Genomic DNA, 57671 nt, shown 5'->3' on the forward strand with positions numbered 1-57671 from the left:
TCTGGAATGTCCAGAATCCGCTGTGAGAGAATATGGGTGCGCTCCCCTGAAACCTGTTTGTACACACTTCCAGAATTTCAGCTCTGGGAGCGCTTTTTGTCCGCCTATTCAGGTGCAAGTTCTGAGTCTGAGCTATTCGCTCAGCTATGCAAGGTGCAACTTATGAGTTAGGGGCTGATGAAGATTCTGATAGTAACTTAAACTTCAAAGGAGAGGTTAACGTTTGAAAAGGTATCTGAAAAAGTGCGCTGCCCTGGATATTTTTCTCTGAGAATGGGTCTGCCATTTGGCAAACTCCCTTCTCCATTAGGCCTCCTATGTGCGGCCGAAAAAAGCCTCCACTATTTGTCTGGAAAAAAGAAGTTGGTCCTTTTGGACCTTTCTGGATTGAAGGCGAGTTGAGCCGTTTTTAGAAAACCTTTTTGCACTGGATAGGCATAAAGTTTCACACGTTCAGCCCTCTGGAGATGCGTCATAGTTGGCTGTATGAACACCAAAGCTGTTCCTCCCAAGAAACTGCCCGGCGCCGAGTTGCCGGGCAGTGAGCGTACTGCTCTGGGCGTCCTGGGCGGCGCCCTGTTGCTGACCGGTCTGGGCCGGTCGGGCGTCAGCCGCCTGGTGCTGTTGGGCCTGGGCGGCGGCCTGGGCTATATGGCTGCCCGGGGCCGCAATCCACTGGCCACCGCCCTCAAGGTGGACGAGAACGACCAGGGCGAGGTGCAGGTGCGTGAGGCAGCCACCATCGGCAAGCCAGTGGAGCAGGTCTACGCTCAGTGGCGCGACCTGCCCAACCTGCCGCGCATCATGAGCCACTTGAACCGGGTTGAAGTGCTGGATGGCCGCCGTTCTCGCTGGACCGTTCAGGCCCCCGCTCCTTTTGGCGAAGTGTCCTGGGAAGCCGAAATCACTGCCGACGAGCCGCAGCGGCGGCTGGCCTGGCGCTCGCTGCCCGGTTCTACCATCGAAAACAGCGGTGAAGTGCTGTTCCGCCCCGCTCCGGGCGACCGTGGCACTGAAGTGGCCGTGCGCCTGACTTATCGCCCGCCCGGAGGCAGCTTCGGTGCTATCGCGGCCCGCATCATGGGTGAGGAGCCGTCCCAGCAGCTGCGCGACGACCTGATGCGCTTTAAGCGTGAACAGGAACTGGGCTACAACCCCACCACCAACGGACAGACCAGTGGCCGGGCCGACGCTGGCCAGCGGAAACCGGCGCCAGCCGCGCAGCCTGAAGTCACTTCTCCGTCCTCTAAGAACACCGAAAAGAAGGGTGAACAATGAAAGCGATCGTCTGGCAGGGAATTAATCAGATCGGCGTGGAGCGGGTTCCGGATCCGGAACTGTTGCTGCCCACCGACGCCGTTATCAAAATCACCTCGACCGCCATCTGCGGCTCGGATCTGCACCTGGTAGACGGTGCGATTCCCAGCATGGAAAAAGGTGACGTGCTGGGCCACGAATTCATGGGCGAAGTCGTGGAAGTGGGCCGTGACGTCAAGCGGCTGAAGGTGGGGGACCGCGTGGTGGTACCCTTCAACATCGCCTGCGGTGTGTGTGACGCCTGTCAGCGCGGCATGTATTCCGCCTGCGACAACTCCAACCCCAATCACCGTATGGCGGAAGCGCTGTATGGTGCCACCAGCGGCGGCGCGCTGTTCGGCTACTCGCATATGTTCGGTGGCTACGCAGGTGGACAGGCGCAGTATGTGCGGGTGCCGTTCGCTGACGTAGGCCCTTACAAGATCGAGACCGACCTCAAAGATGAACAGGTGCTGTTCCTGACCGATATTTTCCCTACCGGTTATCAGGCAGCCGAGCAGTGCGGTATTCTGCCGGGCCGCGACGTGGTGGCGGTGTTTGGTGCCGGTCCTGTCGGCCAGTTTGCAGCCCGCTCGGCGCAGATGCTGGGTGCGGCCCACGTGATCGTGATTGACCGGGTGCCGGAGCGACTGGCGATGGCCGAAGCAGCCGGCTGCCAGACCATCAACTACGAGAAGGAAGACGTGCTGGTGGCGCTGCTGGAATCCACCGGCGGCCGTGGCCCCGACCACGTAATTGAAGCCGTGGGTATGGAAGCGCACGGCCACGGCCCCGGTGCTGCGCTAGACGTGACCGAGCGTGTGACTGGCATGACCTTCGACCGCATTACGGCGCTGCGCTGGGCCATTCTCAGCTGTGCCAAGGGCGGAACTGTGTCGGTGCCGGGTGTGTACGGCGGTCTGGTGGACAAGATGCCGATGGGCGCCGCATTCGGCAAGGGCCTGCAGTTCCGGATGGGGCAGACCCACACCCACCGCTACATTGGCCCGCTGCTGAGCCGCATTGAAGCCGGTGAAATTGACCCCAGTTTCGTGATTACTCACCGCGCCAGCCTGGATCAGGCGCCGGATCTGTACAAGACCTTCCGCCAGAAGCACGACGGCTGCATCAAGGTTGTCCTGAACCCCTGGGCCTGAGCTTTGGCTCTATAAGCACTTGCAGGAGCCTGTTCCTCTGGGAGCAGGTTTCTTTTTGGCTGCCGGCTCTGCCTTTCGGCTGCGGAGCCGTGGCACACTGGAGCTATGCTCCCACAAGCAGACCAAGCCGCCGGGCGTCCCGGAGTGCCTGACAGCGCCGATGGACCTCCTCAGAAGCGCTCATCAGCCAGTGACTGACGCCCATGACGAACACTTGTTCATCGCCATCCATCATGTTTCCGAGGTCTGGCTGGACTTGATCGTGCGCGAATTGTCGGCAGCCATGGACCTGCTCGCAGCTGGAATCACCGACGCACCGCTCAAGATGCTGAGCCGGGTGGTGCGCGCCGAGGAACAGATGACCAACGCCTGGGACGTGCTCAAGACCATGACCCCGGCCGATTATCTGGAATTTCGCAGCGCGTTCGGACAGGCGTCGGGCTTTCAGAGCGAGCGCTATCGCATGATGGAGTTCATGTTGGGCAACCGCAATGAGGTGATGCTGCGGCCACATGCCCACCGCCCGGAACTCCACGGGCCCCTGCAGGCAGCGCTGGAAGCTCCCAGCCTCTACGACCTGACCTTGCGGCTGCTGGCCCAGGCGGGTTTTGATCTGCCGGCCGAGGTACTAGAACGCGATTTCCGCCGGCCTTATCAGTCTCATCCGGCGGTGCGGGCCGCCTGGCTGGCCGTGTACCGTGACACCGCTCGCTACTGGGAACTGTATGAGCTGGCCGAGAAACTGCTGGACGTGGAAGACCAGTTCCGGCGCTGGCGCTTCAACCATCTGACCACGGTGGAACGGGTGATCGGGTTCAAGCGCGGCAGCGGCGGGACCAGCGGCGCTGGGTACCTTAAACAGGCACTGGATACGGTGCTGTTTCCGGAATTGTGGGAGGCCCGAACCGAGCTGTAACGCTGGTGCAGGGACCCCCATGGTTAGGAGTGGCTGAGTTCAGAAGCAGGGCACCGGCTGACTGGCCGGCAGGGCCCGCAGGTAATGCTTGCCCAGCCAGGATTTGTGTAGAGGTTCCCAGGCGCCGGGAAAGCCCTTGTCAGCCCGCCCGCTTTCCACGATACCGAAGAGGGCGGCGTGGTTCAGCAGCTCGTCCGGTGTCATATTGACGGGGAGACTAGAGGTGTTATAGGTCTGGTAAAGCCTCTGCTCGGCACAGGGGACATCTGTCAGCAGGCCGCCGGCCAGCAGGGACGTTTCCTGATGGTCGCTGTGATCACCGTCGTTGATCTGGGCATCGGGGTCGGCCAGATTAACGTGAAGTTTCGCCGTGTAGCTGCCTTCCTTGCGGAGCACCTGTTTGAGCGTGGCCGAGAGGTCGTCCCAGCCCTGATAAACTGTCGACTGGTCCACCGCTGCAAGTTGCTGGATTTCTCCGTCGTGTAGCTGAGAGAGGAACCCGCCGTCAGGCAGACGGAAGTAATAGCTGACGGTGTTGCCATAAGCGACTCGCCGGATCAGGTGGTCGCCAATCCGGGCCTGGCTGCGAGTCGCGGCCTTATGCGATACGGTGCCGACATCCGACAGGAACCGCAGGCTCCGTTCGGCTCCTTCCTCGCGCGCCAGAACATAGGACTCGCCGGGCGTCATGGAACGCCGCCCAGCGTCACCCGCCGTCAGGTAGATCATCACCATTTTGGTGTTTTCCTGCTGTGAATCCGCGTAGGCTTCTGGGCTCATGAACAGTTGCCAGTCGTCCTGATGGGCAACGACGTAGAAGGAAACGTCATCCCACCACCAGATGCTCTGTGCCTCGACCCTGTCTTCCGTGATGCCAAGGTCCTGATCCTTGACAGCCTTGGGATCAGGGATCGGCGGAGCTTCGTGGGCCGCTCCAGCTGTTGCTGGCGCTGTCGCATTCCCTGATGTAGCTTTGACAGGCAATGGAGAGGTGGATGAGGCTGCGGCCGTCGTTCCGCTGGGTGTAACGGTGCTGGTAGGCGGCGTATCTGCGCTGCACCCCATCAGTATCAGACTGAGGCCGAGCGCTATAAACTGAGATCTCTTGTTCTTCATCGGTTCTTCCTTTCAGGATCGCTGAATTACTGGTAGAAAAATCCCCATTTGAATGGGAAAGAGCCAGATCACTACGCAGCTAAAAATGATAGCGGCAAGATTCTTAGTTAGCCTGAGGAAGGTCGTTCTTTTCTCTTCATCCTGGCCCTGGGCAGGTTGGTTGCTGGACTTCAGGGCCGCCGCTGGTTCACCGCCTGATAGCCCAGCACCTGCCGCACCAGCTTGACCCGGTCGTCGGCCGGCAGGCCATAGACCACCAGGGCCATGCCGCGCCCGCCTTCCGCCAGGGCGGCAGCCGAGTCGCTGGGGTACACCGTCCGTACAATGACGCCGTCCTGTGAGGCACCGCCCTCCTCGCCGGCCAGCACCAGGGTAACGGCCTCCTGCTCGCGGGCCCAGCGCTGAATGGCCTGCACCTGCCGCACCGACGGCCAGGCGAGATACACCGCTGCCAGCAGCACGCCCAGCACCAGTTGTGCCCACCAGGGCATGCCCAGCAGGCTGGTTGCCACGCCGAAGGCCACGCCCAGCACGATCAGCAGAATCAGGCGCTGCGGACTCAGCCCGGCCGGATTCTGCCCTGGCTGCAGTTCCGGTGGCTGGGGGTCTCCTGGCTTGCCCGGCACGGCCGTGATCAGTTGCCGACCGCTAGCGCTCAGGCCGTGCAGTTTCAGGTGGTCAGGGTAGACCTCGCCGGCGGCGCCCTGCCAGAGTGGCCGCGACGCCACCGCGGCCTGGACCTGTTGCTGCACTCTGCTGGGCCTGTTCTTGTTGGTCATGGCCTTTCAGTCTAGGACCTTTCGCCGGGGCAAAGCCGCCCGGGCCCCCAAAGCGGGCAGCTTCCCGTAGGCTGAGCCCATGTCTATTCCCTCCATGCCGGTTCTGGATATCTCCCGTCTGCTGACTCCTGGCCACCCCAACTGGCCCGGCGATGCGCCGTTCACGGTAACCCCCGGCGCCCGCATCGCGGCCGGCGACTCGGTGAATACCGGGGTGATTTCCACCTCGACCCATACCGGCACCCACGTGGATGCCCCCTGGCACTACGACGACGCGGCCCCCCGCCTGCACGAGATTCCGCTGGACGTGTATGTGGGACCGGCGCTGGTGGTGCGGGTGCCGGCCAGTGGGCACATCACCTCGGCGCTGCTGGAGGACTTGCCCGCTGACCTGCCGCCCCGGCTGCTGCTGTGCACCGGTCAGCCCGCCCACTGGGACAGCTTTCCGCGTGAATTTACCGTGCCTACGCCGGAATTTGTGCAGGCGGCCGGCGTGCGCGGCGTGCGGCTACTGGGGCTGGACGTGCCCAGCATGGATCCGCTGGAGAGTCGGACGCTGGACAGTCACCACGCCGCTTTTGCCGCTGGCATACATATTCTCGAAAGCCTTAGCCTGAGCCATGTCGCGCCCGGCCAGTACACCCTGGTGTGTTTGCCGCTGCCACTGCACGGCGCAGACGGCGCTCCGGCGCGGGCTATACTGCTGCCATGAGCGAACTCCGGGGCAGAATCGGCGGCGTCACTTCCGGCTACGATCTGCGGGCCAGCTGGAACGGCGAGCGGCTGCAGGGCCGCATCGGTGGCGTGTACCAGGGCAAGGACCTGGACCTGACCTATGCCGGCGGCCAGCTGTCGGGCCGGGTCGGCGGGCGGGTGGGCGGCTTCGACGTGCGCGGTGCCCTCACCCCGGCCAGCGCCGCTTTGCGGCTGGGAGGACAGTTCATGGGCGACGACCTGAACCTGACCTTCAGCCAGGGCGAGGTGGGGGGCCGCTTTTCAGGGCGCTGGAGCGGCAAGGACGTGTCTTTGCAGACCGGTCCGGCCAGCGTGACGGGGCGGATCGGCGGCGCTTATGACGGCAAAGACGTAAGGCTGGAGGTAGGGCAGGGCCTGCCTCCTGAGCTGGCGGTGGCAGCGGCCTTGTGCGCCTACAAACAGCTGGAAGATGACCAGAGCGCCGCTGCAGCCAGCTCTTCCAGCTGAGTATCCGAGCTTCAGGCGGGGCGGTTGCGCGCCCGCTTGATGGTGCCAATGCGGGCCGGGTCGCGCAGCACGGCGGTGTAGAGGTCCCAGCGCCGCTTTGCCTCGGCCGGGTCACGGGTCAGTTCCTCGAAACGGAAGTAGGCAGCCTCGCCGCTCTCCAGAACAAAGGTGGGCGTGCCCTGCACCCCGATGCCAGCGGCGGTGTCCAGGTCGGCCCGCAGCGCCGCTTGCAGGCCAGAGATCTCTTGGCGGGCCTGCTGCCAGGCGGCCTGATCAAGCTCCTCGGCCAACTGAGCTGCCTGCTGAAAAGTGGCTTCTTCCAGCGGCTGACCCTGCTCGTGGTGCAGCCGGAAGAGGACCAGAGAGTAGTTCCATTCTGTGGCCGGGCCCTGGCGGCGGGCCGCCTGCGCCGACAGAAAAGCGTTCAGGCTGGCGTGCTGTGCCTTCAGGAAAGAATCTTCACCCTGCGCCCGGGGATCCTGGTCGGTCAGCCGCCAGTGCAGTTCCTGGGTATTGTCCCGGTGATTGCCTTCCAGCAGCGAGAAGTGCCGCGGCACGAACCCCTGCGGGCCGCCCAGAGCTGTCGCCAGTTCCAGGCCGCGCCAGGCGTAAGGGCATAAAAAATCGAAATAGATGCTGTGCATGGCTCAGTATAGGTGCCTGGCCGGCCTCTCCCGGTTAAGCTGGGGTATGCCAAAACTGTATCAACCTGAAGCGTTCGCGGTGCCGGACGGGATTTATCTGGACGGCAACAGCCTGGGCCTGATGCCACACGCTGCAAAGCAGGCAGTGGAGCGCCGCCTGAACGAGTGGGCCACCCAGGCGGTGGTGGGCTGGGACGAGTGGTTCGGCCTCAGCGAGAGCCTGTCGCCGCAGCTGGCCCGTCTGGCAGGCGCCCGACCCGAGGAAGTGATCGCTACCGGGTCCATCACGGCCAACCTGCACGCGCTGCTGGCCACCTTTTACCGCCCGCAGGGCCAGCGCCGGCACCTGCTGGCCACCGCGCTGGACTTTCCCACCGACCTCTATGCCCTGCGCTCCTGGGCCGACCGCGAGGGCGCCGAGCTGCGGCTGATTCCTTCGCGCGACGGCCATACCCTGCACCCGGACGACATCGCCGCTGCCATCACCGACGAGATTGCTATCGTGCTGCTGCCTACGGTGCTGTACCGCTCCGGGCAGTTGCTGGATGTGGCCCGCTGGACCGCCGCTGCTCATCAGCAGGGCTGCCTGATCGGCTGGGACGCTGCACACTCGATGGGCGCCGTGCCACACCAGTTCCATGACGACGGCGCCGACTTTGCAGTGTGGTGCAGCTACAAGTACCTGAACGCCGGCCCCGGGGCACCGGGTGGGCTGTATGTACACGAGCGGCACGCCGGGGTGCTGCCGGGCCTACGCGGTTGGTGGGGCAACGACAAAACCAGCCAGTTTCAGATGGACAACGAGTACCGCCGGGCGGGCGACGCCGGTGCCTATCAGCTGGGCACGCCGCCGGTCCTGTCGCTGGCCGCGCTGGAAGGCGCGCTGGAAGTCTACCGGGGTGTGGACCCGGAGGAACTGCGGGCCCGCTCGCTGGAACTGACTGACCTGCTGCTGGCCCTGGCCGAAGAACAGCTGCCCGAAATGCAGGTCATCACGCCTCGCCCCGCTGCTGAGCGTGGGGGCCATGTGTCGCTGCAATGGCAGCACAACCGGCAGGTGTCGCTGGCGCTGCGGGCCCGCCGTATCATTCCCGACTACCGCGAGCCGGGCATCTTGCGGCTGGCCCCGATTCCCTTTTACAACAACGAAGACGATGTGCGCGGAGTGGTGCAGGCCATGCGCGAGATCATTGACAGCCGCGAGTACGAGGCGGCCGGCGAGGGCAGCGCCGTATCCTGACGGGCGCGGGCTTTCTGCTCCTGAGCCCCAGCTCAGTGCTGCTTCATCCGGACTTCTTCCGGGGTCAGGGGATGGTCAGCGCTGGACCGGTCGCCGTCGCTCTGTTCTTCGGCCGCCTCGTCCTGGGGCGGCTCCATTACCCGGTAATAGCGCCGCAGCCACTGGCTGAGGCCGCCCAGGTCCGGGAAAAGGGTTCGCTCGGTGATGTTGGCCTGGTCCAGCTTGTCGCGGATTTCGCCTTTCAGCTCGGCCGGCAGGATGATCTTCTGCACAGCGCCGTCGTGTGCGTGCAGCCAGTCGCCAATCTGCGCGTTGGGATTGGACAGCATCGAAAACAGCGCCGATTGCTGCACGATGCGCTGGTCCAGCGAGGGCGGCTCGAGAAACAGCAAGAACGGCTGCCCGGCCACCAGTTCATACTGCTCCAGCCAGTGGGTGTCGCTGTCGAAGCCCAGGCGGCTGGGCGGCAGTGCCCCGGAAGCTTCGCCCAGGGCGGCCAGCATATCCACCGTGAAAACGGCGCTGCCCTCATGCTCCAGCATGTCGCGCAGTGGCACTGGCAGCCCGGCGTTGGTTTCCGAGAAATTCAGCATCCAGACCACGCCGTCTTCGCCGTACAGATCCTCAGAAGCGGTCGCGAAGTGCAGCGCCACCAGCGGCGAATAGGACCAGTCCAGCAGCCGGGTAGGCAGGCCGTGGTGCTGCCCCACCGCCAGCCAGTACCATAGCAAGTCGCGGTCAGGCACGCTGCCGTAGGCGTACTTGCGAAAAGCCCGCACCAGGTGGCGTTCCAGTTCACTGGGGTCGCCGCCCAGCCGCTGCAATGTGGTGGTCAGCGGCAGCTCGCGCCCCTGCCCCCGGAAGACATAAGGCGAGCGAAAGCGGTGCAGCGACTCATTCCAGGTGTCTTGATGCAGCACATCCATCAGTTCCAGCCAGCTGGAGACTCGGTATTCGTGCATAGGGGTTCCTTTCTGAAGGAGAATGTGAGGAGCTGAGAAAAGGGCCGCCAGCAGACCCCATTTCAGCCCCAGGCCATGAAAAGACGCGGCCGAACAGATCTTCCAGTTCGCCGCGCCCTTGGTTGCCGGTGTGGGGAGGGAAGCCTGCGCCGGGGCTGGCTCAGCCCTCGCCGGTCAGTTTGCGGAAGGTGGTCAGGGCCTGGGCCACCACCTGATCCATGTTGTAGTAGCGGTAGGTGGCCAGCCGGCCCACAAAAGTTACATCTGGGCGGGCGTTCGCCAGCGCCTCGTAGCGCTTGTAGAGTTCGGCGTTCTCGGGGCGCGGCACCGGGTAATAAGGGTCGCCCTCGGCCTGCGGAAATTCATAGACCACGCTGGTCTGGTGGTGGCGCTGCCCGGTGATGTGCTTGAACTCGCTGACGCGGGTGTAGGCGTAATCGTTGGGGTGGTTCACGGTGCCTACCGGCAGCAGATAGTCCACGTCGTGGGTTTCATGCTTGAAGGCCAGGCTGCGGTAGGGGAGCGGGCCATAGCAGTGGTCGAAAAAGGCGTCGACCGGCCCGGTGTAGATCATGTGGTGCCAGGGAATCACGTCCACGATCTCGCGGTAGTCGGTGTTCAGCATCACCTTGATGTTGGGGTGATCCAGCATGTTCTGGAACATCCGGGTGTACCCGTGCAGCGGCATGGCCTGATACACGTCCGCGAAGTAGCGGTCGTCGCGGTTGGTGCGGGTGGGCACGCGGGCGGTGACGCTGGCGTCCAGTTCGCTGGGGTCCAGGCCCCACTGCTTGCGGGTATAGCCACGGAAGAATTTCTGGTACAGGTCGCGCCCCACCTTGCTGACCACCACGTCCTCGGAGGTGCGGACGTGCTCGACCGGTTCGGCCACCGAAGCGAAGAAATCTTCCAGCTCAAAGGAGGTCAGGCTCAGTCCGTACAGCTGATTGACGGTGTCGAGGTTGATCGGCATCGGCACCAGCTGCCCGTCCACGCTGGCCTTGACTCGGTGCTGATAGGGCCGCCACTGGGTGAACTGTGAGAGGTAGTCGAACACGTCCCTGGAATTGGTGTGGAAGATGTGCGGGCCGTAGGGGTGGATCAGCACGCCGGCGTCATCGTAGGCGTCATAAGCGTTGCCGCCGATATGGGCGCGGCGGTCCACGATCAGCACCCGTTTGCCGCTGCTGGCCAGTCGCTCGGCCAGCACGCTACCGGCAAATCCAGCGCCCACGATCAGGTAATCGAAGGCGCCCTGCTGCGGGACAGCGGTGGCCGGGGCCTGGGTCAGCGCGCCGGCCTGCTGGTCGGCCTGTGGGGCGGTGTTGTCCTGGTGTGGTTCGGTCGGTTCAGTCATCGGCGGCTCCTTTTTCTGGGCTGTAGTGATTTTGTTCGGCGGCCTGTTCTATTTGTGCGGCCATTTCTTCCCAGGTGCGGTCCCAAGACAGTTCGGCCAGGAAGGCATCGGCGCGGGCCTGACGTTCGGCGGCCGCTGCGGTGCTGGCTTCGGTCAGGGCTTCGGCGCAGGCGGCCTCGAAGGCATCTGCGTCGTCGGCAATTCGGGCCATTTCGCCGGCGCCATAAGGCTGCACCACGTCGCGGATGCCGGTCGAGACCACCGGCACGCCAGCAGCCAGATATTCGGGTGTTTTGGTGGGGCTGATAAATTCAGTGGCTTCGTTGCGGGCAAAAGGCAGCAGCGCCACGTCCCAGCCGCTCAGGTAAGCGGGCAGCTCGCGGTAGTCTTTTTTGCCCAGGTAATGCAGGTTGGCGGCCTGCGGCAGGTCTTCGGGGGCAATCTTGACCACTGGGCCGATCAAGACGAACTGCCACTCGGGGCGGCGGCGGGCCAGTTCGCCCACCAGCTCGATATCGAAACGCTCGTCAATGACGCCGTAAAAGCCCAGTCGGGGATGAGAGATACCTGCTTGATCGGCCGGCTCGGTCTGTGCCTGCCGGGCCTGGGCGAAATGCGCGACTTCCACGCTGGAAGGAAAGGGATGAACATTGCTGTGTTGCTCGCGCTTGGCTTCATAGAGCCGGTGCCCACCGGTAAAGACCACGTCGGCCTGGCGGAACAGCTGCTGCTCGCGCTGCCGCAGTTCGGGCGGCGCACCTTTGAAGTTGGCGAGTTCATCCATGCAGTCGTAAATGGTGACGCGTGGGGTCAGCGCTGCGGTGACCGGCAATTCCATCGGGGTATACACCCACAGGTCGTATTCGCGTAAATCTTCTTCGCGGACCAGGGCGCCCAGCAGCGCGGCCGTGCGGCTCTGGGATTCGGCCGGGCTGTGGCCCGCTTCAATGTAGGGGGTGCAGACGGTGACGCCGCTGGCGTCCTGGGTCCGGCGCAGTTCGTCGGGGTGATCCCCGAAGACCGGTTCTTCGATGTAGTACACCGGCCGCGTCCGGGCGGCGCGGGTCATCAGGTGCTGGGGGCGCTGAAAGACGAAATCCCAGCGCAGATGTGACAGGACCAGTAATGCCGGCATGCTTGAGGACTGGGTCATTTGAGGGACTCCTTCTTTGTTGGATATCTTGTTTTCGGGCTGTAAAAAGCATCGGCCGGATGCGAGCCGAAGTTTCCCTAAATTAGCGTGTCCGCCACAGTCCAAAAGTCAGATTCTCCGGTTGTTGACGTTTGGTTAAAATTTCTTACAGCCCTGCCACACGCTGCCCCGCCTGATTTTCCCGGTGATTGGCCTGCCCGGCGGGTACACTGAAAAGTCCGTGTCCAGTTTCTCGCCTGCCCCGCTTTCTGCCCGCCCGGTTGTGGTGGCCCTGCCAGCGCGGGATGAGGCGCACAATATTGGCGCGGCGCTGCGGGCGTTGGGTACTCAGCGGGATGGCATGGGACGGCCCCTGCCGGTCAGGGTGGCGCTGCTGGTCAACAACACGGCCGACCGGACTGCCGAGCTGGCCGTACAGGTCGCCGCGCAGTTGCCGCAGCTGAAGCTCTCGCTGCGCGAAGAAAGCTGGCCCGACCGGCCAGGCAGCGTGGTGCAGGCCCGACGCCGCGCGCTGGACTGGGCCGCCGAGCTGGCCGGGCCAGATGGAATCATCGCCAGTACCGACGCCGATACTCGCCCAGCTCCCGACTGGCTGTGGCAGCTGACGGCGCCGCTGCGGACCGGAGGCGCAGCAGCGGTGCAGGCCAGCGCGGGCCGCATCCTGCTGGATCCGGCCGAGCGCGCGGCGCTGCCGCCAGCGGTACGGCGCACCCACTTGCTGGACAGCGGCTATCGCTGGTGGGTGGAGGCACTGATGGCCCGGCTGAATCCTGTCCCCTTCGACCCCTGGCCGCGGCACTGGCAGCATTTCGGGGCCAGCCTGGCGCTGACCGTGCAGGCGTACCGGGTAGTAGGCGGCGTGCCGGACGTGAGTGAGCTGGAAGACATAGCGCTGGTGCGGGCTCTGCGCCGGCAGGACCTTGCGCTGCGCCACACTCCGCAGGCCCGAGTCTGGACCTCAGCGCGGCGGTCTGGGCGGGTGGCGGTGGGGCTGTCCACCCAGCTCCAGGAGTGGACCGCCGGCCCAGAACACTGGCAGGTCCCCGGCGGCGCAGAAGTGGTGGCGTTGGCCCGGGCTGAAGCGGCCCTGCGGCTGGCCTGGCAAGGCGGCCATGCCCCAACGGACGCCCTGGTCCGTCTATGGCGCGCTGACCCTGCTGCTCTGGCGGCGGCCCTGCACAGTCCTTTTTTGGGGCGGGCGCTGGAACAGGCGCACGCGGCGCGCCGGGCTGGGGACTGGGTGCAGCATTCCCCGGCGGTGCCGGTAGAGCAGGCGCTGCGGGAAGTTCGGGAAGAACTGGCCCGGTTGCATATCTGATAGAGGAGAGAGCGTTCTCTCTGCCCAGTTTTCAATCCTCTGTGCGGACAAACACGTCCAGCCGGTAGCCCTGCTGTTCGTCGCCGTGGCGTTCGGCGTGCAGGTGCTCCAGGCCCCGCCCCACACGGGCCAGCGCGGCTGTGTGAACAGCGTCGCCCGTCTGAGGATAATCCGGCACAAAAGGGGTCCAGTGGACCAGCATCAGGGTGCCCTGCGGCTCCAGCCGGGCCAGCACCGCGTCCAGCGCGCGGTCCAGGTCGGCAGGCGAGAGGTAGTACAGCACCTCGCTCAGCACAATCAAGTCGAATGGTGGGCCGTCCGGCAGGCGGTCCGGCAATTGCCCCTGCTGAAAATGAATGTTGGGGCGGTCTGCGTTGCGCGCCCGGGCCCGTGCCAGCGCTTGCTCGTTGATATCCAGCGCCAGCAGTTCATCGGCGCGCCCGGCCAGCTGCCCGGTCAGCACGCCGATGGAGCAGCCGACTTCCAGTGCCCGGTGGTAGCTTTCACGTGGCAGCGCGGCCAGGGTGCGGGCGTACTTGGCGGCCTCGTAGGGGCTGGTGGCGAAGTCCCAGGGGTCCTCGTTGGCGGTATAGACATCCTCGAAGTACTCGGGAGGCAGAGTCACAGGTCGCTTTCTCCTTCGGTGCCCAGGTCAAAAGTCGGCGTGCCGGAACTGCCAGGCGGGGTGGGCGGCGCCGCCGGAGCACTTCCCGCCGGCGACAGCTTCAACTCGGCCTGACCGCCCTCGACCCGGCAGGCGTACTGCCACTGTTTGGTCTGCCCGCCCTGCTCGGCGCTCAGGGTGCCGGAGCTGAGACCCAGGCGCTGGGTCTTGCCGCCGCTACGTTCGGTATGAACCTCGGACTGTAGCTGCCGGAACTCCTTCAGCGCCGCGGGCGGGTTCAGCTGCGCCAGCTGCTCTCGGGCTGCCGCCTGGCACTCCTTGGACACGGCCCCAGGCGAGAAACAGGCGGTCAGCAACAGCGGAAGCAGCAACAGGCACCGGCGGTGTGACATCTGCCTACTGTAGCTCACTCTTGCCTGTGGCCCAGCCGCGCGGCAAGCCGGGCCAGCATGACTTTTCGGCCTGGGCCAAGCTGCTAGCCTCGCTCTCATGAACCTGCAAGATGCCCGTATTCTGGTGACCGGCAGCACGTCCGGTATTGGTCTCGCCATTGCCCGGCGCCTGCACGAAGGCGGCGCCCGGGTGGTGCTGGCCGGCCGCGATGACGCCAAGATTGCTGCCCTGCGCGCGGAAGGCTGGCACGTCGTTCAGGCCGACGTGAGCCGCGACGAGGACGCCGTGCGCCTGGTGCGGGAAGCTGCCGAGCACCTCGGTGGCTTGGACGTACTGGTCAACAATGCCGGCGGTGGCCGCTACGCTCCGCTGCTGGAACAGGACACGGCCGAATTTCGGCAGATGCTGGACACCAACCTGGTAGGCGCCACGGTGGTGGCCCGCGAAGCTGCCCGCCTGATGGTGCAAAATGGCGGCGGCCAGGGCCACGGCACCATCATCAACATCGGCAGCGTGTCGGGTCTGCGTGGCTCGGCCGGTGCCGGAGCTTACAGCGCTACCAAATTCGGCTTGCGCGGCCTGACCCAGTCCTGGCGCGACGAACTGCGGCCCAAGAACATCCGGGTCAGCTACGTGGCGCCCAGCGAGGTGATCACCGGCTTTGGCGGCAGTGACCCGGCCAGCCGCAAGAACGCCGACCGCAAGATTCAACCCGAGGACATGGCCCACGCCGTGGCCGCCCTGATTGAGATGGACGACCGGGCCTTCGTCACCGAGCTGGAAGTGTTCGCCACCAACCCCTGGTAATCCAGTCTTCCTGGTGCGGTGGCCTCTGCTTCAGGAAGACGCCGGCTGCAGCTGGTCCTGCACAGAGCGCCGCCGCAGGGCCAGGCTGGTCAGCCACATGCCCAGCACGCCCAGCCCCAGTGTCAGTGCCGCCATGCCGGGGCCGCCGATGATGGCCCCCAGCGGCACGCCCAGCGACGCGGCCCATTTGGCCACCGTGAACAGCTGCCCGTTTATCGCCAGATAAGCGCCGCGTCCCTCGGCGGGAATCAGGTCGGCCAGCCGGCTCTGGCGGGTGGGCACATACAGCAATTCGCCCAGAGTCAGCACTACACTGGCCAGCAGCAGCGCCGGCAGCGACACACTGAAGGCCAGCACCGCGAAGCCTGCCCCAAACAGCAGGAACCCGGCGTACATCACCGGCACCTGCGGCTGGCGGGTCACCCAGGCGCTGACCGGCGCTGTCAGCAGCACGATCAGGCCGGTGTTGACGGCGGTCAGCAGGCTCATGGCCCGCACGCCGTCAATCAGCTGCCCGCCCAGCAGCAGCGGCGCGAAGTTCTGTGCCAGATGCACCGCTGCCCAGTTGGACCGCCCGAATTCGATGGTCAGCACCGCGACGCCGCCCGCCGTGAACAGCAGGAAAGCCGGGTCGCGGGCCACGGCGGCGTAGTTGCGCAGCAGTGAACCCAGCCCCAGCTGCGCGCCTACCTCGTGGGTGCTCTGGCCGGCGCGGGTCTCGCTGAGCCGGGTCCAGGAGAGCCACAGCGTCAGCAGCGACATTCCCAGCAGCAGTTCCAGCAGCAGGGGAAAGTGGTCCCGGTACAGCCAGCCGCCCAGCAGGGTGCCGATCAGCAGGCTGGCGTTGATGGCCCAGTAATTGACCGAGTACATGAAACTGCGGCTTTCGGGGGTGGAAACGTCCACCAGCATCGCCTCGCTGGCCGGGCCCACCAGCCCGCCAGCCAGGTTCACCAGCGCCACGGCGGCAAAGGTCAGATAGGGGAAGGGCTGCTGCCAGTTGGCCGCCAGCAACGCCGCAAAAGCCAGTGCCTTGAGCACCTCGCCCAGCAGCAGGGTGCGCCGCCGGCCCCACAGGTCGGCCAGCAGGCCCCCGTAGAGCCCGGCGGCAAACTGCACCGCGACCAGCAGGCCCAGCAGCAGCCCGGCCCGCCCGGCACCCAGGTGTTCGGTGAAATAAATGGCCAGCAGCGGAAACACGGCCCCGCCGACCAGCCGCGACAGAAAAGAGGTCACGATCCGGACCCGGATGTTGGGATGCAGGGTCTTCCACATGCTCCGCAGTATGGGGGCCGGTAAAAGTGGTAAAAAGTCCCACAGGAGTCTGCCTTTGTCCCCTTTTTCTGATCTTGCCCCGCCCGACTGGCCGCTCTGGCAGCTGCGGGCCCAGCTGTGCGCCGAACAGGGCGACCGGCTGACGTTTGCGGTCAGGGTGCCGCAGCTGGCCGGGATATGGGGGTGCAGCCCCAAGACTGCCCGGCGGCAGTTGCAGCGCCTGCACGCCGCCGGCGCCCTGACTTACCGCGCCGGGCGGGGCCGGGGGCACACCTCGCAGCTGAGTTTCCCTGGGCTGGCAGGGCCACAGGTGCGTGAACTGGCCGCCGCGCTGGTGGCCGCTGGGCAGCTGGCCGACTGGTCGCGCCTGAGTGCCTTGCCGTTTCCGCCACACTGGACCCGCCCGGCCGAGGTGCGCGAACATTTCGGGTTGCAGAGCCTGCCTTACGGCCGCGACCGCCTGCGTACCGTGCTGACCCGGCCGCTGACCAGCCTGGACCCGGTGCATGCCTGGGTCACTTTCGAGGCCTGGCTGCTGTATCAGGTGTTTGACCCGTTGGTGCGCTTCGACCCTCGGACCGGTGCCCTTCAGCCGGCGCTGGCCCATCACTGGAAAGTCAGCGAGGACGGCTTGACCTGGCGTTTCCGGCTGCGCAAGGCGGCACTGTTTCACCACGGCCGCCCTGCCGACTCGGGCGACGCCCGGTATTCACTGGAACGGCTGCTGCGGGAAGCACCCTGGTACCTGCCGGGCGTGGCGGCCGTAACGGCACCCGACGCCCTGACCCTTGACCTGCAGCTTCAGCGGCCCGACGCCTTTTTGCTGCGCCGGCTGGCTCACGTGCAGGCGCTGATTCTGCCGGCCGACTTGCCGTTCAGCGAGGAGCGACTGGTCGGTACCGGCGCTTTTCAGTTTGAGCGTTTTGACGGGGGCCTGCGGCTGCGGGCTTTCGACCACTATTTCGGCGAGCGCCCACAGCTGGACGAGGCCGAGTTCTATTTCGTGCCGCCTTCTCCCGTCTACGCGGCTTATCAGTTGCAGGGCGAGCGGGCAGAAGCGCTGCGCTCACACTGGCAGGTGGAAAACGGGGTGCAGTTTCTGATCTGGAATGCCCACCGCCCCGCGGCTCACAGCCGGCCACTGAGGCAAGCCCTGGCCGAGCTGCACGACCCCCGCGCTCACTGGGCCGCCAGCGGGCAGGAGGCACAGCCGCTGGCCACCAGTTTTTATCCCCACCGCTCGGCTGCGCAGCCCCCGCGCTTGCGGTCACTGGAGCGGGCGCGGGCCTGGATGGACGGCGTGCCGGACCCCGGTCCGCTGACCCTCTACGCTCTGGATTTCCCTGCGGCGCAGGCCGAAGCCCACTGGTTGGCCCGCCGCGCCGCCCTACTGGGGCTGACAGTACAGGTGCGGACCTTTGCCCTGGAGGATGACGGGCACCTGCAGGCCGCCGCCGACCTGGTGCTGATGGGCGAGGTTTCGGACCTGGATACCGAGCTGTCGTTCTGGAAGGCTCTGCATGACCCGAGGCTGCTGTTTCGCCGCCTGCTGCCGGCCCGCTTGCTGGCCTGGAGTAGCCGGGTGCTGCAGAGCCTCAGCGAGGACGCCATGCAGAATGCCCGCCTGATCGGACAGGTGGAAGCGGCCCTGCAAGGCAGCGGCTGGGTCAACCTGACCCATCACCGTGTCAAGCAGGGCGAACTGCATCCCTGGCTGCAGGGTGTGCAGCACGATGCCTTCGGCCGGCTGGACCTCAAGAGGATGTGGGTGGACCGCTGGCCGCTGGAGTAGAGGAGGGGTGCGCCATACCGCGACTGGCCGGGCAGCCCCCGCATTCAGAGTGGAATGGCGCAGCTCAGTTCGGCTTGGGCAGGGTAAAGCCGAAGGTGGCTCCCTCACCCAGCTGACTTTCGGCAAAGACGGTGCCGCCGTGCCGGGTCACGATGCGCCGAACATTGGCCAGACCCACGCCGGTGCCCTCGAATTCGTCCGCGCGGTGCAGGCGCTGAAAGACCCCGAACAGCCGCTCGGAATAGCGCGGGTCGAAGCCCACACCGTTGTCGCGTACGAAGACGGTCCATTCGTAGACTCCTTCTTCTGCCCAGACCTCGATCCGGGCCTGCTCGCGGGTGCGGGTGTATTTCAGGGCGTTGCTCAATAGGTTGACGACTGCCTGGTGCAGAGTGTCACGGTCGCCAGTCACCACCGGCAGGTCGTGGAGCGCCCATCTTCGACCTCGGCTTCCAGTTCGCCCTGCACGTCGCTGACCAGCGTGCCCAGATCCACCGTGCCCGGCTGCAGGGTGGCGCGGGCAGTCCTTGAGAGGTCCAGCATGGCGTCAATCAATGTGTTCATCCGCACAGTGGCTTCCTCAATCACGGTGAGGTAGCGCTCAGACTTGCTGTCCACCTGCTCGCCCAAATTGCCGCGCAGCAGACGGTTAAAACCCATGATGTGCCGCACCGGCGTGCGCAGGTCGTGTGACACCGAGTAGGTGAACGCTTCCAGTTCGGCGTTCTGTTCCTGAAGCTGCTGGGTCTGTTCGGCCCGCTCCAGCGCCAGCCGCAGCTGATAGCCCACCGTATCCAGAATGGCCCGGTCCTCGTGGCTCCAGACCCGAGTCTGCGAGAAGACAAAAGCCAGCACCCCCCGCACCTGACCATTAACCTTGACCGGCAGTGTGGCGCTGGCCCCCAGGCGGCAACTCTCCCGGGTCTCGCTGTCCCCGCCGCGTTCTGCTGTGCACTCCTGGTAATAGGGTTCACCACTCTGGAAAGGGGTTTCAGGCTGGGCGTTCCGAAGGCCAGGCCAGCTTCCAGTTGCTTTTGCAGTTCGGGCTGGTCAGCCTGCCCCACCTGCGCCCGCACCTGCCACTGGCCGCCTTGCAGCTCGAAATAGACCGAAAAGCCCTGGGCAACAGGCCCAGCGCGACTTCCTGGGTGCGCTGGATCAGGCTGTAGGGGTCGGTGTCCAGCACCGGTTCGCGTGATAGCTCGGCAAAAGCCGACAGCACCTCGCTGCGCCGCTCGGCTTCTTCTCGCTGAGCCTGCAGGCGGGCGGCCTGCTCGGCCCGTTCCAGCGTCAGGTTGAGACTGCGCCCGATAGCGCGCACCACCGTGCGGTCCTGTGCGCTCCAGCCCTGGCGGCTGCGGCGTGCAAAGCACACGAACGCCTTGACCTCGCCGTCCAGAATCAGCGGATAGCAGAAAATCATCCGGTAGCTCCGGGTGCCCGGAATAAAGTGCTGGTCGGGCGGCAGGTCGTCCCAGAAGACCGGGGCTTGCTGACGCAGCATCTCCCTGACCAGTGGCATATCGGTAAGCAGGCCGTCCGCAATATGAACGGCCAGCTCGGGCGGCAGGGTGGCCGTCCAGCCGCGCCCGACCCAGCGCCCATGTTCATACACGCAGTAGACGCCGTCCCCGTTATGAAAGTAGTGCCCCAGCAGTTGCAGGGCTTGGCCGACCAGCACGTCAACGTCGGTTTCGGTGCCGGCCGCTTCCATGAAGGCCACGAAGGCAGCGTGGGCCTGGGATTCCTGCTGAATCTGCCGGGTGCGCTGGTCCAGCTGACCCTGCAAGTCAGCCATCAGCTGGGCGCGGCCCAAGGCGATGGCACACTGCGCTGACAGGGTTTTGAGGAAATGCTTTTCCTCACTGGTAAAGTCGTGCGGTTCCTGGAAATCCAGAATCAGGGTGCCCAGCGGCCGGTGGTCCAGAAACATCGGCAGCACCGCGTTGGCAACCGGGGCCACTGCGCCGGTGCGTTCTTCCAGCTCTGGGTAGGCTTTCAGCAGGTCGCCCTGATGCTCGAAGAACAGGGCCTCATGCTGCTTCAGGGCGTCCCCGGCCGGGACATTGCCGGTCAGGGGGCCGTCTTGCCAGATGGTCTGTGCTTCTGCCGAGTAACCACGGGTGGCGGCCACTTCCAGCTGCTCGCCGCTGCTGTCAATCAGCAGGATTGCGCCGGCAATAGCGTCGAGACTTTGCAGCGCCGGCTGCAACACGATCTGAAAAATGGCTTCCTGAGTCCGCGTGGCAGCCAGACGTTCGGTCATGTCCTGCAGGTGCTCCGCCAGCGGGACTGGCCGGGTTGCATTCTCTGGGGCCGAACCGCTCATAACCTGTAGCATACTCTTTTCCAGCGTTTTTTCATGTGCGCACAGGCGACTCTGGCGCCGTCCTGCTCCTCTGAAGCACTCCTCCTGTGCTGAAAAGTAAAGAAGGATACTCTCCTGCTTGTATTCGGCCCTGGCCTTTCGCTAAAGTAGCGGTGCAGCAACAATTCCAAGCAGTTCAGTCCCGGACGCCGCTGACGGCGGGGCCGGTGCCGGCTCCTTTTCGCCTCCCCACATATTTTTGCTGGATTGGGAGGGCCGCGCGGTTCTTGCAGAATGGCCTCACGCCCGGATTGAGGGAGGGTTTCATTGACTACGCAGGTCAAGACGGCAGACGTGATTGTCATCGGCGGCGGCATTATCGGGTCGGCCTGTGCTTTTCGCCTCAGCGAAGCCGGCTACCGGGTCGCCGTGCTGGACCGCGGCGCGGCGCCGGGGCGGGGGTCTTCGGGCCGCAGCGGGGCCGGGGTGCGGGTGCAGTTCTCGGAGGAAGTGAACGTGCGGCTGTCCTGGGAGAGCATTCAGGAGTACCAACGCTTTCCCGAACAGTTTGGCCGTGAGAGTGGGTACGTGCAGAACGGCTACCTGTTTCTGGTGCCCCGGGAGGGGTGGGATGCACACCTGCAGGGGGTGGAAGTGCAGCGCGGCGCCGGTGCTCCGGTGGACGTGATCACACCACAGGAGGCTGCCGGGCACGTGCCGTTCCTGACCGAAGGCATCTACCGCTGCACCTACGGCCCGCAGGACGGCTACATTGACCCACTGCTGACCCTGAATGCCTATACCGCCATGGCGCTGGAACGCGGCGCCGAACTCTGCCGCCCAGCAGAAGTCACCTATATCGAGCGGCGGGATGGGGCCTGGGCGGTGTCGTCCAGCCAGGGTGAATTCAGCGCGCCGGTGGTGGTCAACGCGGCCGGCGCCTGGAGCGGAACGGTGGCGGCGCTGGCCGGGCTGAGCGTGCCAGTGCGTCCCCGCCGCCGCAGCGTTTACCGCACCCGCTCTGGCAACGGTACGCCGGGCTATCCGCTGACCATCGACACCACCAGCAACTTGTGGCTGCGCGGGCATGGCGACACGGTCATCTTTACCGTGTCTAACCCACAGCAGCCCGACGGCCTGGAAGAAGGCATCGACTGGCCCTGGCTGACGACGGTGCGCGCCGCCGCAGCCAGGCGGTTTCCCTGGCTGAACGAGCTGGACATTGACCGCTCCTATTCCTTCTGGGGCTACTACGAGATGACCCCCGATGGCAGCCCGGTGCTGGGGCCAGCGGCTGAAGCGCCCGGCTGGATCAATGCCTGTGGCTTTTCCGGGCATGGGGTGCAGCAGGCGGCCGCCGTGGGCCGGATCGTAACCTCGTTCGTGCGCGGCGAGGACCCTTTTATCGATGTAAGCAGCCTACAGCTGGAGCGCTTTGCCCACGACCGGGCCACCGCCGAGCGGCACATCGTCTGACCGGAGAGCGCCGGCGTGCGCCTGATCTTTCCCGTGTCTCACCTTTTTCCACCACAGGAGAACCCATGACCCAGACCTCTTCCCAGCCCACCTGCCAGACCTACGGCCACCTGATCGGCGGTCAGGACGTTCAGCCTCAGGGCGCCGTTCTCTTTCAGAGCCGTTCCAGTGGTGACCTCAGCGATGTGCTGGGCACCTTTCCGGAAGCCAGCCGCGCCGACGTGCGCCGCGCCTGCGAGGCAGCCCGCGCCGCTTTTCCGCGCTGGAAAGCCACACCGGCCCCAGTCCGTGGCGAGATCATCGGCCATATCGGCCGGGCGATTGCCCGCGAGAAAGAAGCCCTCAGCCGCTTGCTCAGCCGCGAGATGAGCAAGACGCTCAAAGAAGCGCGCGGTGACGTGCAGGAAGCGGTGGACACCTGTGCCTTTTTCCAGTCGGAAGGCCGACGCCTTTACGGGCAGACGGTGCCCAGCGAGATGCCCAGCAAGGAACTTAAGACCTACCGCCGGCCACTGGGCGTGGTCGGGATCGTCACGGCCGGCAATTTCCCGGTGGCGGTGCCCAGCTGGAAGATCATTCCGGCGCTGCTGACCGGCAATGTGGTGGTCTGGAAACCCAGCGAGGACGCGCCGCTGACCTCCTACGCATTTGCCCGGCTGCTGGAAGAAGCCGGCGTACCGGACGGCGTGCTGAACGTGGTCTTTGGCGGCGGGAAGGACGCGGCGGGGCAGTTCTTGGTAGAGATGCTGGACGAGCGGCTGCTGCAGAAGATTGCCTTTACCGGCTCTACCGCCGTGGGCCGCTGGATCGGGGAGGTGGCCGGCCGCAACCTGACCCATCCCACCCTGGAACTCGGCGGCAAGAACCCGCTGGTGGTGATGCGCGACGCCGATATCGATAACGCCGTGCAGGGCGCCCTCTGGGCCGCCTACGGCACCGGCGGGCAGCGCTGCACCAGCGCCGGCAACCTCATCGTGGACGCGCCGGTCTACAGCGAGTTCCGGGATAAGCTGCTGGCGGCCATTCAAAGCATCCGCATCGGCAACCCCGTGAAACACGAGGACGTGCTGTACGGCCCTTTTATCAACGAGCGTTTTTTCCGGTCCTGGGAAGCCCACTACGCCTGGGGAGAAGAGGACGGTGCCACGCTGCTGTACGGTCAGGGCCGCATCACGCCGGGGAACCGGCCGGCCGGCTTTCAGGGCGACCCGGAAGCGGCCTTTTACGGCTGGCCGACCCTCTGGGAAGGGGTGAGGCCTGGCATGCGGCTGTTTCAAAACGAGGTGTTCGGCCCCACCGTCAATCTGGTCAAGGTGGACGGCTTCGACGAGGCGATTGCCGCTGCCAACGCGGTGGACTACGGCCTTTCCAGCGCCATTTATACCAACGACCGCAGCTGGGCCCACCGTTTTCAGGAGGAAATCGAGGCGGGCATGACCTCCATCAACAATTCCACCACCGGCGCCGAGGCCCATATGCCGTTCGGCGGCACCAAGGGCAGCGGCAACGGCACCCGCGAGAGCGGCATCTGGGTGCTGGAAAGCTACACCTACTGGCAGGGCGTCAACGACGATATTTCCGGCCGGCTGCAACTGGCGCAGATGGACACCGCTTACGCTCAGCCGCGTGAGGCGTTCAGTGTAGGCCGCCTGCTGAGTGGGCGGTCAGAGGTGGACGGCATCTGACGAGCTGGATGGCAACAGCGGCGGCCTTGCCCGGTGTGTGGAGAGGCCGCCATTTGCTGTCTTGCCTGCCAAACAACTCCTTGCATACTTATAGCTGGGATGTCTGACAAATGCATCTAGGGAGCCACTTAATTTTCATCCATAAAGCTGAACGGGCACAGCTTTTTGAAAAAGCGTCAGATTCCGGGTGACAACGCCTAGCACGAAATTATGCAGCATTTAGGCGTCATTCCTGGTTAACTATGCAAACCCTTTTCTTTTGATCTAGACTGTCGGGCATGACCGTGCTCAGCCGTCAGCTTCTGGACCGTTCGCAGTGTCTCGTCATCAAGATAGGGTCCGCCCTGCTGGTTGATGAGCGCGGCCTGCGACGAGACTGGCTGAGCGGTCTGGCCGACGATGTGGCGCTGCTGCGCTCGCAGGGCAAGCAGGTGGTGCTGGTGTCGAGCGGGTCCATCGCGCTGGGCCGCCGGCAGATGGGCCTGCCGCGCGGGCCCCTGCCGCTGGACGAGGCACAGGCGGCTGCCGCCGTCGGGCAGATTTCGCTGGCGCAGGCCTACGCCGATGAGCTGGCGCAGCGCGGCCTGCATGCCGGGCAGGTGCTGGTCACGCTGGAAGACAGCCGTGTGCGGACCCGCTACCTCAACTCGCGGGCCACCTTGAGCGCCCTGCTGGACCACGGCATCGTGCCCATCGTGAACGAGAACGATACCGTGGCGACCGATGAAATCCGCTTTGGCGACAACGACCGGCTGGCCGCCCAGATTGCCCTGACCTGCGGCACCGATTGCCTGATTCTGCTGTCGGACGTGGACGGCCTCTACACTGCCGACCCCCGACACGACCCGGCGGCGCAGCACTTTGCGCAGATTGACGATATTACCCCCGAAATCGAGGCGCTGGCCGGCGATCCCGGCCCTGACGCCAAAGGCGGCATGAAAACCAAGCTGATGGCAGCCCGCACCGCCATGCAAGCAGGCGCAGCGATGGCCATCACCCGTGGTGACACCCACCGCCCCATTTCGGCGCTGCGTGAAGGGGCGCGGGCCACCTGGTTTATTGGTGCTGAGACGCCCAAGTCGGCCCGCAAGAACTGGATTGCCGGCATGAAGCCGCAGGGCCGCGTGACCATTGACGACGGCGCCGAGGCCGCGCTGGGCCGGGGCCGCTCGCTGCTGGCCGCCGGAGTCACGGCGGTAGAGGGCAATTTCGGGCGCGGTGACTGCGTGGAAGTGGTGCACCGCGGCCGGGTGCTGGGCCACGGCCTGTGCAGCTACGGCTCGGCGCAGGCTCGCCGCATCGCTGGGCTTCACAGCGACGAGATCGCCCTGCTGCTGGGCGAGCCGCCCCGCTCGGCCTTTATCAACCGCGACAATCTGGTGCTCTGACCTCCGGGGCAATTCTTCTTGCCCGCCGTATGTTGCTCTTTTCCCCGCTTTCTCTTTTTTCAGAACAGGACCCTCTGCTATGACCCAGACTGCTTCCCAGACCTCATCCCAGGTATCCGAACCGCACTACACCGAACTGAAACACACCATGAACATGCTGTTTGCCCAGGCCCGTGCGGCGGCCCGCGCCCTGGCCCTGGCCACCAGCGAGCAAAAGCAGCGGGCCCTGGAAGTTGCCGCAGACGCTCTGGAGGGGAGCAGCGCCGGGGTGCTGGCGGCCAACGCCCGCGACCTGGCCTTCGCGGAGGAAAAGGGCCTGAGCGCCGCCATGCTGGACCGCCTGCGGCTGGATGAAAGCCGCTTGCAGGGCATCGTGCAGGGCCTGCGTGATGTGGCCGCCCAGCCCGACCCAGTGGGCGAGGTGATGGCCGAGTGGGAGCGGCCCAGCGGCCTGACCATTCGCCGGGTCCGCACCCCGATTGGCGTGGTGGGCGTGATTTACGAGTCGCGGCCCAACGTGACGGCCGACGCCGGGGCACTGTGTCTTAAAAGCGGGAATGCCGCCATTCTGCGGGGAGGTTCGGAAAGCCTGCATTCCTCGCAGGCCATTCATGCGGCGCTGGTGCAGGGGCTGCGCGCGGCCGGCCTGCCGGAACGGGCCATTCAGCTGATTCCCACCCGTGACCGCGCGGCGGTGGGGGAGATGCTGGCGGCACAGGGGCTGATCGACGTGATTATTCCGCGCGGCGGGCGCAGCCTGGTCAGCCGGGTGCAGAACGAGGCGCGGGTGCCGGTGTTCTCGCATCTGGACGGTATCAACCATGTCTATATCCATGCGGCGGCCGATCCGGCCAAGGCGGAAGCGGTGCTGGTCAACTCCAAGACCCGCCGCACCGGTATCTGCGGCGCCGCCGAGTGCCTGCTGATGGACCGCGAGAGCTTTGCGGCGCAGGGCGCGGCGCTGGTGACTGCCCTGCAGGCGCGCGGCACCCAGATTCGCGGCGACCGGCAGTTTCAGGAGCTATCCGGCGTGGAACCGGCCCACGAGGACGATTACGGCCACGAGTTTCTGGACAACATCATCGCGGCGCGGGTGGTGTCGGGCCCCAGCGAGGCGATCACCCACATCGCCCAGTACGGCAGCGGCCACACCGAGTGCATCGTGACCGAGGACGCAGCGGTGGCCGACCGCTTTGCCCGCGAGGTAGATGCCGCCATCATCATGCACAACGCCTCCACCCAGTTCGCCGATGGCGGCGAGTTCGGCATGGGCGCCGAGATCGGGATTGCCACCGGCAAACTGCACGCTCGCGGCCCGGTAGGCGCCCGCGAACTGACTTCTTTCAAATATCTGGTGCACGGCGAAGGCACCGTACGCCCCTGAGGGCAGCGGCCAGCGTAGGCCTGGGCCATGAATATCCAGTGTATTGGCGCTGGATAGCGGCGGCGCTGTTCGCGGTGCTCTGGCTACATCTGGCTCGGCGGGGTTGGACGCGTCGCCGCGTGGCAACAGCTTGAGCTGCTGTTTTTCGTGCCGTGGGTCAATGAAACCTGTGGTTCAATAGCCGTGCCCGGATTCTGACCGACCCAGAGCTGCTCCAGCGCTTTGCTCTGGCCGGCCGGTCGGCTCCCAAATGCGTGCCAGAGGTCATTGGGAAGATGGGTATGAGTTTCAAGCGAGTCCGCGTCTACTGGCTCTGCGCACATACAATCGCGGAGATGGACGTACTCAGAACTTGCACCTGAATAGGCGGACAAAAAGCGCTCCCAGAGCTGAAATTCTGGAAGTGTGTACAAACAGGTTTCAGGGGAGCGCGCCCATATTCTCTCACAGCGGATTCTGGACATTCCAGAGACGCTGTACCAACGGCGAAGCCTGGAGGCTTCGCTGCACCTTTTCCACAGTCCAGGTCAGAAGACCAAGTTCAGCCAGGCTGAGGGAGTCAGTCCCAGTGCACTGAGTCGCTTCTTCAACGTCTATGACTGGGATTCAGACCGCTGCCGGGAAGAGATGCAGGACTTCCAGTGGCGCATCCTGCTGGATACAGCTCGTCACAAACGTAGACCTCGAATGCGGCTCAGCGTGGATCTGACCACGGTGGAAAAGGTGGGAACTCAGCTGCCCTATGTCAGTGTCTACAACGGTAGGCACGGCATCCATCTGGTGGTCCTGTTCGCCGAATATGGGGAACTGAAGTTCCCCATTTCTTACCGGGTCTACCAGGGCAAGCACACCAGCACCCCGGTCACTCTGGCGCTCGACCTACTGGAAGAGGTGCCGGACTTCATCAAGAAACGTTTCCGGGTACGTGTCCTAGCGGACAGTGGATTCGAATCCGCTGTCTTTCTGGACGGTGTGCAGCGCCTGGGTTTCGAGTTCGTGGTGGGTGTGCGGAGCAACCGACGCACAGACCATCCTGGACAGGTGACGGTTGCGGACTGTCCGCATGGGGGGTACGTCAACCTCGCCAACTGGCCTCTGGAAACGCTGACCCTGGGGAGGATGGACCGTGGGGACCGTGAATTCTTCGCGGTGTCGTCTGAACTGCTGGAGGGGGACGAGATCGTTGCTGAGGGTGCGCATCGCTGGGGGGTGGAATCCTTCTTTAAGGAAGGTGTAAGCACCAGTTTGGGTTGGCGCAGTTCGCGCTGCGAACTGCCAGGGGTCTGGACCGCTGGATTCTGATGGTCTTCCTGGCCTTCACCCTAACCATGCTGTACCGCTCTGAGGACATGACCCTGAAAGAGGCAGCCCGCTTGGCCCTACATACCCTCTTCCCCGAAGTCAGGCTGAACCACCTGCTGAGCCAAATTCAAAAAGAGCAAGAATTCCTCCACCAGCACGGCTATTCGCTCAGCTATGCAAGGTGCAAGTTATGAGCCGTAGCTATACTTTCAAGTTGAAAGTCGGCCTTATTTCTGCCGCCAAAGGAGCCTCGTGAAAATACTCAGTTTCTGGAATGAAGCCGGCGGAGCCACCAAAACAACCATGGTGGCCGAGCTGGGTTATCTCCTTTCAACCCGCCAGAATCAAGCCGGGCAACCCAACCGCGTATTGCTGATTGACCTGGATCCTCAGCGTAGCCTGACCCGGAGAATGGGCCTGCTGGACGATCCTGCCAGCAAAGCCCACCGCCTGGGCTCAACCCTCAACATTATCCTGCAGGAGGCAGACAACGACTTCCCTGTGCCTTTTACGCCAGAGCGGATGCCTGGATTACGGGCCATTCCGGCCCATCAGCAACTGCGGTCACTCGACAACATCCTGATGACGGACGATGCGCTGTTGATCGGCCTGAGGGACGCCCTGCAACGGCTGGCAGACGATTACGATTACGTCCTGATTGATACCCCTCCCAGCAACGGCGGCCTGACCCGCGCCGCGCTGGTGGCTTCGGACGCTGCCGTGGTTCCGATGCCGACCCATATCAAGTCGGTAGAAAATATCGAGAACGTGACACAGGTGCTGGCCCAATGCCGCCGCCTCAATCCGGACCTGCGAATTGCCTCATTCATCCCCACCGTCTATAACAAACAAAGAACTCAAGACAGGGAAATCTATGAACTGATCACCCAGCAGCTGAGTGATTTGGCCCCTGTCGCGCCTCCTGTCACGGAAAGGCCTGCGATCTTTAGGGACGTCTTACCAGCACGCGGCGCAGTCGCTCTTGACCAGCCGGCCAATCCGGCCAGCCGTGAGCTCAACGCCGTCTTGGACCACCTCCTGGAGGTCATTTGATGCCCAAAAAGGTAAGTGCAACCTCACGAATCAATCTGGATAAAGCAGTAGAAAACTACCGCCGCGAGGGTATTGATCAGGTTGAACTCGACCAAATTGTGGTCATCCCAGGGCACAACCCACGCGGCTACGCCACCGGCGAAAAAGCTTTTGAAGGCCCCGCTTTTGACGCTCTTGTCCAGAGTATTGGTTCCTTCGGTGACGTCTTTCAGCCCATTGTGCTGCGGCGAAAAGCAACCAGTAATCTCTATGAATTGGTTGCGGGGGAGAGACGTTGGCGAGCTGCCAAGGCGGCTGGGCTAACCCATATCAGCGCTCTAGTTCGCGAACTGGATGATGATCAGATTGTCCGTGTAGCACGAGAAGAAAACGAGCTCAGGGAGGCAGTAAGCTCCATTGATCTCCTGTTCGCCTCGCTGGATCAATTGGCAACTCGGCTCAATGTACCTCTTCGGGAGCTGCGCACTGTCTTGATTCGTGCCCGCGACCAGGGCGAGATATTCGACAGTCAGACGCCAGAAGGTCAGGTTAGCCAATGGATTGAAGTTTTGGGACTCCCCAGTCTGTCGACTCTGGTCAGATCGTCTAGGTTGCTAGATCTCACGCCAGATGAGCGACAAGCAATGAGGGGAGGGCTCAGCCAACAAGCGGCTCTGGCCCTTTTAGACCTTGGTGATCATCCGCAGCGCGGAGAGCTTCTCCGGAAAGCTCAGGCAGAAGGGTGGAATGCCCAGCAGTTACGACGGGCTATTACACAGGCTAAGGGCAAAAAGAATTCGGACTTACAACAGAAAGCTCAAGAAATCCGCCGCTACTTGGGTCCCCGGCACCTCTCCCGCCTGGCCCCCAATCAGCAGCAAGAAGTTCAGGTTCTACTTAGCCAACTGGAACATGTGCTGAAAACAAGCACTTAAACCTGATTTCATACTTGCCGCTGTAAGGCCCATGAAGAGGCTTCCAGTTTCCTTATGGCATTGTAACCCTTAAAAACATTTTTAAGGCCTTCTATGGCCCTTACAGCGGCAGGAAAAGGCAATTCTTATTCAGGTCCCATACAGGTCACGAACTTCCTGAGCAAAATCACCCAAACGTAGCTCTGAGGCTGCCCGGGTTACCGCTCGGTAGACCTCATACGGCCTGACCTCACCCGCCTGCATCGCGATGAATAAGCGCTTCAAAGCGGGTTCTGGCACCTCACGGCCAACAAACATCCGAACTTGTGTGATTGCCCGCGCAGACTGTTCCATATTATCCAAATCAAGGAAATCTTTCTCGATCTGGCGATTGATTTGCTCTTCTTCGGCCTTTATTTCCTTGATACTCGTTGGACTTTTTGTGGGTGTTTTGGTATTCTTACTAACAGATGGGGAATCAGTAAAATCAGCATATTTACCTGTGGAATCTCTAATTAAATCTACAAGTAAGGCGCTCTTTTTACGTACCTGATAACCACTTTTGAGCATGGCTTCGAACTTATGGATTTTTTGTATTATATTTTTCTCTCCATATTCGCCAATTAACTTTCTTGCCACTGAAGGAGCGATACCGTACTGACGGAGCATATCGGTAGTTGGGGAATCAGGGATAACTTCAATAACAGGCTCTGGCGCTGGCGTAGTCGTAGGAAAATCGCCAAAATTATAGACAATCACTGTATCACCCCGTGATCCCTCATACTCTACGGAAAGCAAATATCCCCGCTCCAGAAGTTCTTTGTGGGCACTTTCTAGATTGCGCTTGATCCTTGCAGGTACAGTTTCGCGCAACTTGCATTCCTGTGCCCACTGCTGCAAATTAATTCTAAATTCTGCTGCTGCTTCATTTTCGAGACCGGGTTGATAGCGATGGGCGTCTAATACCCGGTAAAGGCTGCGTGTAAGAGACCGTTTCAAACTCAGGACAAAACTCATATCCAGAGGTTTGAGATATTTTTCGCGAATGCTTTCTACTACTGGGCGGGCTAGTTGGATTTTGAGCGTGGTACCACTTCCAAATCCTAAGCCATCTTGTGTTTCCGCCGTAATACGTTCAATAATATTAAATTTGACTGTGGTCCATCGTTGTCTTTTATGATCGCGCCAAGACTCACTGGCGGTATAAGTTGCCGCTTTAAGACGGTCCAAGCTTTCCTGTAAAGATTGATAATATTGTCCAGAATCAGGAAAACCGGCCTTTTGTAATAACTGATAAGCAGTTGTATGTACAATTCCCGATTCGGGAGCACCCTGTTCAAGGTACATCACATTTAAAATCGTCGCAAAATCCCCATCAAGGCCATGCGGTACGCCACCATACTCACCAGGAGAGATACAAGTTAGTCGAGCAGGACGCTCATCAACTGTGAATTCAATGTCCCAACGTGTGTAGTCTTCTGGAATACGTTCCTGTACACAAATAAGGCCTAGCCGTGCCGAATTGGCCTCATCAAAGCGATCCAATTGTGCTGGCGGAGTAGGCGGAACAGATTTAAGTTTGCCTGAGCGTGCCAAGTGCTTTCCCCTTTGGGTCAGTATATCTCAGTTACCGAGAGCAGATTTTGATTGATGATGTATTTGATCTCTTAAAGATATATATGATGATCATCATCAGACGCGCTGAGGCAAAGCGCGTCCCAGAGGGGAAAATTCTGTATAACATGCCGAGTAAATCGGGTAGAATTACATAAAACATGCCGAGTAAATCGGGACAACATGCCGAGTAAATCGGGTAGAATTACATAAACATGCCGAGTAAATCGGGACTCATCCTGTGGATAACTGTCTAGAACATGCCGAGTAAATCGGGACAACATGCCGAGTAAATCGGGCCTTCGGAGGAAGCTATTACCGATTTACTCGGCATGTCTCTCTAGAACATGCCGAGTAAATCGGGACAACATGCCGAGTAAATCGGGCCTTCGGAGGAAGCTATTACCGATTTACTCGGCATGTCTAGTTTTCCAGGTAGCGCAAAAATTTTGTCGTCTGGCATTACAATAATTTTTGGTAGGCAGCAAATGGCTTGTGCTGTGTGGCGAGAGCCGATCTCTGAACATGCCGAGTAAATCGGGGCCTACAGATGAGGTTCTCATACAGCCGGCTCGCTGGGATTTATTGATAACGGCGTAAGTATGCGCTGCTAAACTCTAGGGACCGTGGAATGGCAACCGAACCAATATTCTCGTGCCCAACTTGAGGAGCGGCGTCTGGCTGCTACCGAGTGGCTGCAGCAAGGCAGCCACACACACCGCGAAATTGCTGCTCACTTCGGCGTCTCCGTGCTCACGGTGACTTCTTGGAGTGCTCGGCTCAGAAAGAAGGGAAGCTTGCAAGCGACGGTCAGCTCTGGTCGTCCTGCTCGGCTGACTGAGTCTCAGCACGACCAGCTTCGCACCCTCCTGCGGGAGGGTGCTCTGCAGCATGGGTTTCCTGACGAAACTTGGACGACAAAACGCGTGGCAGAGCTGATCGGGCGGCACTTCGAGGTGTGGTACCACCATGATCACGTCCGTAAAATCCTACGAAAGTTGGGGTTCAGCCCACAGATGCCAGATGGGCGGGCTGCTGAGCGGAACGAACTTCGGATTGCATCCTGGCGGGAACAGGTGCTCCCGGAGTTGGAAAAAAAAGGTCGCTGGGGGAGCCACAATCATCTATCTGGATGAGGTCGGATTCTCGTTGAAAGGCGTGCGAAGGCGAACGTGGTCACCCAGGGGCGTCACGCCCCTGGTCACGCTCAGAGCGAACTGGGAGAAGCTTTCGACGATTGGGGCGATCACTTCAGATGGACGATTCTTCCAGCACACAACATCCGGAGCGATCCGCAGTGGAGAAGTCATCCGATTCTTTGGGCACATCCTGCGCCAAGTTCAGGGGAACATCGTCGTGGTGCTGGACAATGCGAGAATTCATCACGCGAAAGTGACCCAGGCGTTCGTGGGTTCCCACGAACGCCTCTCTCTGATCTTTCTGCCTCCGTATGCTCCAGAGTTGAACCCGATCGAGTTGGTGTGGGCCTACGTCAAGCGCAATGTGTTGGGGAACTTTTGTGCCCACTCCATCAGAGCGCTGAAAAAGAGGCTTGTCACCGCCTGGCAGCGGGTCCGCTATATTCACCTGCCCCGTCAGCTTATGGACGCCAACTTACGCCGCTATCAATAGTAATTGAAAGACGGGGAATCTGATTTACCTCTCAGTAGGTGACAACTTCACTTCCAGCCCCTCCTGGTGGGCAAAAAGGCTGGGTCAACAGGTCTAGGACAGCCATGAACTGTTGTGGTTTCCATCGTAAGGCATCCACGAGATGCTGAGCACCGTACCGCACCAGACTGACCGCTCTACGACCATGCTTGAGAATGGGGATGGACTGGGTCTGGCTGAGCCAGACCCCCAAGCGCAAACAAAACATCCAGGCCAGTGTCACCAAGCCGAAGAGCCGCTGAAGACGGCTCCTTTCCGTCATCCCAGTCCGCTCCAGGTCGAAGCCTCGCTTCTTGAAGCTGCTGAAGGTGCACTCGATTGACCAGCGCTGCTTGTACAGCTTCCAGGTCTTCCGAGCGCTGAAATCTGTGGCAATGATGACGAGGTCACCTGTGGATGACCTCGTCGCGACCACCCGCATGAGTTCGCCAAACACGAACACCTTTTCGTCGATTTCATGGAAATGACCGTGCTGGACGTGCTTAAACCATTCCTTCCCATTCATGTCGTCCAGCATGTCGCTGTGCCGAATGCGGATCGCCCGCTTGATGCCTTGACGACGGAGAAAACGGAACCACTCCGCACCGATGAACTCACGGTCAGCCACCAGGCCTTGCCAGCGTTTCGCTGGCAAGACGCGGAGGAGCTTCAATACCAACCACATACGGGCGTAGGTGTGGCTGTTCCCGGACTCATCAAGAGGAACCCAAATCAGGGGCAGGGTGAAGCCATGAACCACGGCTCCAAGCACCAGAAAATTGATGGGCGTTTCCCCATGCTCCCAATTGGTGCGGTCCAGACTCAGCAACACCTTCCCCGGTGGAAGATGGACGACGAGCAGAGCGATGAAAAAGTCCATGTCCAGCTGCTCATCCCGGAAGGTGCGGTCTGCCCGCCTTTTCTTAGCCTGGGGCATGCTGATACCCGGCATGTGGGCACTCAGGTCGTGATGATTGATGCTCCTCGCGGCAATCATCGCCAGAAGGACGTCAATCAAGCGCTGAAGGGTGTCAATGCGGAGATGACTGGCGTGCGCTTTGAAGTGCTGGGTGAGTGCGGTAGCCTGCTGAGCAGCGGATTCTGTTGTTTTCACACTCTCAGGAAACCGTGAACAGTCGGCCCCATCAAGCTTGATGGGGCCGACTGTTGGTTTTTGCCTTCTGGAACGAGGTCAAACTGAAGTTGTCACCTACTGAGGATTTACCTAGACCGCACTTTTGCATACGCGGGCTTATAGTTTCAAAATTTAAATAAGAGCTTTGAAACGGCGTTAAAATCTTCCAGACAGTTGAGAATCTAAAGTTTGAGATGGGCCCGCTATCATATGGCTCAGAACTTGCACCTGAATAGGCGGACAAAAAGCGCTCCCAGAGCTGAAATTCTGGAAGTGTGTACAAACAGGTTTCAGGGGAGCGCACCCATATTCTCTCACAGCGGATTCTGGACATTCCAGAGACGCTGTACCAACGGCGAAGCCTCCAGGCTTCGCTGCACCTCTTCCACAGTCCAGGTCAGAAGACCAAGTTCAGCCAGGCTGAGGGAGTCAGCCCCAGTGCACTGAGTCGCTTCTTCAACGTCTATGACTGGGATTCAGACCGCTGCCGGGAAGAGATGCAGGACTTCCAGTGGCGCATCCTGCTGGATACAGCTCGTCACAAACGCAGACCTCGTCTGCGGCTCAGCGTGGATCTGACCACGGTGGAAAAGGTGGGAATTCAGCTGCCCTACGTCAGCGTCTACAACGGCAGGCACGGCATCCATCTGGTGGTCCTGTTCGCCGAATATGGGGAACTGAAGTTCCCCATTTCTTACCGGGTCTACCAGGGCAAGTACACCAGCACTCCCGTCACGTTAGCCCTTGACCTGCTGGAAGAGGTGCCAGACTTCGTCGGGAAACGCTTTCAGGTCTGCGTACTGGCAGACAGTGGATTCGAATCCGCTGTCTTTCTGGACGGTGTGCAGCGTCTCGGTTTCGAGTTCGTGGTGGGTGTGAGGAGTAACCGGCGCACGGATCATCCTGGACAGGTGACGGTTGCGGACTGTCCGCATGGGGGGTACGTCAACCTCGCCAACTGGCCTCTGGAAACGCTGTCTCTGGGGAGGATGGACCGTGGGGACCGCGAATTCTTCGCGGTGTCGTCTGAGCTGTTAGAGGGGGATGACATCCTGGCCGAAGGAAAACGGCGCTGGGCGCTGGAATCCTTTTTTAAGGAGGGAAAGCATCAGTTTGGGTTGGCGCAGTTCGCGCTGCGAACTGCCAGGGGTCTGGACCGCTGGATTTTGATGGTCTTCCTGGCCTTCACCCTGACCATGCTGTACCGCTCTGAGGACATGACCCTGAAGGAAGCTGCACGCTTGGCTCTCTACGCCTTGTTCCCCGAAGTCAGGCTGAACCACCTGCTGAGCCAAATTCAAAAAGAGCAAGAATTCCTCCACCAGCACGGCTATTCGCTCAGCTATGCAAGGTGCAACTTATGAGTATGGTCTTTCGCCCAGGACCGCTATGCTGCAGGGTATGACCTTGAGCGATCACATTCGCCGTTCGATGGGCGACGAGATGAAGCAGAGTTTGGCCGTCTTGACCCGCCCTAGCGTGCGAACTTTCGAGCTATTCGAGCGACGAGGTGGCGTGAACGAAGCGCTGCTGTACGTACTGCTGGCCAGTCTGGTATCGGCAGCTGTGGCGGGCTTGATGGCTTTTCTGCCCTGGCACGCCGATATCTCTCCCTGGGCACAGTTCATTAACCGGCTGGTAGGTATTCCTGTGCAGTTCGCCATCTTTACCGGAGTAGTGTACTGGGTGGGCCGGCAGCTGTTTCGCGGCACCGGGAGCTACGCTGAGGTGGCTTACACCTTCGCACTGTTTTTCGTGCCGCTGAGTCTAATCAGCAGTGTCCTGGGCTGGATTCCGGTCGTAGGTCTGGTCACCGGCCTGCTGATCTCAATAGCCATGATTTATTACGGTTATCTGGCTGTACAGTCCTCCATGAATATCCGTCAGGGGACCAGTCCGGCCATCACTCTACTGATAGCAGCGGTGATCACCACGCTACTCAACCTGCTGGTGTTTGGCAACTGGTGGCAGGGCTTCTAAAATTCCTGGTGCAGTTCCCCCTCGTAGGCGGGTGACGGAGCGTTTAAACTGCCGAGTATGTCCCAACCTGTGCTCTCTCACCTGGAAGAAGTTGGCCACTGGCTTACCCAGCGTCCTGTGCTGGGTGTCAGTGCCGAGCAGCTGTCTTCTGTGGCCGTCCTTGCGGTAGATATCATCAATGGCTTTACGCGGGAGGGGGCCTTAGCCAGCCCGCGTGTTGAGAACATTATCGCGCCCAGCGTGAGCCTGATCCAGGGAGCCTTGGACGCAGGGCTTCCAGCGGCGCATGTGGGCCTGATGGCAGATGCCCACCCTGAAAATGCCGAGGAATTTCGGGCCTATCCACCCCACTGTGCACAGGGCACCCACGAGGCCGAGTGGGCGCCGGAATTGCTGGCTCTGCCGGCGGCCGGCAAGTTCTCTTACTTCTATAAGAACTCTATTGCCAGCCATCACACGCCGGAGCTGGAGCGCTGGCTGGAGCAGACCGCGCCCCGTACCCTGATCGTAATTGGGGACGTGACAGACCTGTGCCTTTACAGCCTGGGCCTTCATCTGCTGACGCGTTCACAGCACAGTGGCCTGGGGCAGCGAATCGTGTTGCCGGCCAACTGCGCCCAGACCTGGGATGCCCCCGACCACCCTGCCGAGCTGTATCACCCCCTGTTTTTGTACCAGCTGGCCCGGACCGGTGCCGAGGTGGTCTCTGGCGTGAATTGGCTGGGGGCTCAGGCCTGAGAGGGCTGAGCAGTATGAAGTAGGGTTTGACTCTGGGAGCCGTCTGGCCTGGGACTGTGTCACAGACAGCTTGACTTCCTGAAGCAGCGGTCTTTAGGGTAGGTGCTTTGAGGCACCTGCCAGACATTCAGTCATTTTTTACTTACAAGAACTGCCTGGGACCTGACAAGGGCCAGAAGGGGCACCTACCGCTATGAGTAAAATCTCCGTACCTGCGCGGCCGCTGCCTGCAGGCCGCACTTGGGGTAGTGCCCTGATCATCGCCGGTACCACTATCGGAGCTGGTATGCTGGCCATGCCGCTCACTTCGGCCGGAATGGGCTTTGGTCTGACCACTTTGGCCCTGCTCAGCATGTGGGCGCTGTCAGCCTGTACCGCCCTGCAATTTGCCGAGGTGTACCGCTCTCATCCGGCCCGTGAGGGTCTGGCCAGCCTGACCGAACATTACTTCGGCCCCGCTGGCAAGTGGGTTGTGACGGTGATTCTACTGCTGTTCATGTATGCGATTTCGGCGGCGTATATCAGCGGGGGCGGCAGCCTGCTGGGCGGTGTGCTGCCGCTGAGTACCACCAGCAGCAGCGTGCTGTACGCTCTGCTGGTAGCAGTGGCTGTCCTGCTGGGGACCCGCGCGGTTGATGGTTTGACGCGGGTGCTGTTTGCGCTAAAGCTGGCAGTCCTTGCGCTGATTCTGGCGCTGGTACTGCCCCGCACCACGCCGCAGTTCCTGCTGACAGCGCCTCAGAACCCGGCTCTGTACTTTTCCGCGTTGCCCATTTTCTTTACGGCTTTCGGCTTTCACGCGGTAATTCCCAGCGTGACGGAATATCTGGAGGGCAACCAAGGCGAACTGCGCCGCGCGATTCTCTGGGGCACCGGGCTGCCGCTGGCTGTCTATCTGCTGTGGCAGCTGGCGATTCATGGCCTGATTCCACAGGGCGAGCTGCTTCAGATCGGCAGTTTGGACGAGCTGAGTGCGGCCATCGCTCAGGCGACCGGCAGCGCGGCGCTGGGCCTGGGCGTGCGGGCTTTTTCGGCGCTGGCCCTGACCACCTCGGTGCTGGGCGTGGGGCTGGCGCTGCTGCACTCGCTGCGTGATGTGCTGAGCCAGCGTCTACCGCAGCGAGGTAGCTGGCTGTGGCTGGGCCTGCTCACTTTCGTGCCGCCCACCCTGCTCGCCACGCTTTATCCTCGCGGCTTCGTGGCTCTGCTGGGGTATGCCGGTCTGCTGGCGGTGCTCTACACCGTGCTGCTCCCAGGGCTGCTGGTCCTGCGTGCCCGGAAGCAGGGCCTTACCAAACAGGCCGGTGCAGGGCCCGGGGCGAGCAATACAGCGGTGGTCTGGCTGACTCTGGCGGCCGGCGCAGCCATCGTGCTGATTCCGCTGCTGACCCAGGCGGGATGGTTGCCGGCTGTGCAGGGCTGAAGCGTCGCCCAGGACGCACCACAAGTCGAAAGAAAAAAGAAGGCCGCTGGGAGAGTGCCCGGCGGCCTTACCTTATGTAAGCTTCCCGGTCAGGGAAGAGTCGGTCAGTAGGTGACTGGCAGCTTTTCGTAAATCCGTTTGCTGTTGCCGTTGCTGAAAGTGACATTGGCCGTCACGTTGATGGAGGTGTAGCGCCGCTCAGAGCGCGCCCGTACATTCAGCGGCAGGTTGAAGACCAGGCGGTTGCCGTCGGCGCGGTACATCACCGGGCCACTGTCTCCAGCCTGCCAAGCGTCGCGGGTGGGCAAGGTCAGCTTGCCGCTGCGGCCGGCCTCAACGTATTCCAGCTCATAGCTGAACGTGGCAGCTACCGGCACAGCGCCGTTGGGCACCGTGTCAACCACCAGCTGGCAGCGGTGGGTTTGCCCGGCCCGCAGCTGTGAACGCACGGCGCCGCTGGCCGTGTCGGTGCAGGTCGTGAAATACCACTGGGTGAACTTGGGCGCTTCGCTGCTGCGCGTGCTCCCGTTGCCCGCCGGTGTGCGCCGGGGCGTCGAAGATACGGCGCGGCCCGACTGCTGGCAGCGATTAACTGCATTCCAGGCAGTCTTAAACCCGTCGGCGGGGAAAGTGTAGGTCAGGGTCTGGCGGCCCACGCCCGGGTCACGGTCCAGCCGGATTACCACCCGGTCGCCGCGAAACAGCCCAGCGGCCATCTCGCGGGTGATGCCTCCGGGAAAGCCGATGGTATAAGCGTCGGTGTCGCCATTGAGACTGGTGGAATACAGGGCGTCTCCGTAAATGGTCTGCGGCGCACCCGAGCCGATCCGCACCGTAGCGGTAGGCAGAATTTCCCGGTCCGGATCGATCAGGGGATTCTTGCTTTTCAGCATCGCCCATAGACTGGGAATATCCCGGTCTGCACACTTGAGGGCCAGAGCGGTAGAGCCATAAGTATCATTGATCTCGTCAATGATCACCATGCTGTTATTCACGTCGGTAATGGGATCACGCGACACCGAGTAGTAAGTCCAAGTGCCGGGCACCCGGTCTATGGCCTGAGCGGAAGGAGAGAGGGTCAAGGCCAGCGCCAGCATCCAAGCAAACTTTTTCATAGAGTCTCCTACAACAAAAAAGAATTGAGGCTCTCAGCCTACGCTCATCTATTAGAGTCAGCAAGCTATTTTGCGCACCCCAGACTTCACAGCTGCCAAATGCTCCGGGACCAAATGGTCTAGACTGCCCGCCGATGTCATTTCCGCAAGACCAGCCCGATTCTGCCGCTCAGCCCACGCCCGCTCCTGCCCGCGACCTGCGCAGTGAGCTGTGGGCGCTGGTGCGGCTGGCCGGGCCGGTGGTGCTGTCGCAGTTTGCGACCAATGCACTGGCCCTGGTCAGCACCGCCGTGATCGGACGGCTGGGGCAGAGTCAGCTGGCGGCGGCCGCCTACGGCAGCGCCATCTATTACCTATTTTTCGTGGCGCTCAGTGGGGTGATGCTGGCGGTGGCTCCCCGCGCCGCAGCTGCCCACGGTGCCGGAGAGCCTCAGGGTGTGACCCGCGCCTTACATGCCGGCTTCCGGCTGGCTGTGCTGCTGACGGCTGTCATGTTGCCGTTCACTTATCTGCTGTCCACCCAGCTGTGGCGCTTTGCCCCGCCGGAGTTGGATACCGGGTTGGTGGCCACCTACCTGCGCACTTACGCCCTGGGGATGCCGGCCGTGCTGCTGTTCACGGCCCTGCGCGGCACCATGGAAGCCACTGGCCGCCCTGCAATAGTGACCCTGGTGGCTGCGCTGGGCGTTGCCCTGGTATCGGTTGTCTCGCCGGCGCTGTCGTTCGGCTGGGGGCCCCTGCCGCGGCTAGGCTTGGCCGGTGCAGCGGCCGCTTCGGCGCTGGCTGCCTGGCTCATGTTCCTGACCCTGCTGCCGCAGGTCCTGCGCTGCATCGAACCGCTGACTCCCGGCACACCAATGGGCCCGGAAGTTCGCAGTCTCTTTTCGCTGGGCTGGCCTATCGGCTTGACGCTGGGTGCGGAGGCGGCCATGTTCAGCGTGACCTCGCTACTGATGGGCAACTTCGGCAATCAGGCCCTGGCCGCGCACAACGTGGCTTTTCAGGTGATCACGGCGCTGTACATGATTCCGCTGGGGCTCTCGACCGCCACCAGCATCCGGGTAGCTCTGGCAGTCGGCGCCGGGTCACCGGCCCTGGCCCGCCGCGCCGGCCTGCTGGGGATCGGGCTGGCGGCCAGCGTCATGGTGGTCTTCGCCATTCTGGAAACGGTGACGCCAGAGTCCTTTATCGGGGTATTTGTGAATACTGGTGACCCGGTCAACGCGGGGCTGGTCGCTACCGCTGTTGGCCTGCTGGCCATTGCCTCGCTGTTTCAGGTGGTGGACGGCATTCAGGTGAGTGCCAACGCGTCGCTGCGCGGCCTGCAGGATACCCGGGTGCCGCTGCTGCTGTCGCTAACCAGTTTCTGGGTGCTGGGGATGCCGACCGGGTATGTGCTGGCCTTCGTGCTGGATTACGGCCCGCGGGGCCTGTGGTACGGCCTGTTGGTGGGTCTGGTGGCCGCAGCCTCGCTGCAGATGACCCGCTTCCTGCGCCTGACCGCGCGGCTCAAGCGGGCTGGCCCCACCGAAGCGCAAACGCCGCTGTCCGACTGAGGGCCGGGCAGTGGCGTTTCTACGGGTATCCGCCTGCGGCTGAGTTCAGGACGCAGCCACAGGCGTGACTGGAGGCAACGGCGCCTGGAAAGTCCTTAACCGCAGCGCGTTACTCATCACAAAAACGCTGCTCAGGCCCATGGCGGCTGCGGCCAGCACTGGCGAGAGGCCGAGGCCCCAGCGGCTGAAGACACCGGCCGCGACCGGAATCAGCAGCGCGTTGTAGGCAAACGCCCAGAACAGATTCAGCCGGATGTTGCGCAGGGTGGCGGCACTCAGAGCGGCGGCGTTGGGAACACCGCGCAGGTCGCCGGACATCAGCAGCACGTCGGCGGTCTGGGCAGCCACGTCGGTGCCGGTGCCCAGCGCCACGCCCACGTCAGCCTGGGCCAGGGCAGGCGCGTCGTTGATGCCGTCGCCTACCATCGCCACCTGCAGGCCCTGGTGTTGCAGTTCGGCGATCACGGCGGCCTTGTCTCCGGGCAGCACTTCGGCGCGCACCTCGCTGCCCGGGTCCAGCCCCACCTGCGCGGCGACGGCGCGGGCGGTGGCCCGGCTGTCGCCGGTTACCATCATGACCCGGTAGCCTCGGCGGTGCAGCTCGGCCACGGCTTCGCGGCTACCAGGCTTGAGGGGATCACTGACGCCCAGCAGCGCTGCTATGGCGCCATCTATCGCCACAAAGACCGGCGTAGCGGCCTGAGCGCCCAGGTCGGCCAGCGCTTCAGCCCAGCTGCCGGTGTCCAGACCCAGCCGCTGCATATAGCGCTCGGCGCCGAGGTGAAGGGTGTGACCTTCCACCTGTGCCTGCAGGCCGTAGCCGGCGACCGTATCCACCTCACTCGCTGGGGCCGGGGTCAAATCCCGTTCCTGGGCCGCCGTCAGGACCGCGTGGGCGACCGGATGCCCGCTGCCAGCTTCGGCGCCGGCGGCCAGCCGCAGCACCTCATTTTCGCTCAGTTGAGTGGTGGGGGAGAGGTGCAGCGCGGTCAGGGTGGGCCGGCCGGCGGTCAGGGTGCCGGTTTTGTCCAGCGCCACCACATCGGCCCGGTGCAGGTCTTCCAGCGCTCGGCCGCCACGGAACAGCACACCCAGTTCGGCCGCCTTGCCGCTGCCCACCATCACGCTGACCGGGGTGGCCAGGCCCATCGCACAAGGGCAGGCGATAATCAGCACGGCCACAGTGTGGATCAGGGCCTGCGAAACAGCGTCCGCGCCGCCCCACAGCAACCAGGACAGAGCCGTCAGTGCGGCGATCACGAGCACCACCGGCACAAAGACGGCCACTACTCGGTCGGCCAGTCCCTGAATCGGCGGCTTCTCGCTCTGGGCCCGTTCCACCAGCGCAATGATCTGGGCCAGCGCCGAGTCGGAGCCCACCCGGGTGGCTTCCACCACCAGCAGGCCGGACCCATTGAGGGTGCCGCCGGTGACCTCATCGCCCGGGCCTTTGGCGACCGGCACGCTCTCGCCGGTCAGCATGCTCTCATCCAGATACGACTGCCCGCTCACGATCCGGCCGTCCACCGGCACTTTCCCGCCGGTCTGCACCTGTACCTGTTGGCCTTGGCGCACCTGCTCGGCCGGCACGCTGCGGACTCCACCGCCCTCAATCAGCCGGGCCACCGGGGGCCGCAATTCCAGCAGGGCCCGCATCGCCTGACTGGAGCGGCCTTTGGCCCGACTTTCCAGGTATTTGCCCAGCAGCACCAGCGTGATGACCACGCCGCTGGCTTCAAAGTACACGTGCCGCGCTGCGGGCGGCAGCACTCCCGGCGCCAGCGTGGCGACCGCCGAGTAGGCAAAAGCGGCGGTGGTGCCGATCATCACCAGCGTGTTCATGTCGGGGCTGCCGTGGCGCAGCGCAGCCCAGCCACTGCGGTAAAAGCGCCGCCCCACCCAGAATTGCACCGGCAGCGCCAGCAGCAGCATTAGGCCATTCAGCGCGTCCTCGCCCAGCGTGCCCAGCAGCCAGTGGTGCAGCGGCGGGTACAGCATCGGCACCATGCTGATCAGAAAAAGTGGAATGGAAAAAGCCGTGCTGATCAGCAGATCGCGTTTCAGCTCCGCCTCGGCCCGGTCGTGGGGGCTGAGGGCCGCCGCCGTATCTGCCGCGCTTTTCGGTGCGGCCGGCCGCTCGGGCTGGTAGCCGGCTGCCTCGACGGCCGTGTAGAGGTCTTCCGGTGCCGCGCTGCTGAGCAGGTAGCGCACGCTGGCCGCCTCGGTGGCAAGGTTCACGCCAGCGTCCACCACGCCCGGCACTTTTTTCAGCGCCCGTTCGACCCGGCCTGCGCAGGCGGCGCAGGTCATGCCGCCCACGCCAAAGCTCAGTTCCTGCTGGGTAACTCCGTAGCCAGCGTCCTTGACCGCCTGGGTCAGCTGGGCCGGCTGCACAGCGCCGGGGTCATACTCCACACTGGCCGTCTCGGTGGCAAGGTTCACGCCGGCGTCCACCACACCCGGCACTTTTTTCAGCGCCCGCTCGACCCGGCCTACGCAAGCGGCGCAGGTCATGCCTTCAACCGGGATTTGCAGTTCCTTTGCTGTCATGTTCCCAGCCTACCCCCCTGGGGGGGAAGCAGGATTAAAAACGTCTTCACCGTCTTCTTTCCCCGACCCTCTCTGCAGAGCTAGAATAAGCCCATGACTGAAATGCACTCGGATCAGCTGACCACCCTGAAAATTGACGGCATGAGCTGTGGCCACTGCGTCACTGCTGTGGATAAGGCCCTGCGCGGGGTGGATGGCGTGCAGGACGTGAAGGTCAGCCTGGAAGAGGGGCGCGCCAGTGTCCGGGGGCAGGCCGACCGGGCGGCGATGGTCGCCGCAGTGGCCGAAGAAGGCTACACCGCCACCCCACAGGACTGAAGCGGGCCGGCAATGAAAACCCCGTCCCCGGCCGCTGGTCAGGACCATTCTACCGGGCATCTCTGTATGCCCGAAGCCGAGCGGCTGGCGGCCCGCCGTCGCCTCAGCGTTGCGCAGGGGCACCTGCAGAGCATCGTCAGGATGCTGGACGACCCGGAAGTGTACTGCGTGGATGTGCTGCGGCAGATCAAAGCTGTTCAGGGTGCCCTGGACGGGGCTGGCAGTGTCGTCTTGCGCGGGCATCTGCAGGCCCATGTGGCGACTGCCGGTGAGCGCGGCGACACGGCCGAGATCGTGGATGAGCTGATGCAGGCGCTCAAGTACCGTTAGCCGCTGCTCCACCGTTGTACTTCTACGCCTGGCTTTTCTCTTCTGTGAAAAAAAGCCGGGTTTTTCTGTTTCTGGCGCAGGTCTTTGGCTGGCTTTAACCCGCTTTCATGCGCTCACTGACCAGCCGGTTAGGCTAAGAAAAGCCGAATCCTCCTGCCCGGACCTTCTCGGCTCAGACCTTCCGGTTCGGCGGCGCTGACTTCTAGCTAGAAAGGCCGCCACGGGACGGAGTCCGGGAGACGAACATTTTCCTTTCACTTCCTCATAAGGAGTTTGCATGTCCAAAGATAAAGAAGCCGCGCAGTTGGGTCATCACCACGAAACGGGCAAAACCCAGGATCTGGCCCGCAACACGACGCCCCGCAGCGAAAAAGATGGCATGACCGACAACTTCGGCCACCTGATCAGCGATGACCTCAACTCGCTCAAAGCCGGTGTGCGCGGCCCCACCCTGCTAGAAGATCACCTGCTGCGTGAAAAGATTCATCACTTTGACCACGAACGCATCCCCGAGCGTATCGTGCACGCCCGTGGCAGCGCCGCCCACGGCTACTTTGAGCTCAAGGAATCGCTGGAACAGTACACCACCGCCAAGGTGCTGACTGAAGTGGGCAAGCAGACTCCGGTCTTTACCCGTTTCTCGACGGTGGCTGGCTTCCGTGGCTCGCCTGACACCCCCCGCGACGTGCGCGGCTTCTCGGTGCGCTTTTACACCGACGAAGGCAACTGGGACATCGTGGGCAACAATATCCCGGTGTTCTTTATTCAGGACGGCATCAAGTTCCCTGACTTGGTGCACGCGCTCAAGCCCGAGCCGCACCACGAAATGCCTCAGGCAGCCAGCGCCCACGATACCTTCTGGGATTTCATCAGCCTGACCCCCGAGTCGATGCACATGGTGATGTGGCAGATGTCTGACCGCACCCTGCCGCGTTACTTCGACACCATGGAAGGCTTCGGTGTTCACACCTTCCGCCTGATCAACGCTGAAGGCAAGAGCACTTTCGTCAAGTATCACTGGAAGCCAGTGAACGGCGTGCATTCGTTGGTCTGGGATGAATCACAGAAGATCATGGGCAAGGATCCCGACTTCCAGCGCCGCTCCATGTGGGAAACCATCGACCAGGGTGGCACCTACGAGTGGGACCTGGCTGTGCAACTGTTCTCCCAGGAAGAAGCCGACAAGTGGGACTTCGACATTCTGGACGCCACCAAGATCATTCCTGAAGAGCTGGTCCCCCTCAAGGTGATTGGTCGGATGGTCCTGAACCGCAACCCCGACAACTTCTTTGCCGAGACCGAACAGGTCGGCTACAAGCCCACCAACCTGGTGCCGGGCATGGACTTCACCAACGATCCTCTGATGCAGGGCCGGCTGTTCTCCTACTTGGATACCCAGCTGATCCGCCTGGGCGGCCCCAACTGGCAGCAGCTGCCCATCAACCGGCCGCTGGTGCAGGTGGCTAATAACCAGCGTGACGGTTTTATGCGCCAGACCATTGAGCCAGGCCGGGTATCTTACCACCCCGCGTCGCTGGACGGTGGCTCCCCCCAGGAAGTGCCGGTTTCGCAGGGCGGCTTTGCCAGCTACCCCGAGCAGATCAGCGGTGAGAAACTGCGTAAGCGTGCCGAGAGCTTCAGTGACCACTACGGCCAGGCCAAACTGTTTTGGAACTCGCTGGAGCCGATCGAGCGCAAGCACCTCTGCAAGGCTTTCCAGTTCGAGCTGAGCAAGGTAGAAACCCGCCACGTCCGCGTGGCCATGATTGACCAGCTGGAAAAGATTCATCCGCTGCTGGCCTCGCAGGTGGCCGTGGCCCTGGGCGAAGCACCCCGCGCCGATAAGGTCGTCAAGCCGGGCGGTACGGCCGACTGTGCCGAGGAAATGCAGTTGCTGGCTCAGGCTGAAGCGGTCACCAGTGCTTCTGGCGGCCTGACCAAGGCTCAGGGTCTGAGCATGGAAGCTCAGCCGCCCAAGGGCATTCGTAACCGTATGGTGGCCATTCTGGCAGCCGACGGTGTGGACGGTGCACAGGTTGACGCCATCAAGCAGGCGCTGGAAGCTGAAGGTGCCAAGGGTGAAGTGCTGGGTCAGCACCTGGGTCTGCTGGATGGCGGCGCCGAAGCCAAGAAGACCATCAGCAACTCGCATATGGTGCTGTTCGATGCGGTGATCGTGCCGGGCGGTGCCAAGAGCGCAGCGGCCCTGTTGGAAGACGGCGACGCCCACGCTTACTTGCTGGAAGCTTACAAGCACGGCAAGCCCATCGCCGCCTATGGTGAAGGCCAGCAGGTTCTGCAGGGATCGGACCTGGCCGCCCTGTTGGGTGACCAGTTAGGCAACGCCAAGAGCTTGGGCATCCTCAGCGCTGATGCACCGGCTATGGCAGAATTCGTTCAGACACTGGCGCAGCACCGCATCTGGGGCCGGCCTCAGCTGAAGCGCATCAGTAACTGATTTCTCCCGGGAGGAACGCTGGCTCGTCCCTTCCAGCTCAAAAAAGCAGATCGGGTAGCGGTTAAAACCTGCTCGGTCTGCTTTTTGCTTGCTGCTTGTTTAGCTTGAGTGTGACGGGCCTTCTGGGCGCAGCAAATCCAACCATTTTTGCCGGATTACTTCGGGAGCGAACTGCATAGCATCCCGGCGTGCAGCTGCGCCTTTGGTCCGCCGCAGTTCGGGATCAGTGATCAGCTGCCGGACGGCCTCGGCAAACGCTGGGCCGTCGCCGTCCGGAATTAGAAAACCATTTTCTGAATTGACCAGCGCGCGCGGCCCGTTGGAGGAATCGTAGGCGACCACGGGCAACCCGCAGGCCTGAGCTTCCAGAACGACCATTGGCAGCGCCTCGAAACGTGAAGGCAAGAGATAAACCGAGGAAGACAGATACTCTCTCTCAACGTCAGCTGTAGGCGAGTGGAGCCCGATATTGCTCAGACCGCTCTGTGTAATCTGCTGCTTCAAGTCTTCTTCCTGCTCGCCCTTGCCGAATAGATCCAGCCGCCAGTCGGGGAAATCGCGCATCAGCGGAATGATGGCAGGCAGCAGCCGGTCGAAGCCTTTCGGGTCAGAATAACGCCCTACTGCAAGCAGCCTTTTTTCGGCCAGTGTGGCTGGTTGGGCAGGCAACAGCGGTAACTGGTTGGGAATAACTTGGACCTTCAATCCCAGCCGCTCATGAAAGACCCGCTGCTCTGCCTCGGTCAGGACCACCACCTCATCTAGGAGAGGATAGGTCAAGCGCCGGAGTCCCTGGGCCACTCGGCCAGCGTCGTCATAGTTCATATGTTCGCAACCGATAAAACGCCCTGACGCTCCCGACCTTTTGAGGAGAGCCAGCAGCAGATTCATGTTGACGCTCATGCCCAGCGTGATGGTGTCTGGGCTGAAATGAACCTGCTGCCGCAGTGCACGTAAAGCCTGGGTGTTCTGACGCAGATAGTGCCGCAGTCCTGGCACAAAGGGCACACCGAGGTGAGTGACCTGTACCCGCTTGTCCAGGGGATAGAAAGGCTGGCCGGCGCTGCTGAACAGGCTGACAATATTAACCTGAAATGTATCCACCAGCATATTGGCGAGGTTGATGGCGACCCGCTCCACGCCGCCAGGCGGAGTGATGTTGTAAATAACGATATTCAGTGGCTGCATGTGGGGCTCCTAGGGCCGTTGCTCAGGAATGAATTCGATATGTTTGAGGTAGAGGTTGCGGTCTCCCAGCTCCTTGAAGTAGGGGTTCAGAAACTGGATTTCCAGCGGAGAAGCGCTGACCGGCAGGGTCAGCGTCACTGGTTCGCTCTCGGCAGTAACGCGTTTTAGTTCCCGTCCGTTCTGCCGAAAGACGACCATTGGGGCCTGGCCGGCAGCTGCAGAGCCGGCCAGCTTCAGGCTCAGTTGTCCAGCTGCGCAGGGCTGGAGAGTGGCGCGGGTTCCTAGCACGAAGCTCAGGAAGTTGGTGTCGCGGTTCCAGCTCCCGCCACCTTCGCCTGGTACCGTGACCTCGAAAGACGAGCAGGCATCGCTTTGCAGCTTAAAATCCTGCAGGCTGACAGCACGATACTCAGAGCTGTAAAAATCGTTGAAATACCCCACTGTCAGATGGCCTGCCCGGCTAACAGGAATGCGCAGTTCCTGCGGCTGTCTGATCTCCTCCTCAAAGATCGGCACTGAATTGAGGGCGATTTCCAGGCGGGGACCCTGGTTGTTGGCCAGCGCACTTTCAGCCTGAATTGTCAAGACACCGGGGCTACATACATCCAGTTCCAGCCAGCCGTTGATCATCAGATTGGCCGCATGATCTTTGATGTCTTGAGCCGGTTCCGGGTACGCCTGGCGGAAGGTGTAGGTGGGCGAGCATTGTAACGTCTGGCTGTCCGGCAGCAGCGGGTGCCCCTGAAGATCAGTCTGCTGGGCCTGCCAGCCGACCAGAGCCGCCGTCGCTGCAAGCAGCAGCAGACTGAAAAGCAGACGGAGATTCAAGGTTTCAGCCTCACTTTCCAGCTGTGAGTGGCCAGCGGAGTGACCTGAACCGACGATTGCCCTGGGTAAACCTGAAGTTCTAGGCGCTGCTCAGGAATCTGGCGCAGGTCACCGCTCAGCTTAAAGCTGGCGACGGGCTGTTCGGCTGTCGTTGCCAGCGTAGCTGTGCTGATGATGGTGCAGCTCTCTGTACAGCTGCGCAGCAGAACCCGGTACTCGCCGGGAGCCAGCTGCCATCGACTGTAAGTATCGTAATCCCGGGGTGTTTCGGCTTCTGCAGCGGCTCGGAAAAAAAGCAGCTCGCCGGGCAGCGGGGTAGGAGGCCGGGTAGCCCAGACTGGGAATGAGACAGCCGCCAGCAGCCCGGCAGCTGTGATCGCCTGTCCTGGTTGCCAGGCTTGGAGACGTGTGAGCTGTACTCCGGCCGTGATCCAGAACAGTTCTGCAAAAAAAGGGCTGGGTACCAGCAGAGTATTGTCGTTGGTCGTGGCTACAATCAGCCCGGCCAGTAGGGCTGTGCCAAGTGCATCTTTGGTTCTCAAAGCGGTATATAGGGTGGCTCCTACCAGCAAAAACAAGCCCAGGAGGCCCAGGGGGCCAGTTTCAGCCAGCTGCTGTACAGCGCCGTTGTGGGCGATCAGCCAGGGGCTTCCCAGATTCTGGAGCCACTCAGGGCAGGCCAGGGTGCCATTTGGGCCGATCCACAGCTCACAGTAACCGCTGGGAGGTTGCAGGTGTCTGCCCAGCAGATAACTGCCTACCCCGCTGAAGGGAGCACTCTGATAAGCGGACAGTGCCCCGGACCAGACCAGATCCCGCCCCGTCGTACCACTCTGAAGGAGTCTGGCCAGCAAGGGATTCCCCTGCTGAATGCCCCAGTACACGGCCAGGCCGGCTCCTCCTAGCGCAGCTGTAGCTGCCAGCAGAGTTCGGCGCCGTGCTCCGACCAGCAGACCCGCCATACTTCCTAGTAGAGCTGCAGCCAGAGGGCCACGGCTGGCCGAAAGCAGCAAAATGACAAGGCTGGCCAGGCCAAGCAATAGGCGCCCAGCTGGAAATTTACGGCCGAAGAGTGCCAACCATAACCCAATAGCTCCGCCCAGGCCCAGAGTGATGGAAGTCATATAAGGGTGTGAGAGACGCACTGCAGAGAGCGACACTCCATTTAGGAGGCTGTTTGCAACTGCTGTAGCAAAAACAGCCATCAGCCCCAGGGCAAAAGGCCAAAGCCGCTCAGTACTTTTTAGGGCGGCCCCAACCCCGATTAGCCCAGCCATCAGCAGGGTTCGGGCCAGAGCTAGGAGACTCGCCTCGGCGGGGGACGGCGAGAATAGAGCTGGGATTTGCTGGCTTAGAGCATAAAAACCCAGTAACCAAAGCGCAGCCTTTGGAAGTGAGCGCAACTGAGAAAGCGCCAGCAAAGAGAGAGGCGAAAGGAGATAGAAAGGAGCCAGGAGAGCCAGCCAGACCTGGAGCCAACGCGGTGAGGATGAGGAAGTGCCCTGAGCAGCAGACATTGGCGTCACTATAGGGTTTCTCGGTTGCTTTATTCCTGTTTTCAGTCCGAGGAGTGGTAGTTATAGCTGGGGCTTTCTTTGGCTGGCTTCCGTTTTGGAACTCTTTTGAAAGGCTGACCCCTTATAGTTGAATCGAAGTGACTGACACGCGACCTGATTCCCGTTACTCTGAGCCCCCACTTTCACCGCGCCGTGAAGAAGATGAATTGGACCTTCGGGTGCTGTGGCAGGGGGTGCGGCACCGATTGCCGGCTATCTTGTTAGCAAGTTTGCTGCTGGCTGGTGGGGCTTATTTATGGGCTGGGAGCCGACCTCCAGTCTATGAGGCAAGTAATAGTCTGCTGGCTACTAATCCTCAGGGGCAGGACACTACACTTCCAGGTGGCCTGGGCAAAGCGCCAACTTTGCCCAGCGGTGTGGTTGATCAGGTGATGAAAAGCCCTCTAATCCTCGGTAAGGTGATTGATCAATTACAGCATTCTGCGCTACCTGAAGAAGAACGAAATCACCTGGTGCAGGCGTTGCAAGATGATCTCCGGACGCAGCAGCTGCGCACTGTGACTCTGGAGAGCGATATTCAGCCCTATAACAATGGCAGTGGCATCTACACAGTCCATGCTTTTGCCGGGTCAGCTCAAGGGGCCAAGGTGCTGGCTGACCTTGCTGGGCAGGCACTCCTGAACTGGGACCGCGACCGCGCCCTGGAGGGACTCCGCCGCAGCGAAGCTGGGTTTCAGGCACAGGCCAAGCAAGTTGAGCGACAGCTCAGTTCAGCTACCTCACAGGAACGTCAGGCTCTCTTGGCACAGCAGTCCACCATTCAAAGCAATCTGGTGCAGTTGGGTTTGCTTGAAGAATCTGTCACGGGTGTCTTGTCACAGCTCACCACCGCGGTGGAACCTGGAGCGCCTATTTCGCCCAGGCCTTTGCGCACAGCTGCGCTTGTTGGTCTGATCTCCTTAATGTTGGGTCTAATCTATTCTCTATTCCGAACCCTGCTGGACCGGAGTATTCGCTCTGAAGATGACTTACTGGCTCTGAGCCTGCCAACTTTAGCCGTATTGCCTCAGGTTCGGAAACGGGACGTGCTGCTTTCAGGCATTGTACGCGCTGGACGCAGTGCCGGTCTGTACGAATCAGTAGGCTATCTGCGGGTCAATCTTATGTCGGAGCTGCGCCGTATAGACCATCCCATTGTGATGATTACCAGCACAGCGCCCGGCGAAGGCAAAAGCAGTTTGACCGCGACTCTGGCCGACGGCTTTGCCAGTAGCGGACAACGTGTTTTGGTTGTGGATATTGATCTTCGCCGTGGTACACAGGCAGAAGTCTGGGAAAAAAATGGTGAAACAGCCAACTGGGTTCAATTGGTTGGTCATGATGGCGCACAAACCACCCGTGAAGCTCTACTTGACCCGTATAACGTTCAGGTGTTGGAAGCAGAAACAAATGTGCATGTGTTACCTGCCGGTCCCGGATTACAGGATTCCATGCAGCTGCTGAACCGCGCGGATCTGACTGCAGCTTTTGCTCTATGGCGTCAGCATTATGACATTGTCCTGGTGGATAGTGCTCCCTTACTGGCTTTGGCAGACGGCTTGGTGGTTGGCAAGCACGCCGACGGAGTTATTCTGGTCACAGAGGCAGGAGAAACTCCTCTTCAGGCGGTTAAAACGGCTGTGAGCCGAGCTAAACGCAATGATCTAAAATTGCTTGGTGCCGTAATTAACAAAATGAATGTGAGTAATAGCAATAGTTATACTTACTCCTATAATTATAATGTTCGAAGTTAACAGGTTTATGAAATAGGAGTTGGGATTTGCAAAGCAAAACTGGGAAAAATCTACTTGGGGTTTATGGAGTTCAGTTTGGCAGCATTGTCCTTCCTCTTATCCTTATTCCTCTTATGGCTAGGACGTTAGGCCCGGAATTGTGGGGGCATTTCGTTACGTTACAGGCTTTAGCTTTAGCGCTTACGCTGGTAGTCGATTATGGCTTTGGCTTTTCGGCCACTCGGTATATAGCGCGGCATCAAGATGACCCCCAGGCGATTAGAGACTGCGTTAATGCTGTCTTATCTGCCAAGGCGCTGTTGGCTCTGTTGCTGTTGTTAATTGCAGCTGTCATTTTTATGACGATGCCAGCTTTCCAGGAATCGCCCTGGGGTTTCTGGGCAGCTATGATCTTTGCTATTACTCAGGGCAGCTCTCCCTTATGGTATTTCCAGGGCAAAGAGGATGTTTTTCCAGTAGCTGTCCGGGATATTTCTCTGCGAGCCTTAGCAACGATTGTATTAGTATTGACACTAAAGGATTTTTCTAACGATTGGTATTACTTCTTGGTGTTCTCTTTATTTAATGGTCTTTCTTATATATATTCTACTCTGTTGATGCTGAGAGAGACAGGACGCTACGAAATAAAGCCGAGTAAAATTATATACTTTTTAAAAGACGGGGCGCAAATGTTTATATTCCGGGCTTTTGGGAGTCTATATGGTGTTACCAATGTAATGTTGCTTAGGACTTTTGCATCGGCCAGTGCTGTGGGCTTTTATAGCAACGCCGAGAAATCAGTTGGGGTATCCAGAAGTATGTTGCCACCTTTCACGCAAGTAATGTTTCCTAAAGTCGCCTCTCTTCTTTCAAAAGATCCCGAAAAAGCTTGGCAAGCTCTTATGAAATCCTATGCTATTCTTTTACTGGCTTCGCTGGCTATGAGTACCGGCCTTTATATACTTTCAGACTGGATAATCGCTCTACTTTTCGGGAATGCTTACATGGCTTCATCTAGAATTATGAAAATATTGTCAATCGCGTTGCCTTTTGTTGCAACTTATGATGTGTTTGGTATTCAATGGCTCCTTTCGCTGGGCAAGGATAAGGTATTTACAAATATTACTGTTTTTTGTAGTCTAGTGGCTTTAGCAATAGCCTGTTTTATTGCAGCCCCCTACGGGGCTAGAGGCCTAGCATACTGTTCTGTTTTCATAGATGGGCTATCGGCCTCTCTAATGGTCATCTATGCTCTCAGATATCGTCGGAAGCTATTTAGCAATGAAATAGACGGGAGAGAACTATGAGAGGAAAAGGGAAAGTCCATATCTTTATAGATAATATTACAAACCAGGCCGGGACCGAGCGTGCTGTGGTCAACTTGGCTAATAATCTTTCTGGTCACGGACATCATACTATAATTTATAGTCTTTATAGTGTATCAGGCGGTCCGGTCTATCCAATTGCTTCTGCGGTAAAGATAGTACATATGAAGTTAGACTCTTATAGACTATCTTCATGGCCTTCAATTTTAAGTTTTGCTTACCTCTTCAGAGCTGTCTTTGTACAAACGCGACATCTCCAGGGGGCCTTGATTGGAACTGGGGGTACACTGAATATACTGTTAAGTATTTTAGGTAAGCGTGAGCAGAAGACAATAGCATGCGAACACTTCAATTATGATAGTGCGACTCCTTTTATACGATTTATGCGGGATAGGTTTGTGCGCCATGCGGACTATCTAGTAGTGCTTACTAAAGACGATGCAGAAATATATTTATCACAAGGTTATCGGAATATTATCGTTATTCCTAACGAGATTTCCTTCGAGGCCAGCGGAAAGCCTAACTATAATGCACTTAAGTTGCTGGCTGTTGGTCGCCTAACCGTGGAAAAAGGTTTTGACATTCTTATTAGGATGATGATACCTGTGCTTAGAACGCACGATTCATGGGAACTTTATATATATGGGCGGGGTGAGATGGAGCAGCAACTCCGTGAGATGATTGAACAATCCTCTCTTCAAGAGCGTATATTTATTATGCCGCCTTCAAATGAGATTGAAAAAGTTTACCTTTCGTCTTCTATTTTTTTGTTTCCCTCCCGTTACGAGGGCTTTGGCTTAGTTCTACTTGAAGCTAAAACATCCGGCTTGCCTACCGTGGCTTTCAACTGCCCTTCCGGCCCCAGTACTATTATCGTAGATAAAGAAGATGGTTTTTTGATACCTCTGGGTGATGAAGCAGAATTCCAGCGGCGCACTACTCAATTGATGGATGATATAAGCTTACGTCAGCAGATGGGACAGCAGGGCCAGATCAATGCTCAAGCATTTGATTCCGAGCATATTTATCAGCTATGGCAAAAGATTCTAGATTGATGTTCTTCAAAAGATAAACGAGTGGTAGAGGCTTTTAGAATCTAAAAAGGAGAGACTGTGCGTATTACATTAATATCTACGCAACTTGGAATGGGAGGGGCAGAAAACCTGGTATGTAATCTGGCCGACCAATTTGTAGCACGCGGTCACCAAGTGCAGTTGGTTTCCCTGCTGGGGGAGCCGGTAGTAGTTCCTCATTCTTCTGAGGTGCAAATGGTCAATCTGCGTCTCGATAAGCGTAACCCAGCGAGCTGGCCTTTAGGTCTGGCTTATTTTCAGAAAGCTATAGCACTGTTCAGCCCTGACATTGTTCATGCTCATTCTTTCCATTCCATTATGTTGGCGCGTCTAGCACGGCCGCTGCTTAAGTTTCCCAAACTGATTTCTAGTGGTCATAGTCAGTATGAGGGCGAAGGGAAGCAAGCTCTACTTTATAGGTCTACAGATTTTCTATCTGATGTGATGACTAACATCAGTAAGGAATCAACTCAAGCACTTATCCAACGTGTCGGTTTAAGGCGGGATAAAGTTTTAACGGTTTATAATGGTATTGATACGGATAAGTACGTTTTCTCTGCTGTGGAGAGAGCGTCTACGCGTGCTTGCCTAGGCTTACATGCAGATGATCAGATTGTTCTAGCAATCGGCCGACTTAGTCCTCCAAAAGACTTTCCTAACCTATTCAAAGCTATTAAACTGTTGGAGGCTTCTGAAATAGAGAGTAAAAGCCTTAAAGTCTTGATTGCGGGGACTGGGCCTGAAGACTATAGACAGGAGTTAAAAAACTTGATTATTGAGCTTGGACTAGAGACTGAAATCCGCTTTTTAGGTGTGCGCCGTGATATACCTGCTCTGCTTTCAGCAGCTGACATTTTTGTACTTTCTTCTGCATGGGAAGGCTTTGGCTTGGTTGTCGCTGAAGCTATGGCCTGCGAACGGGTAGTGGTGGCCACTGATTGTGGTGGAATCCGCGAAGTGGTTGGAGAAGAAGGGTTTATTTGCCCCCCCAGAGATCCTGTTAGCTTAGCTAAAAGTTTAAGAGAGGCATTGGCCTTGTCTCCATATCAAGCTACTGCCTTGGGAACACGGGCCAGACAGTGGGTTGTGGAGCGGTTTGACCTTAAGCAAGTGGCTGAGCAGTGGTTGCAGCTTTACCGAAAAATCTAAACTGAGGAGGCAGAATATGTTTGTATCGGTAATTATTGCTAGTCGTGGTCGCCCCCAGGTACTAGCCGAGACTGTGAAATCTATCCTGCAACAGGCCCGGCGCCCTGATGAAATTATCATTGCGGTGACCACCACCGACGATGTTCTGCCCGGCATGGATGGCTCTGGCGTTCAAGTCATTATTTCTCCACCGGGCTCCAGTGTGCAGCGTAACGAGGCTATTGCTGCCCTCAATCCGGCTTCAGATCTGGTAGTTTTTTTAGATGATGATGTAGAAGTGGCATCTGATTATCTAATTAAAGTAACCAACTTTATGGAAGTAGTCCCTGACGTAGCTGCTTTTAGTAGTACGCCTGTACTAGATAAAGCTATGGGAGGGCGTCTCCCACGTGAAGAGGCAAAAGCAATATTGGTAAATTCACTTGTATCTGACCCAGATGTACGGTCCGCACGTGGACTATACGGCTGTAATATGGTAGTCCGCGCTAAATACGCACGTCGAGAAAAATTCGATGAACGGTTGGTCAGTTACGCTTGGCTAGAGGACCGAGACTATGGGATCCGTATGGAGAAATATGGTGCTGTCGTCAACTATGACGGTGGTCGTATTGTGCACTTTGGCACGCCTGGGGGAAGAATCTCTGAGGTGCGTATGGGGTATATCCAGATAATGAACCCCGCCTATCTCTTCTTCGTTAAGAAAGAGCTGACTTTTAGAGAGTACGTTGACCATGGCATAAATGGCTTTCTTGCGAATCTAGCCCACAGGCTTGGCGTACTGACTCTTTTAAGACCTCAATCAATCATGACTATTGATAGGAATCAGAGATTAAAGGGAAATTTTCTAGCTCTTCGGGACATTTTTATTGGAAAACTGGATCCTCGTTTGGTGTTGGAAGTTGAGAGTCGTTGAATGAGTTATGGGAATGGAGCCACGACTTGAAGTTGCGTAGACCAGATACTTCTTCCATACAGGTCGCCTTGCTTTATCTGCCATTTTTAGCTTATGCATTTTATTGGGGCTACCGGCCAATTAACATAGGGTCAGATACACCAGCTTATATGGGGATGTTCAGAGCATATCAGCTAGGGGACCAAGGATTTATTAACAGCATTGATCAGGGCTTCCTTTATTTTATTGCTCTCGTTAATTTATTTACGTCTTCGCCTTTTAATTTTCTATTTGCCATATGTCTGTTTATCTCTATCTGTTTTTATATGGTAGGTGTGAGATTCCTTAATAGTCCATTCTATCTTTCCCTGTATACAGTATTATTACTCTCGTCTTCATTTTATCTGGCCTATAATATCAATATTTTGCGGCAGGGCATGGCTTCAGCTGTAGCAATGCTATTGATGGCATTATTGGTCAATTATCGAGGCTGGTTTTTGCGTATTCTAGCATCACCTGCTGCAATCTTATTTCATAAGATTGGTGGTTTGCTAACAATACCAATGGTACTGGGCACACGTCGGCCAGGCATGGTGTATTTTTGGTTGGCAGCAGTCTTCATCAGCCTGTTCAGTGGGTTATATGCCCCTTTTGCTATCCAGATTCTGCCCACCGACTATGTGGATTATGCTACGGGAAATTTTAACTACCGCGTTGGCTTTCGCCCTGATTTCGTGGCCTTTAGTTCTATTCCCCTGCTACTTCTGCTGATTTTGCCGTTCAGGAAAATGTCACCCAATACGCGTTGGATTTTTAATGCCTATGTACTGATGAATGGCGTAGGACACCTGATGAACTTTATTTCCTATGCCGACCGCTTTCTGATTGCATCATGGGTACTGCTGCCGCTACTTTCGACGCTGGTAATCAAGGATATCAATGAGCGTGGCTACACGAAGACCGAGAATAAGAGGTTCTTCAGCGCGCTGGTGATTCTGGGGCTGCTGCTGGTCAATTCCTTTTTCTATCTGAGGGGATTCTGATTTCCTTGTCGTTGGCCCCATTTACCTGGGCCTCCCCACATCTGTATCCATGACATAACGGAGGATGAGAGTGTACAACGCAGATTTAGCAGAGCGGCCCCTGGTTACCATCGGGTTGCCCGTATACAACGCTCAGGATTACGTTGCCCGGACAATTACCTCGGTTCTGAACCAGACCTATAGCAACTGGGAACTGCTGATCCTTGATGATGGCTCGTCTGATCGCAGCTCTGAGATTATCGGACAGTTCAGTGATTCCCGAATCCAGGTGCTGCGCGATGGACACAATCGTGGCCTAAGCGAACGGCTGAACGAAACCGTGCGTCTGGCCCGTGGCCAATTCTATTTCAGGATGGACGCCGACGATATCATGACGGCCGACCGCCTGGAAAAGCAGGTGGCGACTCTCCTGGCCGACCCCGACTGTGACGTGGTGGGGGCAGCTGCTTACATCATTGATGGGGATGACCATTTGACTGGACTTCGCCGGGGCAA

At 60.3% G+C, this 57671-nt stretch carries 50 protein-coding genes and 2 pseudogenes (1 of these 52 running past the window's edge); 32 read left to right on the forward strand and 20 right to left on the reverse strand.

The window, feature by feature from the left end; translation table 11 throughout:
* Window positions 1-486 precede the first annotated feature (486 nt).
* From OCI36_RS09800 to OCI36_RS09810, 3 genes are all read left to right on the forward strand, one after another.
* Window positions 487-1278, forward strand: a complete 792-nt coding sequence (locus tag OCI36_RS09800; protein ID WP_261664910.1) for an SRPBCC family protein — start codon at window positions 487-489, stop codon at window positions 1276-1278.
* Window positions 1275-2453, forward strand: coding sequence for a zinc-dependent alcohol dehydrogenase (locus tag OCI36_RS09805; protein WP_261664911.1), 1179 nt, complete (start codon window positions 1275-1277; stop codon window positions 2451-2453). The genes OCI36_RS09800 and OCI36_RS09805 overlap by 4 nt, the downstream gene beginning before the upstream one ends.
* Before the next feature lie 160 nt (window positions 2454-2613).
* Window positions 2614-3369, forward strand: coding sequence for a tryptophan 2,3-dioxygenase (locus OCI36_RS09810; protein ID WP_409996736.1), 756 nt, complete (start codon window positions 2614-2616; stop codon window positions 3367-3369).
* Between the two features lie 39 nt (window positions 3370-3408).
* On the opposite strand, the gene OCI36_RS09815 is transcribed toward OCI36_RS09810, so the two are convergent.
* Together OCI36_RS09815 and OCI36_RS09820 are read right to left on the reverse strand one after the other, a co-directional pair.
* Window positions 3409-4353, reverse strand: a complete 945-nt coding sequence (locus OCI36_RS09815; RefSeq protein ID WP_261664913.1) for a PIG-L family deacetylase — start codon at window positions 4351-4353, stop codon at window positions 3409-3411.
* A 302-nt stretch (window positions 4354-4655) separates the two neighbouring features.
* Complete coding sequence (locus OCI36_RS09820) at window positions 4656-5264, reverse strand: hypothetical protein (protein WP_261664914.1); 609 nt, start codon at window positions 5262-5264, stop codon at window positions 4656-4658.
* Between the two features lie 79 nt (window positions 5265-5343).
* On the opposite strand from OCI36_RS09820, the gene OCI36_RS09825 reads away from it, so the two are divergent.
* Window positions 5344-5976 (forward strand): cyclase family protein, encoded by a 633-nt coding sequence (locus tag OCI36_RS09825; protein WP_261664915.1) that lies wholly within the window; start codon window positions 5344-5346, stop codon window positions 5974-5976.
* Entirely contained in the window at window positions 5973-6467 is a 495-nt protein-coding gene (locus OCI36_RS09830; RefSeq protein WP_261664916.1) for a hypothetical protein, read from the forward strand. Before OCI36_RS09825 ends, OCI36_RS09830 begins: the two co-directional genes overlap by 4 nt.
* Before the next feature lie 11 nt (window positions 6468-6478).
* On the opposite strand, the gene OCI36_RS09835 is transcribed toward OCI36_RS09830, so the two are convergent.
* Window positions 6479-7111 carry a DsbA family protein gene (locus OCI36_RS09835; RefSeq protein ID WP_261664917.1) on the reverse strand — a complete coding sequence of 211 codons (633 nt, stop codon included), beginning with the start codon at window positions 7109-7111 and terminating at the stop codon, window positions 6479-6481.
* A gap of 46 nt (window positions 7112-7157) precedes the next feature.
* Between OCI36_RS09835 and kynU the strand changes: the two genes are divergently transcribed.
* Window positions 7158-8351, forward strand: a complete 1194-nt coding sequence (kynU, locus tag OCI36_RS09840) for a kynureninase (RefSeq protein WP_261664918.1) — start codon at window positions 7158-7160, stop codon at window positions 8349-8351.
* Between the two features lie 32 nt (window positions 8352-8383).
* Here the strand turns inward: kynU and OCI36_RS09845 are convergent, their stop codons facing one another.
* From OCI36_RS09845 to OCI36_RS09855, 3 genes are all read right to left on the reverse strand, one after another.
* The gene (locus OCI36_RS09845) at window positions 8384-9313 is read right to left on the reverse strand and encodes an FRG domain-containing protein (protein WP_261664919.1); all 930 of its coding nucleotides are present in this window, start codon (window positions 9311-9313) and stop codon (window positions 8384-8386) included.
* A 160-nt stretch (window positions 9314-9473) separates the two neighbouring features.
* Entirely contained in the window at window positions 9474-10670 is a 1197-nt protein-coding gene (gene glf, locus OCI36_RS09850; protein WP_261664920.1) for a UDP-galactopyranose mutase, read from the reverse strand.
* Window positions 10663-11823 (reverse strand): glycosyltransferase family 1 protein, encoded by a 1161-nt coding sequence (locus OCI36_RS09855; protein ID WP_261664921.1) that lies wholly within the window; start codon window positions 11821-11823, stop codon window positions 10663-10665. Before OCI36_RS09855 ends, glf begins: the two co-directional genes overlap by 8 nt.
* Before the next feature lie 220 nt (window positions 11824-12043).
* Here OCI36_RS09855 and OCI36_RS09860 point away from each other — a divergent pair, with 220 nt between their 5' ends.
* The gene (locus OCI36_RS09860; protein WP_261664922.1) at window positions 12044-13141 is read left to right on the forward strand and encodes a glycosyltransferase; all 1098 of its coding nucleotides are present in this window, start codon (window positions 12044-12046) and stop codon (window positions 13139-13141) included.
* 31 nt (window positions 13142-13172) lie between these two features.
* On the opposite strand, the gene OCI36_RS09865 is transcribed toward OCI36_RS09860, so the two are convergent.
* A complete protein-coding gene (locus OCI36_RS09865) occupies window positions 13173-13766 on the reverse strand; it encodes a class I SAM-dependent methyltransferase (RefSeq protein WP_261664923.1) in 594 nt (197 codons plus the stop codon).
* Window positions 13763-14158, reverse strand: coding sequence for a hypothetical protein (locus OCI36_RS09870; RefSeq protein WP_261664924.1), 396 nt, complete (start codon window positions 14156-14158; stop codon window positions 13763-13765). Before OCI36_RS09870 ends, OCI36_RS09865 begins: the two co-directional genes overlap by 4 nt.
* 97 nt (window positions 14159-14255) lie before the next feature.
* Here OCI36_RS09870 and OCI36_RS09875 point away from each other — a divergent pair, with 97 nt between their 5' ends.
* The gene (locus tag OCI36_RS09875; protein WP_261664925.1) at window positions 14256-14966 is read left to right on the forward strand and encodes an SDR family oxidoreductase; all 711 of its coding nucleotides are present in this window, start codon (window positions 14256-14258) and stop codon (window positions 14964-14966) included.
* A 30-nt stretch (window positions 14967-14996) separates the two neighbouring features.
* Here OCI36_RS09875 and OCI36_RS09880 read toward each other — a convergent pair whose 3' ends face one another.
* The gene (locus tag OCI36_RS09880) at window positions 14997-16241 is read right to left on the reverse strand and encodes an MDR family MFS transporter (protein WP_261664926.1); all 1245 of its coding nucleotides are present in this window, start codon (window positions 16239-16241) and stop codon (window positions 14997-14999) included.
* Window positions 16242-16296: 55 nt separating this feature from the next.
* Here OCI36_RS09880 and OCI36_RS09885 point away from each other — a divergent pair, with 55 nt between their 5' ends.
* The gene (locus tag OCI36_RS09885) at window positions 16297-18033 is read left to right on the forward strand and encodes an ABC transporter substrate-binding protein (protein WP_261664927.1); all 1737 of its coding nucleotides are present in this window, start codon (window positions 16297-16299) and stop codon (window positions 18031-18033) included.
* A gap of 64 nt (window positions 18034-18097) precedes the next feature.
* Here the strand turns inward: OCI36_RS09885 and OCI36_RS09890 are convergent, their stop codons facing one another.
* The 3 genes from OCI36_RS09890 to OCI36_RS09900 form a co-directional block, all read right to left on the reverse strand.
* Window positions 18098-18445: a sensor histidine kinase gene (locus OCI36_RS09890; protein ID WP_261664928.1), complete on the reverse strand. Its 348-nt coding sequence runs from the start codon at window positions 18443-18445 to the stop codon at window positions 18098-18100.
* On the reverse strand, window positions 18442-18939 hold the full coding sequence (locus OCI36_RS09895; protein ID WP_409996741.1) for a sensor histidine kinase: 498 nt from the start codon (window positions 18937-18939) through the stop codon (window positions 18442-18444). The genes OCI36_RS09890 and OCI36_RS09895 overlap by 4 nt, the downstream gene beginning before the upstream one ends.
* Before the next feature lie 85 nt (window positions 18940-19024).
* Window positions 19025-20362 carry a GAF domain-containing protein gene (locus OCI36_RS09900; RefSeq protein WP_261664930.1) on the reverse strand — a complete coding sequence of 446 codons (1338 nt, stop codon included), beginning with the start codon at window positions 20360-20362 and terminating at the stop codon, window positions 19025-19027.
* A gap of 306 nt (window positions 20363-20668) precedes the next feature.
* On the opposite strand from OCI36_RS09900, the gene OCI36_RS09905 reads away from it, so the two are divergent.
* The 7 genes and pseudogenes from OCI36_RS09905 (at window position 20669) to OCI36_RS09935 (ending at window position 29543) form a co-directional block, all read left to right on the forward strand.
* Entirely contained in the window at window positions 20669-21817 is a 1149-nt protein-coding gene (locus OCI36_RS09905) for an NAD(P)/FAD-dependent oxidoreductase (RefSeq protein WP_261664931.1), read from the forward strand.
* Window positions 21818-21882: 65 nt separating this feature from the next.
* The gene (locus OCI36_RS09910) at window positions 21883-23502 is read left to right on the forward strand and encodes an aldehyde dehydrogenase family protein (protein ID WP_261664932.1); all 1620 of its coding nucleotides are present in this window, start codon (window positions 21883-21885) and stop codon (window positions 23500-23502) included.
* Between the two features lie 278 nt (window positions 23503-23780).
* Entirely contained in the window at window positions 23781-24890 is a 1110-nt protein-coding gene (gene proB / locus OCI36_RS09915) for a glutamate 5-kinase (RefSeq protein ID WP_261664933.1), read from the forward strand.
* 79 nt (window positions 24891-24969) lie between these two features.
* Window positions 24970-26274 (forward strand): glutamate-5-semialdehyde dehydrogenase, encoded by a 1305-nt coding sequence (locus OCI36_RS09920; protein ID WP_261664934.1) that lies wholly within the window; start codon window positions 24970-24972, stop codon window positions 26272-26274.
* Window positions 26275-26679: 405 nt separating this feature from the next.
* Window positions 26680-27770: pseudogene (locus OCI36_RS09925) on the forward strand (transposase).
* A 58-nt stretch (window positions 27771-27828) separates the two neighbouring features.
* A complete protein-coding gene (locus OCI36_RS09930; RefSeq protein ID WP_261664935.1) occupies window positions 27829-28629 on the forward strand; it encodes a ParA family protein in 801 nt (266 codons plus the stop codon).
* Complete coding sequence (locus OCI36_RS09935; protein WP_261665224.1) at window positions 28629-29543, forward strand: ParB/RepB/Spo0J family partition protein; 915 nt, start codon at window positions 28629-28631, stop codon at window positions 29541-29543. Before OCI36_RS09930 ends, OCI36_RS09935 begins: the two co-directional genes overlap by 1 nt.
* Before the next feature lie 129 nt (window positions 29544-29672).
* On the opposite strand, the gene OCI36_RS09940 is transcribed toward OCI36_RS09935, so the two are convergent.
* Complete coding sequence (locus OCI36_RS09940; protein WP_261664936.1) at window positions 29673-31067, reverse strand: replication initiator protein A; 1395 nt, start codon at window positions 31065-31067, stop codon at window positions 29673-29675.
* Between the two features lie 695 nt (window positions 31068-31762).
* Here OCI36_RS09940 and OCI36_RS09945 point away from each other — a divergent pair.
* Window positions 31763-32768 (forward strand): IS630 family transposase gene (locus OCI36_RS09945; protein WP_261663102.1). Its coding sequence is split into 2 segments (ribosomal slippage): window positions 31763-32230 and window positions 32232-32768, totalling 1005 coding nucleotides; the frame shifts between segments, so codons are not numbered across the junction.
* Window positions 32769-32799: 31 nt separating this feature from the next.
* On the opposite strand, the gene OCI36_RS09950 is transcribed toward OCI36_RS09945, so the two are convergent.
* Entirely contained in the window at window positions 32800-33783 is a 984-nt protein-coding gene (locus tag OCI36_RS09950; RefSeq protein ID WP_261663408.1) for an IS4 family transposase, read from the reverse strand.
* 413 nt (window positions 33784-34196) lie between these two features.
* Between OCI36_RS09950 and OCI36_RS09955 the strand changes: the two genes are divergently transcribed.
* The 4 genes from OCI36_RS09955 (at window position 34197) to OCI36_RS09970 (ending at window position 38062) form a co-directional block, all read left to right on the forward strand.
* Complete coding sequence (locus OCI36_RS09955) at window positions 34197-35285, forward strand: transposase (RefSeq protein ID WP_261664937.1); 1089 nt, start codon at window positions 34197-34199, stop codon at window positions 35283-35285.
* Window positions 35286-35322: 37 nt separating this feature from the next.
* A complete protein-coding gene (locus OCI36_RS09960) occupies window positions 35323-35901 on the forward strand; it encodes a YIP1 family protein (protein ID WP_261664938.1) in 579 nt (192 codons plus the stop codon).
* Window positions 35902-35958: 57 nt separating this feature from the next.
* Window positions 35959-36639 carry a cysteine hydrolase family protein gene (locus OCI36_RS09965; RefSeq protein WP_261664939.1) on the forward strand — a complete coding sequence of 227 codons (681 nt, stop codon included), beginning with the start codon at window positions 35959-35961 and terminating at the stop codon, window positions 36637-36639.
* A 193-nt stretch (window positions 36640-36832) separates the two neighbouring features.
* Entirely contained in the window at window positions 36833-38062 is a 1230-nt protein-coding gene (locus OCI36_RS09970) for an aromatic amino acid transport family protein (protein ID WP_261664940.1), read from the forward strand.
* Window positions 38063-38166: 104 nt separating this feature from the next.
* Here OCI36_RS09970 and OCI36_RS09975 read toward each other — a convergent pair whose 3' ends face one another.
* Window positions 38167-39177: a hypothetical protein gene (locus tag OCI36_RS09975; protein ID WP_261664941.1), complete on the reverse strand. Its 1011-nt coding sequence runs from the start codon at window positions 39175-39177 to the stop codon at window positions 38167-38169.
* A 134-nt stretch (window positions 39178-39311) separates the two neighbouring features.
* Here OCI36_RS09975 and OCI36_RS09980 point away from each other — a divergent pair, with 134 nt between their 5' ends.
* Window positions 39312-40733, forward strand: coding sequence for an MATE family efflux transporter (locus OCI36_RS09980; RefSeq protein ID WP_261664942.1), 1422 nt, complete (start codon window positions 39312-39314; stop codon window positions 40731-40733).
* A 45-nt stretch (window positions 40734-40778) separates the two neighbouring features.
* Here OCI36_RS09980 and OCI36_RS09985 read toward each other — a convergent pair whose 3' ends face one another.
* Window positions 40779-43283 carry a heavy metal translocating P-type ATPase gene (locus OCI36_RS09985; protein ID WP_261664943.1) on the reverse strand — a complete coding sequence of 835 codons (2505 nt, stop codon included), beginning with the start codon at window positions 43281-43283 and terminating at the stop codon, window positions 40779-40781.
* Between the two features lie 93 nt (window positions 43284-43376).
* Between OCI36_RS09985 and OCI36_RS09990 the strand changes: the two genes are divergently transcribed.
* From OCI36_RS09990 to OCI36_RS10000, 3 genes are all read left to right on the forward strand, one after another.
* Window positions 43377-43601, forward strand: a complete 225-nt coding sequence (locus OCI36_RS09990; RefSeq protein ID WP_261664944.1) for a heavy-metal-associated domain-containing protein — start codon at window positions 43377-43379, stop codon at window positions 43599-43601.
* A 12-nt stretch (window positions 43602-43613) separates the two neighbouring features.
* Window positions 43614-43931 carry a metal-sensitive transcriptional regulator gene (locus OCI36_RS09995; RefSeq protein ID WP_315941277.1) on the forward strand — a complete coding sequence of 106 codons (318 nt, stop codon included), beginning with the start codon at window positions 43614-43616 and terminating at the stop codon, window positions 43929-43931.
* A gap of 277 nt (window positions 43932-44208) precedes the next feature.
* Window positions 44209-46389 carry a catalase gene (locus OCI36_RS10000; RefSeq protein WP_261664945.1) on the forward strand — a complete coding sequence of 727 codons (2181 nt, stop codon included), beginning with the start codon at window positions 44209-44211 and terminating at the stop codon, window positions 46387-46389.
* 99 nt (window positions 46390-46488) lie between these two features.
* On the opposite strand, the gene OCI36_RS10005 is transcribed toward OCI36_RS10000, so the two are convergent.
* The 4 genes and pseudogenes from OCI36_RS10005 to OCI36_RS13435 all read right to left on the reverse strand — a co-directional run.
* The gene (locus tag OCI36_RS10005; protein WP_261664946.1) at window positions 46489-47577 is read right to left on the reverse strand and encodes a glycosyltransferase family 4 protein; all 1089 of its coding nucleotides are present in this window, start codon (window positions 47575-47577) and stop codon (window positions 46489-46491) included.
* A gap of 9 nt (window positions 47578-47586) precedes the next feature.
* Window positions 47587-48405 carry a hypothetical protein gene (locus tag OCI36_RS10010; RefSeq protein WP_261664947.1) on the reverse strand — a complete coding sequence of 273 codons (819 nt, stop codon included), beginning with the start codon at window positions 48403-48405 and terminating at the stop codon, window positions 47587-47589.
* The gene (locus OCI36_RS10015; RefSeq protein ID WP_261664948.1) at window positions 48402-48947 is read right to left on the reverse strand and encodes a hypothetical protein; all 546 of its coding nucleotides are present in this window, start codon (window positions 48945-48947) and stop codon (window positions 48402-48404) included. Before OCI36_RS10015 ends, OCI36_RS10010 begins: the two co-directional genes overlap by 4 nt.
* A gap of 45 nt (window positions 48948-48992) precedes the next feature.
* Window positions 48993-49922, reverse strand: a pseudogene (locus OCI36_RS13435) (O-antigen ligase family protein); the annotation flags it as partial.
* 137 nt (window positions 49923-50059) lie between these two features.
* Here OCI36_RS13435 and OCI36_RS10020 point away from each other — a divergent pair.
* The 7 genes from OCI36_RS10020 to OCI36_RS10050 all read left to right on the forward strand — a co-directional run.
* Window positions 50060-51715 (forward strand): AAA family ATPase, encoded by a 1656-nt coding sequence (locus tag OCI36_RS10020; RefSeq protein ID WP_261664949.1) that lies wholly within the window; start codon window positions 50060-50062, stop codon window positions 51713-51715.
* Window positions 51716-51741: 26 nt separating this feature from the next.
* Window positions 51742-53001 (forward strand): oligosaccharide flippase family protein, encoded by a 1260-nt coding sequence (locus tag OCI36_RS10025; protein WP_261664950.1) that lies wholly within the window; start codon window positions 51742-51744, stop codon window positions 52999-53001.
* Window positions 52998-54074 (forward strand): glycosyltransferase family 4 protein, encoded by a 1077-nt coding sequence (locus tag OCI36_RS10030; RefSeq protein ID WP_261664951.1) that lies wholly within the window; start codon window positions 52998-53000, stop codon window positions 54072-54074. The genes OCI36_RS10025 and OCI36_RS10030 overlap by 4 nt, the downstream gene beginning before the upstream one ends.
* A gap of 57 nt (window positions 54075-54131) precedes the next feature.
* Complete coding sequence (locus tag OCI36_RS10035; RefSeq protein WP_261664952.1) at window positions 54132-55241, forward strand: glycosyltransferase; 1110 nt, start codon at window positions 54132-54134, stop codon at window positions 55239-55241.
* 16 nt (window positions 55242-55257) lie between these two features.
* Window positions 55258-56154, forward strand: coding sequence for a glycosyltransferase family 2 protein (locus tag OCI36_RS10040; RefSeq protein ID WP_261664953.1), 897 nt, complete (start codon window positions 55258-55260; stop codon window positions 56152-56154).
* A gap of 26 nt (window positions 56155-56180) precedes the next feature.
* Window positions 56181-57176 (forward strand): EpsG family protein, encoded by a 996-nt coding sequence (locus tag OCI36_RS10045; RefSeq protein ID WP_261664954.1) that lies wholly within the window; start codon window positions 56181-56183, stop codon window positions 57174-57176.
* 70 nt (window positions 57177-57246) lie between these two features.
* Window positions 57247-57671: the 5' portion of a glycosyltransferase family 2 protein gene (locus OCI36_RS10050; protein ID WP_261664955.1), read on the forward strand. It continues 478 nt past the right edge of the window; 425 of the gene's 903 nt are visible here — the first part of the coding sequence; its start codon is at window positions 57247-57249; the stop codon falls past the right edge of the window.

Origin of the sequence: Deinococcus sp. Marseille-Q6407 (assembly GCF_946848805.1) — a bacterium.
Lineage (GTDB): Bacteria > Deinococcota > Deinococci > Deinococcales > Deinococcaceae > Deinococcus.

Coding starts and splice junctions, on each gene's coding strand:
- OCI36_RS09800 (WP_261664910.1), top strand. CDS start 487: ATGAACACCAAAGCTGTTCCTCCCAAGAAACTGCCCGGCGCCGAGTTG.
- OCI36_RS09805 (WP_261664911.1), top strand. CDS start 1,275: ATGAAAGCGATCGTCTGGCAGGGAATTAATCAGATCGGCGTGGAGCGG.
- OCI36_RS09810 (WP_409996736.1), top strand. CDS start 2,614: ATGGACCTCCTCAGAAGCGCTCATCAGCCAGTGACTGACGCCCATGAC.
- OCI36_RS09820 (WP_261664914.1), bottom strand. CDS start 5,264: ATGACCAACAAGAACAGGCCCAGCAGAGTGCAGCAACAGGTCCAGGCC.
- OCI36_RS09825 (WP_261664915.1), top strand. CDS start 5,344: ATGTCTATTCCCTCCATGCCGGTTCTGGATATCTCCCGTCTGCTGACT.
- OCI36_RS09830 (WP_261664916.1), top strand. CDS start 5,973: ATGAGCGAACTCCGGGGCAGAATCGGCGGCGTCACTTCCGGCTACGAT.
- OCI36_RS09835 (WP_261664917.1), bottom strand. CDS start 7,111: ATGCACAGCATCTATTTCGATTTTTTATGCCCTTACGCCTGGCGCGGC.
- kynU (WP_261664918.1), top strand. CDS start 7,158: ATGCCAAAACTGTATCAACCTGAAGCGTTCGCGGTGCCGGACGGGATT.
- OCI36_RS09845 (WP_261664919.1), bottom strand. CDS start 9,313: ATGCACGAATACCGAGTCTCCAGCTGGCTGGAACTGATGGATGTGCTG.
- glf (WP_261664920.1), bottom strand. CDS start 10,670: ATGACTGAACCGACCGAACCACACCAGGACAACACCGCCCCACAGGCC.
- OCI36_RS09855 (WP_261664921.1), bottom strand. CDS start 11,823: ATGACCCAGTCCTCAAGCATGCCGGCATTACTGGTCCTGTCACATCTG.
- OCI36_RS09870 (WP_261664924.1), bottom strand. CDS start 14,158: ATGTCACACCGCCGGTGCCTGTTGCTGCTTCCGCTGTTGCTGACCGCC.
- OCI36_RS09875 (WP_261664925.1), top strand. CDS start 14,256: ATGAACCTGCAAGATGCCCGTATTCTGGTGACCGGCAGCACGTCCGGT.
- OCI36_RS09880 (WP_261664926.1), bottom strand. CDS start 16,241: ATGTGGAAGACCCTGCATCCCAACATCCGGGTCCGGATCGTGACCTCT.
- OCI36_RS09900 (WP_261664930.1), bottom strand. CDS start 20,362: ATGAGCGGTTCGGCCCCAGAGAATGCAACCCGGCCAGTCCCGCTGGCG.
- OCI36_RS09910 (WP_261664932.1), top strand. CDS start 21,883: ATGACCCAGACCTCTTCCCAGCCCACCTGCCAGACCTACGGCCACCTG.
- proB (WP_261664933.1), top strand. CDS start 23,781: ATGACCGTGCTCAGCCGTCAGCTTCTGGACCGTTCGCAGTGTCTCGTC.
- OCI36_RS09920 (WP_261664934.1), top strand. CDS start 24,970: ATGACCCAGACTGCTTCCCAGACCTCATCCCAGGTATCCGAACCGCAC.
- OCI36_RS09935 (WP_261665224.1), top strand. CDS start 28,629: ATGCCCAAAAAGGTAAGTGCAACCTCACGAATCAATCTGGATAAAGCA.
- OCI36_RS09950 (WP_261663408.1), bottom strand. CDS start 33,783: ATGATTGCCGCGAGGAGCATCAATCATCACGACCTGAGTGCCCACATG.
- OCI36_RS09960 (WP_261664938.1), top strand. CDS start 35,323: ATGACCTTGAGCGATCACATTCGCCGTTCGATGGGCGACGAGATGAAG.
- OCI36_RS09965 (WP_261664939.1), top strand. CDS start 35,959: ATGTCCCAACCTGTGCTCTCTCACCTGGAAGAAGTTGGCCACTGGCTT.
- OCI36_RS09970 (WP_261664940.1), top strand. CDS start 36,833: ATGAGTAAAATCTCCGTACCTGCGCGGCCGCTGCCTGCAGGCCGCACT.
- OCI36_RS09975 (WP_261664941.1), bottom strand. CDS start 39,177: ATGAAAAAGTTTGCTTGGATGCTGGCGCTGGCCTTGACCCTCTCTCCT.
- OCI36_RS09980 (WP_261664942.1), top strand. CDS start 39,312: ATGTCATTTCCGCAAGACCAGCCCGATTCTGCCGCTCAGCCCACGCCC.
- OCI36_RS09985 (WP_261664943.1), bottom strand. CDS start 43,283: ATGACAGCAAAGGAACTGCAAATCCCGGTTGAAGGCATGACCTGCGCC.
- OCI36_RS09990 (WP_261664944.1), top strand. CDS start 43,377: ATGACTGAAATGCACTCGGATCAGCTGACCACCCTGAAAATTGACGGC.
- OCI36_RS09995 (WP_315941277.1), top strand. CDS start 43,614: ATGAAAACCCCGTCCCCGGCCGCTGGTCAGGACCATTCTACCGGGCAT.
- OCI36_RS10000 (WP_261664945.1), top strand. CDS start 44,209: ATGTCCAAAGATAAAGAAGCCGCGCAGTTGGGTCATCACCACGAAACG.
- OCI36_RS10005 (WP_261664946.1), bottom strand. CDS start 47,577: ATGCAGCCACTGAATATCGTTATTTACAACATCACTCCGCCTGGCGGC.
- OCI36_RS10030 (WP_261664951.1), top strand. CDS start 52,998: ATGAGAGGAAAAGGGAAAGTCCATATCTTTATAGATAATATTACAAAC.
- OCI36_RS10040 (WP_261664953.1), top strand. CDS start 55,258: ATGTTTGTATCGGTAATTATTGCTAGTCGTGGTCGCCCCCAGGTACTA.